Origin of the sequence: Micromonospora sp. NPDC049523, assembly GCF_040676775.1 — a bacterium.
Classification (GTDB): Bacteria; Actinomycetota; Actinomycetes; order Mycobacteriales; family Micromonosporaceae; genus Micromonospora_G.
This window is the reverse complement of sequence record NZ_JBFAPP010000023.1, coordinates 57,672-113,983: the sequence shown is the minus strand read 5'-3', so window position 1 is coordinate 113,983 and position 56,312 is coordinate 57,672. Positions and strand designations below refer to the sequence as shown.

The 56,312-nt window shown below is 70.7% G+C and carries 52 protein-coding genes (1 of these 52 only partly in view); 14 read left to right on the top strand and 38 right to left on the bottom strand.

Annotated elements, in window-relative coordinates:
- The first annotated feature begins 229 nt into the window (after positions 1–229).
- A complete protein-coding gene (locus AB0J90_RS29135) occupies positions 230–553 on the top strand; it encodes an adhesin (protein ID WP_363601238.1) in 324 nt (107 codons plus the stop codon).
- Positions 554–556: 3 nt separating this feature from the next.
- Here AB0J90_RS29135 and AB0J90_RS29130 read toward each other — a convergent pair whose 3' ends face one another.
- The 3 genes from AB0J90_RS29130 to AB0J90_RS29120 all read right to left on the bottom strand — a co-directional run bounded on the left by AB0J90_RS29130 (position 557) and on the right by AB0J90_RS29120 (position 2,165).
- A complete protein-coding gene (locus AB0J90_RS29130) occupies positions 557–1,039 on the bottom strand; it encodes an SRPBCC domain-containing protein (protein ID WP_363601236.1) in 483 nt (160 codons plus the stop codon).
- Positions 1,040–1,115: 76 nt separating this feature from the next.
- Positions 1,116–1,433: a hypothetical protein gene (locus AB0J90_RS29125; RefSeq protein WP_363601234.1), complete on the bottom strand. Its 318-nt coding sequence runs from the start codon at positions 1,431–1,433 to the stop codon at positions 1,116–1,118.
- A gap of 75 nt (positions 1,434–1,508) precedes the next feature.
- The gene (locus AB0J90_RS29120; protein ID WP_363601232.1) at positions 1,509–2,165 is read right to left on the bottom strand and encodes a DJ-1/PfpI family protein; all 657 of its coding nucleotides are present in this window, start codon (positions 2,163–2,165) and stop codon (positions 1,509–1,511) included.
- 180 nt (positions 2,166–2,345) lie between these two features.
- On the opposite strand from AB0J90_RS29120, the gene AB0J90_RS29115 reads away from it, so the two are divergent.
- Both AB0J90_RS29115 and AB0J90_RS29110 read left to right on the top strand, forming a co-directional pair.
- Positions 2,346–3,293: a helix-turn-helix domain-containing protein gene (locus AB0J90_RS29115; protein WP_363601230.1), complete on the top strand. Its 948-nt coding sequence runs from the start codon at positions 2,346–2,348 to the stop codon at positions 3,291–3,293.
- A 152-nt stretch (positions 3,294–3,445) separates the two neighbouring features.
- Entirely contained in the window at positions 3,446–6,526 is a 3,081-nt protein-coding gene (locus AB0J90_RS29110) for a BTAD domain-containing putative transcriptional regulator (protein WP_363601228.1), read from the top strand.
- 12 nt (positions 6,527–6,538) lie between these two features.
- Here the strand turns inward: AB0J90_RS29110 and AB0J90_RS29105 are convergent, their stop codons facing one another.
- Positions 6,539–7,450: a hypothetical protein gene (locus AB0J90_RS29105; protein WP_363601226.1), complete on the bottom strand. Its 912-nt coding sequence runs from the start codon at positions 7,448–7,450 to the stop codon at positions 6,539–6,541.
- Between the two features lie 324 nt (positions 7,451–7,774).
- Between AB0J90_RS29105 and AB0J90_RS29100 the strand changes: the two genes are divergently transcribed.
- Positions 7,775–8,725 carry a D-2-hydroxyacid dehydrogenase family protein gene (locus AB0J90_RS29100; protein WP_363601224.1) on the top strand — a complete coding sequence of 317 codons (951 nt, stop codon included), beginning with the start codon at positions 7,775–7,777 and terminating at the stop codon, positions 8,723–8,725.
- Positions 8,726–8,880: 155 nt separating this feature from the next.
- Here the strand turns inward: AB0J90_RS29100 and AB0J90_RS29095 are convergent, their stop codons facing one another.
- On the bottom strand, positions 8,881–10,131 hold the full coding sequence (locus tag AB0J90_RS29095; RefSeq protein ID WP_363601222.1) for an MFS transporter: 1,251 nt from the start codon (positions 10,129–10,131) through the stop codon (positions 8,881–8,883).
- Between the two features lie 160 nt (positions 10,132–10,291).
- On the opposite strand from AB0J90_RS29095, the gene AB0J90_RS29090 reads away from it, so the two are divergent.
- Complete coding sequence (locus AB0J90_RS29090) at positions 10,292–10,723, top strand: VOC family protein (RefSeq protein ID WP_363601220.1); 432 nt, start codon at positions 10,292–10,294, stop codon at positions 10,721–10,723.
- Positions 10,724–10,749: 26 nt separating this feature from the next.
- Here the strand turns inward: AB0J90_RS29090 and AB0J90_RS29085 are convergent, their stop codons facing one another.
- Positions 10,750–11,583, bottom strand: a complete 834-nt coding sequence (locus tag AB0J90_RS29085) for a helix-turn-helix transcriptional regulator (RefSeq protein WP_363601218.1) — start codon at positions 11,581–11,583, stop codon at positions 10,750–10,752.
- Between the two features lie 166 nt (positions 11,584–11,749).
- On the opposite strand from AB0J90_RS29085, the gene AB0J90_RS29080 reads away from it, so the two are divergent.
- On the top strand, positions 11,750–13,174 hold the full coding sequence (locus tag AB0J90_RS29080; RefSeq protein ID WP_363601216.1) for an aldehyde dehydrogenase family protein: 1,425 nt from the start codon (positions 11,750–11,752) through the stop codon (positions 13,172–13,174).
- A gap of 175 nt (positions 13,175–13,349) precedes the next feature.
- The gene (locus AB0J90_RS29075; protein ID WP_363601214.1) at positions 13,350–15,827 is read left to right on the top strand and encodes a hypothetical protein; all 2,478 of its coding nucleotides are present in this window, start codon (positions 13,350–13,352) and stop codon (positions 15,825–15,827) included.
- Positions 15,828–15,887: 60 nt separating this feature from the next.
- Here the strand turns inward: AB0J90_RS29075 and AB0J90_RS29070 are convergent, their stop codons facing one another.
- The 6 genes from AB0J90_RS29070 to AB0J90_RS29045 form a co-directional block, all read right to left on the bottom strand.
- Entirely contained in the window at positions 15,888–16,970 is a 1,083-nt protein-coding gene (locus AB0J90_RS29070; RefSeq protein ID WP_363601212.1) for an Atu2307/SP_0267 family LLM class monooxygenase, read from the bottom strand.
- 76 nt (positions 16,971–17,046) lie between these two features.
- On the bottom strand, positions 17,047–17,712 hold the full coding sequence (locus AB0J90_RS29065; protein ID WP_363601210.1) for an NAD(P)-binding domain-containing protein: 666 nt from the start codon (positions 17,710–17,712) through the stop codon (positions 17,047–17,049).
- Positions 17,709–18,227: a MarR family transcriptional regulator gene (locus AB0J90_RS29060; protein WP_363601208.1), complete on the bottom strand. Its 519-nt coding sequence runs from the start codon at positions 18,225–18,227 to the stop codon at positions 17,709–17,711. The genes AB0J90_RS29065 and AB0J90_RS29060 overlap by 4 nt, the downstream gene beginning before the upstream one ends.
- Positions 18,228–18,634: 407 nt before the next feature.
- Positions 18,635–19,351: a VOC family protein gene (locus tag AB0J90_RS29055; RefSeq protein WP_363601206.1), complete on the bottom strand. Its 717-nt coding sequence runs from the start codon at positions 19,349–19,351 to the stop codon at positions 18,635–18,637.
- A gap of 4 nt (positions 19,352–19,355) precedes the next feature.
- On the bottom strand, positions 19,356–19,754 hold the full coding sequence (locus AB0J90_RS29050; RefSeq protein WP_363601204.1) for a hypothetical protein: 399 nt from the start codon (positions 19,752–19,754) through the stop codon (positions 19,356–19,358).
- Between the two features lie 27 nt (positions 19,755–19,781).
- The gene (locus tag AB0J90_RS29045; RefSeq protein WP_363601202.1) at positions 19,782–20,282 is read right to left on the bottom strand and encodes a DoxX family protein; all 501 of its coding nucleotides are present in this window, start codon (positions 20,280–20,282) and stop codon (positions 19,782–19,784) included.
- A 490-nt stretch (positions 20,283–20,772) separates the two neighbouring features.
- On the opposite strand from AB0J90_RS29045, the gene AB0J90_RS29040 reads away from it, so the two are divergent.
- Positions 20,773–21,600, top strand: coding sequence for an IclR family transcriptional regulator C-terminal domain-containing protein (locus AB0J90_RS29040; RefSeq protein WP_363601200.1), 828 nt, complete (start codon positions 20,773–20,775; stop codon positions 21,598–21,600).
- An 81-nt stretch (positions 21,601–21,681) separates the two neighbouring features.
- Here AB0J90_RS29040 and AB0J90_RS29035 read toward each other — a convergent pair whose 3' ends face one another.
- From AB0J90_RS29035 to AB0J90_RS29020, 4 genes are all read right to left on the bottom strand, one after another.
- The gene (locus AB0J90_RS29035; protein WP_363601198.1) at positions 21,682–22,044 is read right to left on the bottom strand and encodes a hypothetical protein; all 363 of its coding nucleotides are present in this window, start codon (positions 22,042–22,044) and stop codon (positions 21,682–21,684) included.
- Between the two features lie 129 nt (positions 22,045–22,173).
- Entirely contained in the window at positions 22,174–23,037 is an 864-nt protein-coding gene (locus AB0J90_RS29030; RefSeq protein ID WP_363601196.1) for an extradiol ring-cleavage dioxygenase, read from the bottom strand.
- Positions 23,038–23,048: 11 nt separating this feature from the next.
- Positions 23,049–23,846, bottom strand: coding sequence for a citryl-CoA lyase (locus AB0J90_RS29025; RefSeq protein ID WP_363601194.1), 798 nt, complete (start codon positions 23,844–23,846; stop codon positions 23,049–23,051).
- The gene (locus AB0J90_RS29020) at positions 23,828–24,994 is read right to left on the bottom strand and encodes a CoA transferase (RefSeq protein ID WP_363601192.1); all 1,167 of its coding nucleotides are present in this window, start codon (positions 24,992–24,994) and stop codon (positions 23,828–23,830) included. The genes AB0J90_RS29025 and AB0J90_RS29020 overlap by 19 nt, the downstream gene beginning before the upstream one ends.
- A gap of 289 nt (positions 24,995–25,283) precedes the next feature.
- Here AB0J90_RS29020 and AB0J90_RS29015 point away from each other — a divergent pair, with 289 nt between their 5' ends.
- On the top strand, positions 25,284–26,756 hold the full coding sequence (locus tag AB0J90_RS29015; protein WP_363601190.1) for an amidohydrolase family protein: 1,473 nt from the start codon (positions 25,284–25,286) through the stop codon (positions 26,754–26,756).
- A 143-nt stretch (positions 26,757–26,899) separates the two neighbouring features.
- Positions 26,900–27,634: a DUF6585 family protein gene (locus tag AB0J90_RS29010; protein ID WP_363601188.1), complete on the top strand. Its 735-nt coding sequence runs from the start codon at positions 26,900–26,902 to the stop codon at positions 27,632–27,634.
- A 59-nt stretch (positions 27,635–27,693) separates the two neighbouring features.
- On the opposite strand, the gene AB0J90_RS29005 is transcribed toward AB0J90_RS29010, so the two are convergent.
- From AB0J90_RS29005 to AB0J90_RS28975, 7 genes are all read right to left on the bottom strand, one after another.
- The gene (locus AB0J90_RS29005) at positions 27,694–28,302 is read right to left on the bottom strand and encodes an ATP/GTP-binding protein (RefSeq protein WP_363601186.1); all 609 of its coding nucleotides are present in this window, start codon (positions 28,300–28,302) and stop codon (positions 27,694–27,696) included.
- Positions 28,283–28,672: a DUF742 domain-containing protein gene (locus tag AB0J90_RS29000; RefSeq protein ID WP_363601184.1), complete on the bottom strand. Its 390-nt coding sequence runs from the start codon at positions 28,670–28,672 to the stop codon at positions 28,283–28,285. The genes AB0J90_RS29005 and AB0J90_RS29000 overlap by 20 nt, the downstream gene beginning before the upstream one ends.
- A 6-nt stretch (positions 28,673–28,678) precedes the next feature.
- A complete protein-coding gene (locus AB0J90_RS28995) occupies positions 28,679–29,107 on the bottom strand; it encodes a roadblock/LC7 domain-containing protein (protein WP_363601260.1) in 429 nt (142 codons plus the stop codon).
- A gap of 59 nt (positions 29,108–29,166) precedes the next feature.
- Positions 29,167–31,665: a nitrate- and nitrite sensing domain-containing protein gene (locus tag AB0J90_RS28990; protein ID WP_363601182.1), complete on the bottom strand. Its 2,499-nt coding sequence runs from the start codon at positions 31,663–31,665 to the stop codon at positions 29,167–29,169.
- 149 nt (positions 31,666–31,814) lie between these two features.
- On the bottom strand, positions 31,815–33,419 hold the full coding sequence (locus AB0J90_RS28985; protein WP_363601180.1) for a prenyltransferase/squalene oxidase repeat-containing protein: 1,605 nt from the start codon (positions 33,417–33,419) through the stop codon (positions 31,815–31,817).
- A complete protein-coding gene (locus tag AB0J90_RS28980; RefSeq protein WP_363601178.1) occupies positions 33,416–34,339 on the bottom strand; it encodes a terpene synthase family protein in 924 nt (307 codons plus the stop codon). The genes AB0J90_RS28985 and AB0J90_RS28980 overlap by 4 nt, the downstream gene beginning before the upstream one ends.
- Positions 34,336–35,697: a cytochrome P450 gene (locus tag AB0J90_RS28975; RefSeq protein WP_363601176.1), complete on the bottom strand. Its 1,362-nt coding sequence runs from the start codon at positions 35,695–35,697 to the stop codon at positions 34,336–34,338. The genes AB0J90_RS28980 and AB0J90_RS28975 overlap by 4 nt, the downstream gene beginning before the upstream one ends.
- 695 nt (positions 35,698–36,392) lie before the next feature.
- Between AB0J90_RS28975 and AB0J90_RS28970 the strand changes: the two genes are divergently transcribed.
- The gene (locus AB0J90_RS28970; protein WP_363601174.1) at positions 36,393–37,412 is read left to right on the top strand and encodes an LLM class flavin-dependent oxidoreductase; all 1,020 of its coding nucleotides are present in this window, start codon (positions 36,393–36,395) and stop codon (positions 37,410–37,412) included.
- A 79-nt stretch (positions 37,413–37,491) separates the two neighbouring features.
- Here the strand turns inward: AB0J90_RS28970 and rhaS are convergent, their stop codons facing one another.
- From rhaS to AB0J90_RS28945, 5 genes are all read right to left on the bottom strand, one after another.
- Positions 37,492–38,553 (bottom strand): rhamnose ABC transporter substrate-binding protein, encoded by a 1,062-nt coding sequence (gene rhaS, locus AB0J90_RS28965; RefSeq protein WP_363601172.1) that lies wholly within the window; start codon positions 38,551–38,553, stop codon positions 37,492–37,494.
- Between the two features lie 87 nt (positions 38,554–38,640).
- Positions 38,641–39,660 carry an ABC transporter permease gene (locus tag AB0J90_RS28960; protein ID WP_363601170.1) on the bottom strand — a complete coding sequence of 340 codons (1,020 nt, stop codon included), beginning with the start codon at positions 39,658–39,660 and terminating at the stop codon, positions 38,641–38,643.
- Positions 39,650–40,705, bottom strand: a complete 1,056-nt coding sequence (locus tag AB0J90_RS28955) for an ABC transporter permease (protein ID WP_363601168.1) — start codon at positions 40,703–40,705, stop codon at positions 39,650–39,652. The genes AB0J90_RS28960 and AB0J90_RS28955 overlap by 11 nt, the downstream gene beginning before the upstream one ends.
- Complete coding sequence (locus tag AB0J90_RS28950; protein ID WP_363601166.1) at positions 40,702–42,240, bottom strand: sugar ABC transporter ATP-binding protein; 1,539 nt, start codon at positions 42,238–42,240, stop codon at positions 40,702–40,704. Before AB0J90_RS28950 ends, AB0J90_RS28955 begins: the two co-directional genes overlap by 4 nt.
- A 326-nt stretch (positions 42,241–42,566) precedes the next feature.
- A complete protein-coding gene (locus AB0J90_RS28945) occupies positions 42,567–43,208 on the bottom strand; it encodes a LysE family transporter (protein WP_363601164.1) in 642 nt (213 codons plus the stop codon).
- A 111-nt stretch (positions 43,209–43,319) separates the two neighbouring features.
- Between AB0J90_RS28945 and AB0J90_RS28940 the strand changes: the two genes are divergently transcribed.
- Positions 43,320–43,772 (top strand): Lrp/AsnC family transcriptional regulator, encoded by a 453-nt coding sequence (locus AB0J90_RS28940; RefSeq protein ID WP_363601162.1) that lies wholly within the window; start codon positions 43,320–43,322, stop codon positions 43,770–43,772.
- 30 nt (positions 43,773–43,802) lie between these two features.
- Here the strand turns inward: AB0J90_RS28940 and AB0J90_RS28935 are convergent, their stop codons facing one another.
- The 7 genes from AB0J90_RS28935 to AB0J90_RS28905 form a co-directional block, all read right to left on the bottom strand.
- Complete coding sequence (locus AB0J90_RS28935; RefSeq protein ID WP_363601160.1) at positions 43,803–44,849, bottom strand: polysaccharide deacetylase family protein; 1,047 nt, start codon at positions 44,847–44,849, stop codon at positions 43,803–43,805.
- A gap of 128 nt (positions 44,850–44,977) precedes the next feature.
- Complete coding sequence (locus AB0J90_RS28930; RefSeq protein ID WP_363601158.1) at positions 44,978–46,012, bottom strand: Gfo/Idh/MocA family oxidoreductase; 1,035 nt, start codon at positions 46,010–46,012, stop codon at positions 44,978–44,980.
- Between the two features lie 60 nt (positions 46,013–46,072).
- Positions 46,073–47,038 carry an aldo/keto reductase gene (locus AB0J90_RS28925; RefSeq protein WP_363601156.1) on the bottom strand — a complete coding sequence of 322 codons (966 nt, stop codon included), beginning with the start codon at positions 47,036–47,038 and terminating at the stop codon, positions 46,073–46,075.
- 5 nt (positions 47,039–47,043) lie between these two features.
- Positions 47,044–48,249, bottom strand: coding sequence for a mandelate racemase/muconate lactonizing enzyme family protein (locus AB0J90_RS28920; protein WP_363601154.1), 1,206 nt, complete (start codon positions 48,247–48,249; stop codon positions 47,044–47,046).
- 35 nt (positions 48,250–48,284) lie between these two features.
- On the bottom strand, positions 48,285–49,127 hold the full coding sequence (locus tag AB0J90_RS28915; protein ID WP_363601152.1) for a carbohydrate ABC transporter permease: 843 nt from the start codon (positions 49,125–49,127) through the stop codon (positions 48,285–48,287).
- A complete protein-coding gene (locus AB0J90_RS28910; protein WP_363601150.1) occupies positions 49,124–49,933 on the bottom strand; it encodes a sugar ABC transporter permease in 810 nt (269 codons plus the stop codon). Before AB0J90_RS28910 ends, AB0J90_RS28915 begins: the two co-directional genes overlap by 4 nt.
- Before the next feature lie 92 nt (positions 49,934–50,025).
- Complete coding sequence (locus tag AB0J90_RS28905) at positions 50,026–51,273, bottom strand: sugar ABC transporter substrate-binding protein (RefSeq protein ID WP_363601148.1); 1,248 nt, start codon at positions 51,271–51,273, stop codon at positions 50,026–50,028.
- Between the two features lie 428 nt (positions 51,274–51,701).
- Between AB0J90_RS28905 and AB0J90_RS28900 the strand changes: the two genes are divergently transcribed.
- Both AB0J90_RS28900 and AB0J90_RS28895 read left to right on the top strand, forming a co-directional pair.
- Positions 51,702–52,463, top strand: coding sequence for a GntR family transcriptional regulator (locus AB0J90_RS28900; protein WP_363601146.1), 762 nt, complete (start codon positions 51,702–51,704; stop codon positions 52,461–52,463).
- A gap of 188 nt (positions 52,464–52,651) precedes the next feature.
- On the top strand, positions 52,652–53,053 hold the full coding sequence (locus tag AB0J90_RS28895) for a DUF2267 domain-containing protein (RefSeq protein ID WP_363601144.1): 402 nt from the start codon (positions 52,652–52,654) through the stop codon (positions 53,051–53,053).
- A gap of 22 nt (positions 53,054–53,075) precedes the next feature.
- Here the strand turns inward: AB0J90_RS28895 and AB0J90_RS28890 are convergent, their stop codons facing one another.
- From AB0J90_RS28890 to AB0J90_RS28880, 3 genes are all read right to left on the bottom strand, one after another.
- Complete coding sequence (locus AB0J90_RS28890) at positions 53,076–53,780, bottom strand: hypothetical protein (RefSeq protein WP_363601142.1); 705 nt, start codon at positions 53,778–53,780, stop codon at positions 53,076–53,078.
- Positions 53,781–54,032: 252 nt separating this feature from the next.
- Positions 54,033–55,676 carry a fibronectin type III domain-containing protein gene (locus tag AB0J90_RS28885; RefSeq protein WP_363601140.1) on the bottom strand — a complete coding sequence of 548 codons (1,644 nt, stop codon included), beginning with the start codon at positions 55,674–55,676 and terminating at the stop codon, positions 54,033–54,035.
- Positions 55,677–55,890: 214 nt separating this feature from the next.
- Positions 55,891–56,312, bottom strand: partial view of a DHA2 family efflux MFS transporter permease subunit gene (locus AB0J90_RS28880; protein ID WP_363601138.1) — the 3' end only. Its footprint extends 1,159 nt past the window's final position; only the last 422 of its 1,581 coding nucleotides appear in the window; its start codon lies off the right edge, out of view; the stop codon is at positions 55,891–55,893.

Sequence of the window (56,312 nt, the reverse complement as noted above, 5' to 3'; positions counted from 1 at the left end):
AGGGTCAACGAGGCCGGCGCCTGGTAAACCTGTTTACCCCCGGCGCGGGATCGAAACGCGGGCCGGCGACCACTCGTCGGCGGAGAGCTTCTTCGGCCCGACAACGGGTATGCGGACAGAGCCCCGCAACGGGTATGTGGACAGGGCCCGGTAACGGGTGGACGAGCAGGGCAGGGGTGGGGACAACCGGTACCTGGGTGGGATAGCGGACGAACCGGAGGAGTTGTCGATGCTGGTCTTGACCGATAACGCGGTGATGGCGATCCGAGACCTGACCGCGCAGCAGGGCGTACCGCAGACCGGCGGGCTGCGGATCAGCCACGATCCGTCGGACGATTCCCTGCTGGTCGCCATCACCGAGCAGCCGGACCAGGGGGACCAGGTCGTCGACAACCTGGGGGCCCGACTGTTCCTGGATCCGCAGGCGGCGCAACTGCTCGCCGACAAGGCGCTCGACGTCCACGTCGACGAGCAGGACACCGTGCAGTTCGCGTTCACGAACCGACAGACGGACGGGGCGGTCTGGCCGTCGGACCCCGACCTGTCCTCCTGACGGTCACCGGCCGGACGAGGGCTCCGGTCCGACGATCCGCTGCCGGAACGACTCCAGGACGACGGTCCATCCCGCCTCGTCGTCGAACCGCGCCCGGTCCGCCGCCTGCCCCGGCTGCCAACCACCGTGCTCCAGCCGCACCACGCTGCCCGCCCCGTCCGGCGTGAAGCGCAGTTCGACCAGCGTCGCATCGCCGGTCCGCTGCCCGAGCGTCCAGTGCAACACGATCCGCCCACCCGGTTCCCACACGGCGACCGTGCCCCAGTCGTACTCGCTGCCGGTGCGGTCGCGCTCGTAGACCCGCCCACCGGCGCGGGGTTCGACCACCACGGCCGCGAGGTCCGCGCCGCTCGCCGTGAAGCCGGTCGGCCACCACCCGCCGATGCCGGCCGTGAAGACCTCGAAGGCGTACGCCGCAGCGCACGGCAGGGCCAGTTCCCGGACGACCGGATGGGGCGGCACGTTCTCGTCTGCGCCGGTGCCCATCGGCCACCCCTCGGTTGGTCTGCGGTGCGTCCTCGCAGGCCAGCCTAGTCACTGGGTCCGCAGGCAGGGTGTTCGGTCACGCGTTCCTGCGGTTGCCGGTGACGCTGCTGCGCGGCAGCCGACCAGCACGGGAGTGTCCGGTGAGGGTGTCCCCGGCAACGGTGACGTCGAAGTCGAGGTTGAGCGTTATCGGCCTGGTGATGGACTGTCGCCAGGTGACGTGCTGGCCATCGGCCGTCGTCTGCTGGTCGATGTCGACCAGCGGCACGGTTTCACCCCTGCCCTCGGCCGTGCCGCGCAGGCCGTCCGCCGTGTCGGTGAAGGTGTAGACGACGGCGAGTGAGCCGATCGGTGTTCTCAGTTTCAGGTCCCAGATCCCGATGATCGAGTTCACGGGGCTTCCTTCCGGTCGGTTCGATTCGGTAGACGAGAGCAGGTCGGAACGAGGGCAGGTCGGAACGAGGGCAGGTCAGACGGCGACCGGTTGGCGGCCGGTGTTCCGCCAGACGGTGCCGCGGCGCTCGTACTCGAAGTAGGTCTCGACGGCGTGGGCGATCCTCGGTCCGTACTCGCGTTCGAGGATGTGCAGTCCGAGGTCCAGGCCCGAGGTCACTCCCCCGGCGCTGACCAGGTCGCCGTCGTCGACGACACGGGCCGGTACGGCGTGCACCCCGGTCGCCGCCAGCACCTCCATGCCCTGCACGTGGGTGACGGCGTGCCGTGCCGTGATCAGGCCGGCCATGGCCAGGGCGAGGGAGCCGCCGCACACGGTCGCCACCGTCACCTCCGGGTTGCGCAGCGCCTCCCGCACCAGCGTCACGGCCTCGGTCTCACCGAACCGGGCGAGCAGCACCGGGATCGTCTCCACCCCCTCGTCGGGGTCGCCGACGGTCGGTCCGCTGGCACCCGGCACCAGGACGTAACCGGGTTTGGTCGGGTCGAGGCGGGAGGTCGCGGTCAGCACCAGGCCCCGCGTACCGCTGCGCACCGGGCGGGGCCCCTGCGCCGAGACGAGTTCGACGATCAGTTCACCCTGCACCGCGTCGCTGCCGGCGGCGAGCACCTCGAACGGCGCGATGACGTCCAGCGGGTCGAAGCCGTCGAACAGGACGATCTGAACATGCATGGGGACTCCTCGGCTGGTCGCGGCGGTACGGGTTCGCACCCGTTCCATGCTCGGCAACCGGGGTCGACAACTCCAGTGGCAGGAATGCCAAGGTTCGGCTGAATATTGCCAAGCGGGCCTGCCACGTAGAAGACGCGACCAGGGGCTGTCACACGTACCGCCGGGCGCTAGGATTTTGCCGTGCACACCGTGGTTGTCCTCGCCCTGCCGGACACCATCGCGTTCGACCTGACCACCCCCGTCGAGGTGTTCGGGCGGGTACGGCTGCCGGGCGGCCGACCCGGCTACCGGGTACTGGTCTGCGGGAGCGAACCCGTCGTCAGCGCCGGGCCGCTGCGCCTCGCCACCGACCACGGCCTCGACGCGCTGGCCCGCGCCGACACGATCGTGGTCCCCGGCCGCGACGACCCCACGGCACCGACCCCGGCCGCCGTCACCAAAGCGCTACGCGACGCGGCAGCCGCCGGCACCCGGATCGCCTCCATCTGCGTCGGCGCCTTCACCCTCGCCACGGCGGGTCTGCTCGACGGCCGGCGCGCCACCACCCACTGGGCCGCCACCGAACGGTTCCGTGCCGCGTTCCCCACCGTCGACCTCGACCCCGACGTGCTCTACGTCGACACCGGCCAGATCGTCACCTCCGCCGGGGCAACCGCCGGGATCGACATGTGCCTGCACCTCGTCGGCCGGGACTACGGGGCCGCGGTCGCCGCCGACGCCTCCCGGCTGACCGTCGCGCCGCTGCACCGCGACGGCGGGCAGGCACAGTTCATCGTGCGGGACAGCCCCGGCCAGACCGCACCCGGGCTCGCGCGCCTCCTCGAATGGATCGAGGAGAACGCCCACCTCGACCTCAGCCTCGACGACCTCGCCGACCAGGCCACCATGAGCATCCGTACGCTCAACCGCCGGTTCCACGAGGAGACCGGTCGCACCCCGATGCAGTGGCTCAACAACGTACGGATCCGTCGGGCGCAGGAACTCCTCGGGACGACCGACCACGGGATCGACCGCATCGCCCGCCAGGTCGGCTTCACCTCACCGACGAACTTCCGCGCCCAGTTCAAACGCGTCAGCGGCGTCGCGCCGCGGGCGTACCGCAGCACCTTCCGGCACAGCGGACACTGACACCGTCGGCGGCCCGGTCCACGCCATGTCGGCTTTCCGGAATTGGCTTGCCCGCCCGACGGCACCGCAGGAGTCTGGAGCCGTCCACGGCACGGTCGCCACCACGACGTTCCGGGCCACCGCGCAACCGGCTGGAAGCAGTGTGTCCGACGATGGCAGACCCACGACCCCGTGCCTGCCGGCTCCTCGTCGCCGCCGCCGGGTACGGCAAGACAACCGCGCTGCGCCAGTGGTTCCGGCCGGCGTCGACGATCTGGCTGCGCGGCACCGACGTCGACCCGCTGATCGTCGGTGACCTGCAGAAACTGACCGCACAGACCCCGGCGGGCGACAACCTGACCGTGGTCGTCGACGACCTGCCGCGCCTCGAACCGGCAACCGCCGACCGGCTGCTCGCGATCATCGGTGGACTGCCGGACGGGATCACCGTCGCGCTGTCGTCCCGGTGGCCGCTCGGCACCGCCACCTCCCGGTGGCGTGGCCGGGGCCGGCTCACCGAGGTCGGGCCCGCCGATCTCGCGCTCACCACCGACCAGGTAGTCGACCTGCTCACCGCCGAATACGGGCTGCCGGATCCCGACCTGGCCGACCGGATCCACGAACTGACCGGCGGCTGGCCGGCGTTGGTCCACCTCGCCGCCGAAACACTCGGCCCGACCGGTACGCCCACCGGCCCGCTGCTACCCGTGATCACCGCACCGGAGGGTCCACTGGCGACGTACGTGGCGACCGAGGTGCTGGCGTCGTTGCCGGCGGAGGTCAACCGGCTCGTCCGTGACGTCGCCACGCTCGCCCCGGTGAACACCGGGCTGTGTGCGGCGCTCGGGCACCGGCGCGCGGCGGCGACGCTGCACCTGCTGGCCCGCACCGGCCTGCTGGTCCCCGACCCGGACGGGCCGACACCCGGCGACCGGCTCGTCCCGGTGATCGCGGAGATCGGGCGACGCACCGGACGGCGTGCCACCAACCGGCGGATCACCACCGTCGCCGCCGCCTGGTACGGCGAGCACGGTCCCCCGTTGGCCGCCGCCCGCGCGTACCTGCGGGCCGCCGACCACGAGCAGTGCGTACGGGTACTGGAGGAACACGGCGACTCCGTGCTCGCCGCCGGGCGGCCGACCGAGGTCGCCGCGATCGTCGAGGCACTGCCGCAGGCGCGCCGTACCAGGCGGCTGAGGCTGCTGCTCGGCGACGCGTTCCGTACCGCCGGTGACCTGCCCGCCGCGGCACGCACGTACGACACGGTCGCGGCCGGCGAACCCGTCGGCGACGCCGGACTCGCCTGGCGGATGGGCCGGGTCCACTACCAGCGGGGCAACCCACTCGACGCGCTGAAGGTCTTTGCCCAGGGGCGGGAGGTGCCCGCCGACGCCGACACCGCCATCCTGCTCGCCTGGACCGCCCACGCCCACCTGCTCGCCGGAGACTGCGCCACCGCGACCGGCTACGCCCAGCGCGCCGTACGGCACGCCGCCGATGCCGGACACGACGGGGCACTGGCCACCGCCCACGTGAGCGTGGCCCTCTGCCTCGGCGCGGCCGGGGACCGGGCCCGCAGCGAGGAGCAGTACGCGCGGGCGCTGCCGATCGCCGAACGTACCGGCGACGTCGTGCTGGTCACCCGCATCCTGATCAACCAGTCGTACCACCTGATCTGCTCGTCCCGGTACGCCGAGGCCCTGGTCCTCGCCCGGCGGGCCGACCGCTTCGCCACCGCCGCCGGGTACCCGAACCTGCGCAACATCGCCTGCTGCAACGAGGCCGACGCGCTGTCCATCCTCGGCCGCTACGACGAGGCGGTCCGCCGGTACGGGCAGGTCCTCGCCCGGTACGAGCGGATGGGGTCACGCCGTTCCGGGGCGGCCCTGCTCGGCCTCGGCGAGGTGTACCGCCGACGCGGCTGGCGCGAACAGGCCCGGGCGGCTTACGAGGAGGCGGTTCGGGTCGGCGAGGCGGCCGGCAACGCCAACATCCTGGTGCCCGCCCTCGCCGGCCTCGCCCTCGTGGTCGCACACGAGGACCCCGACACCGCGGCCCGGTACGCCGAACGGGCCACCCGCGAAGCCTCCACCGAGATCTCTGTGCCGGCGCTGCTGGCCCGGGGTTGGCTGGCCGTACGCCGTGCCGACCGGGCGGAGGCGGGAGCACTGGCTACGGAGGCGGCGACCATCGCCCGCGCGCAACGAGACCGGGGCGGACTCGCCGACGCCCTCGAACTGCGCGCCGCGAGCGAGCCGGTGCCGATCCGCGCCCGCGCGGCACTGCGCGAGGCGTACGCGATCTGGACCGACACCGGCGCGGTGCTGGAGGCGGCCAGGATCCGGGTGATCCTCGGCGGCCTGCCCGACGCCACCACCGACGACCGGCTGGACGCGCTGATCGCGGTCGAGGAACTCACCGCGGCGGACGCCGTGCCGGACCACCGGGCACCGGTGCCGGGTGCCACCGGCAACGGATCCGGCACCGGCACCGAGGTCTCGATCCGGCTGCTCGGCCGGTTCGAGGTGCAGCTCGGCGACCGGGTTGTGCCGGCCTCCCAGTGGCAGTCACGCAAGGCCCGTGAGCTGCTCCGGATCGTCGCGACCCGACGCGGCCGGCCGGTGTCGCGCGGGATGCTGTGCGAGTTGCTCTGGCCCGACGACGACGCCGACCGGACCGGGCACCGGCTCTCCGTCCTGCTGTCGATCGTGCGCGGTGTGCTGGACCCGGACCGGGCCCACCCGGCCGACCACTTCCTCGTCGCCGACCAGGCCAGCGTCGCGCTGGACATCACCCGGCTCCGGGTCGACGTGGAGGAGTTCTTCGCCCACGTGGTGCACGGGCGCCGGCTACTCGACCGTGGCGCCGTCGCCGAGGCCCGGACCGTACTGGCCAGCGCGGAACGGCAGTACCGGGCCGACGTCTTCGAGGACGAGCCGTACGCCGACTGGTCGGCACCGCTGCGCGAGGAGGTACGGGCGGCGTACCTGAACATGCTGCGGATGCTGGCCCGGGCCAGCCGGGCGGCGGGCGACCCGGAGACCGCGGTCGCCTGCCTGCTCCGGCTGCTGGAGAAGGACCCGTACGACGAGCCGGCGCACCGGGCACTGGTGCGGACCCTGGTCGCCGGTGGCCGGCACGGAGAGGCCCGCCGGGCCCTGCTCCGCTACGCCGAGGCGATGCACGCGATCGGCGTACGGTCACCGGATGAGTCGATACTCGCCCCGGTCGGGGTCGGTGCCCGGACCCGTTGAGTGCCCGACGGCTCAGTGGAAGCTGCCGGCGAGGACGCCGTACACGACGGTTTCGTCGCCCGTACCGGCGGTGGCCGTGCCGTCGGCCGGGCGCGGTCCGGGTCGTACCCCGGTCGACGCGGCCTGGATCGGTGCGGCGAGGGCGGCGCGGACCCCTGCCCCGGCGCCCGCCGGCCGCAGCACCAGCGCGTCGAGGTAGGCGCGGGGCCCGCCGCCGGTGCGACCACCGACGCCGTAGACCCGGGCGTCCGCGGTGTCCGCGACGGTCACGCTCCTCGGCCACCCCGCACCGTCCGGCGACACCGCCGCGACGCGACGCATGGTGCCGGTCTGCGCACGGCAGATGGCGTACGCGGTGACCTCGGTCGGTGGCTGGTCGCCGGTGACGCCGACCCGGACCTTGGTCAGGCCCGGATCCGGTACGACCTCGGCGACGGCGACGTGATCCGGGTTACCGGTGACCCGGAACCCGGTCCCCCATACCTTCGTCCCCACACCGCAGGTGGCCGTCGCGGTGGACTCCCCGACCGCCGAACCCACCGCCCGGCGCAGCGGCGACCCGGACGCCTCGCAGATCGCCTGCCCGACCACCGACCACGGACCCCGGTGCCCGGTACGCGCAACCGCCCGGACCGTCACCGTCGTCAGTCCCGCGTCCGGCACCACCGCCGTGACCACGACCTGCCCGGTATCGGCCGCGGAGCCGCCGACACCGCCACCGGCGGAGAAGACCGACGTCGCACCCGGACAGCGCACCGTCACCTCCTTCTCCGGGGATTCGTCGTGCAGGCTGGCCGCCGCGACGAGGACCGGTGAGTGTGGCGCGTCCGCGCGTGCGGGCCCCGCACCGGCGACGAGACTCGCCGCGACGAGCGCCACGGCGGCGCTCCCGTGCCCGACCGCCCGGCCTGTACCTGCGTGCATGTGCTGCTCCCTCCGAGGTCCCGTCTCTCGGTGGGACGGGGTGGTCCCCAGCGTGGTCCGGCCGGTCACGGTCACGTCATGGTCCGGTCACGGCGGGCGGGCACCGGACGGACGGCATGGTCCGGTCGCGGCCGGCGGGCACCGGGACACGCGGTGCCGGGTCGAGCCCGGGTGGGCGGTAGTCGGGCGGTCCGCATCCGGTCCGTGCCATGATCGGGTACGGCCCGCTCGGCACCCTGGCTGGGAACCTCCCAGCCAGCACCCGCAGGCCCGACGGAAGACCATGGCCCGGTGGAGGGGCCGCGACGGGTACGGGAGGCGAAAATGGCCGTTCGGGTCGCGGTGCTCGACGACTACCAGGACGTGGCGCGGGAGTTCGGTGACTGGGACCGGCTCGGGGACCGAATCGAGCTGAGCGTCTTCACCGACCACGTCGACGACGTCGAAGTTCTCGTACGGCGGCTCGCCGACGCCGAGGTGGTGGTGGCGATGCGGGAGCGGACCGCGTTGCCCGCGGCCGTACTCGACCGGCTGCCCCGGCTGCGGCTGCTGGTCACGACCGGGATGTCCAACGTCGCCATCGACGTACCGGCGGCAACGCGGCGCGGTGTCACCGTGACCGGCACCCGCGGGGTCGCCACCGGCACCGCCGAACTCACCTGGGGACTCATCCTGTCCCTGGTACGCCGGATCCCCGCCGAGGCCCAGCGGGTACGGACCGGCGGCTGGCAGAGCACCGTCGGCGGCGACCTCGCCGGTCACACCCTCGGGGTGGTCGGGCTGGGTCGGATGGGTGCCCAGGTGGCCGCCGTCGGCCGGGCGTTCGGGATGCACGTCCTGGCCTGGAGCGAGAACCTGCGCGCCGAGCACGCGGCAGAGCTGGGCGTAACCTCGGTGTCCAAGGAGGAGTTGCTGACCGGATCGGACATCGTGACCGTGCATCTCCAACTCGGTGACCGGACCCGTGGCCTGTTCGGCGAGGCCGAGTTGCGTTCGATGCGCCGGGACGCGTACCTGGTCAACACCTCGCGCGGGCCGATCGTCGACGAGGCCGCCCTGCTCACCGCGCTGCGGGAGGGCTGGATCGCCGGCGCCGGCCTGGACGTCTTCGACGTCGAACCGCTGCCGTCCGACCACCCGCTGCGTACGGCGCCGAACACCGTGCTGACGCCGCACCTCGGTTACGTCACCCGGGAAACCTACCGGGTGTTCTTCGGCGACGTGGTCGAGGACATCGAGGCGTTCCTGGCCGGGCAGCCGGTCCGGGTGCTCTGAGCGCCCGGCCTTCTCGAAATCCCTGGGGGAAACCCTTTCCTGGCCGCCCGGGCAGGACCGGCGTCACCACCCCTACAGCGTCCTAGGACAATCGCCGTAGGGTGCCGGCCGAGGTTGGACCGGGCCGCCGACACGACGACGTCCCGGCCGAGAAATCACACCGCGACGGCCTGGGACCGCTCGTCGGCGTGGGCGATCCGGGTGAGTTCACGCCAGAGCAGGACCACGAAAACCGCCGAGCCGACAAAGGCGAACCAGAACGGCGCGGTCACGCCGTAGTGGGTGGCCAGCACACCGCCGATGGCCGAGCCGACGACCAGACCGCCGAAGACGCTGATGGTGTTGATGCTGTTCACCCGCCCCTGTAGGTGGGTGGGGACGGCACGCTGCCGCACCGTCATCGAGGTGGTGCTCCAGACGAACGCGTGGGCGCCGAAGACGAAGAAGACCAGCGAGGCCAGCCAGGCCGAGGTGGTGAGGGCCAGGGCGAGGTGGGTGAAGGTCTCGATGATCAGTCCGGCCCGCATCACGTTGCCCAGGCTCACCCGCCGGGTGATCCAGCCGTACAGGGCGGTGCCGAGCAGGCCGCCGACCGCCGAGACCGTGGTGAGCAGGCCGAACCCGACAGCGCCCAGACCGAGGCGCTGCTCGGCGTAGAGCACCAGCACCGACCAGGCCGCGCCGAAGGTGACATTGAAGATCAAGATCGTCAGGCACAGCGTACGGACCGCTGGGTGGCGTACTGTCCACCGGAAACCCTCGGCCATGTCCCGCCACACGCCGGTCGGCGTCTCGGCCGGTTCGCGCTCCCGAACGGGCAGCACGACCCTCGACACCAGCAGCACACCGGCGGCCGCCAGGACGGCCTCGGTCACGAACGGCCACGCCGCGCCGGCCGCGAACAGGGCGGCACCGATCGGCGGACCGGCGAGCTGGTCCAGCGTGATGAAGCCGGTCTGCATCCGGGCGTTGGCGATCGCGAGGTCGTCGCGGTGCACCAGCATCGGCGTCAGCGTCGCCGTCGTGTTGTCGGCGAAGACCTCGGCGGTGGCGAGCAACCCCAAAGCCACCAACACCCCGACCACCGACACCCGGTCGGTGACGATCGCGACGACCAGGACGACCAGCGCCAGGACCCGGATGACATCCGCGGCGATCACGATCCGTCGCCGGTCGAGCCGGTCGGACAGCACACCGGCGTACAGGCCGAACACCAGCGGCGGCGCCCACCGCAGCAGGGCCGCCAGCGACACCAGGAACGGATTGTCGGTCAGCGACGCCACCAGCAACGGTCCGGCGGCGACCGCCACACCGTCACCGAGGTTCGTCGCCCACGACGAGGCGAGCAACCAGCGGTAGCCCGTACCCAACCGTGCTGGTACAACCGTCTCGATCATCCTGCTCACAAGAGGAGGACCCTACGTGCGTACCTGCCCCGACCGCATCGTGATATCCGCTCCGTCCGGCTCGGGCGCCGCAGGTGTTGTACCGGCCGTCGTTGTGCGTGAAGATCACGTTGTCGGCGCGCCCTTGGGTGACGTGCCCCGCACGACAGAGGAGTCCGCGATGACCGCGACCACCCGTCCTGCTTTCCACCTGGCGATTCCGGTCGACGACCTGGAGCGCGTACGCGGCTTCTACGGCGGCGTGCTCGGGTTGGCCGAGGGGCGCTCGACGGACCACTGGGTCGACTGGAACTTCTACGGCCACCAGTTGGTCACCCACGTCGTGCCGGTGGCCGAGCGGGTCGACGCCGGACGCAACCCGGTCGACGGACACGAGGTCCCGGTGCCGCACTTCGGCCTGGTCCTGTCCGTCGAGGACTTCCACGAACTGGCCGGCCGGGTACGGGACGCGGGTATCGCCTTCGTCATCGAGCCCTACCTGCGGTTCGCGGGCGAGCCGGGCGAGCAGTGGACGATGTTCCTCCGGGATCCGGCCGGCAACGCGCTGGAGTTCAAGGCCTTCCGCGACGAGAGCCAGATCTTCGCGAAGTAGCGCCGGCTTCTCCCGTCGCGCACCGGTCAGACGCGCTGGTCGCCGATGACCGACAGCAGTTGCAGTTTCCGGTAGCTCTCGGTGCCCGGTGCGGCGGTGTAGACCACCAGCAGCTGGGACTGGTCGGGGTCGACCAGCGTCTGGCAGTACAGCTCGACGAGGCCGAGCTGCGGGTGCTGGATGCGCTTCGGCGCGCAGTACGGTCCGGCGACCGGATGCTCCCGCCACAGCTCGGCGAACTCCGGGCTGATCGGCAGCAACGCCTCGACGATCTCGGCAGCACGTGAGCCCCTGCCGTCACGCGTGTACGCACCGTGCAAGTTCGCGACCATCAGCCGGCTCTGCGTGGAATGGTCCTCTTCGGGGTGGATCGCCCGCGACGAGAGATCGGTGAACCACCGGTAGTGCTTGCTGCGCGCGAGGCCCGCGTACGCGCTCTCGTCGCCGAGCAGCGCGACCGCCAGACGGGTCTGCCGCAGCGTCTCCCCCAGGTGGCTGACCACCTGGGCGGCAGCGTCCTCGAGACCGTCGAAGATGCGCATCATGCCGGGGTTGATGTGCTCGGCGCGTATGGTCCGTTGCGGGGTGGCGTAGCCGGCAAGCTGGAACAGATGGTCGCGTTCCTCCAGCGACAGGCGCAGCCCCCGGGCGAGCGAGGCCAGCATCTGCTCGGACGGATGCGGGCCACGCTGCTGTTCCAGCCGGCTGTAGTAGTCGATCGACATGTCGGAGAGTACGGCGACCTCCTCGCGCCGCAGCCCGCCGGTACGGCGGCGCTGTCCGCGCGGCAGTCCCACGTCCTCGGGCTGGAGCGCCTCCCGACGCGTACGGAGGAAGTCGGCGAGTCTGGCTCGATCCACGATCCTGGTCTCCTCGTCGCAGTGGGGCGTCCTGATCCACAACAATTCGCAGCAAATCGCTGTTCCGTTCCAAGGTTCACACCATCCGGTGGCCTGATCCAGGTACTGCCGATACACGGATAGGGAGCACATGGCCGCTTCCGCGTGGCGGTGCCACGGTCGGTCCATGGACACAGCAACCTTCCCCGTACCCGCCCACTGGATCGGCGGCGAGGCCGTCGCCGGATCCTCCGAGACCATCCAGGTGGTGAACCCGGCGACCGGCAAGATCGTCACCGACGTACCGTCCGGCACCGCCGCGGACGTCGACCGGGCCGTGGCCGCCGCCCGGGCCGCCTTCCCGAACTGGGCCGCGACCGCACCGGCCGAGCGGGCAGCCGTGGTGCGACGCATCTCCGACGGGCTGAAGGCCCGCGTCGAGGAGATCGCCACCACGATCACCGCCGAGATGGGCTCGCCGATCGCCATGTCCCGGACCGCCCAGGTCGGCTTCCCGGTCGCGGTCGTGGAGTCGGTGACCGCGCTCGCCGCGGACTTCGACTGGACCGAACAGGTCGGCAACTCCCTGATCGTCAGGGAGCCGATCGGCGTCGTCGGGGCGATCACGCCCTGGAACTTCCCGCTCCAGCAGATCGTCTCGAAGCTGGCGCCCGCGCTGGTGGCCGGCAACACCATGGTCTTCAAGCCGTCCGAGATCGCGCCGCTGACGGCACGGATCCTCGCCGAAGTCACCGCCGAGGCCGGCCTGCCCGCGGGTGTCTTCAACGTCGTCTACGGCACCGGTCCGGTGGTCGGCGAAGCGATCTCGGCCCACCCGGACATCGACATGGTCTCGTTCACCGGTTCCACCCGGGCGGGCCGGCGGATCACCGCGGTCGCGTCGGAGACGGTCAAGCGGGTCGCGCTCGAACTCGGCGGCAAGGGCGCCAACATCATCCTGGACGACGCCGACCTGGAGCAGGCGGTCGGCAAGGGCCTGATGATGGCCTTCTCCAACGGTGGCCAGGTCTGCGGCGCGTGGCCGCGGATGCTCGTACCGGCGTCCCGGCACGACGAGGTCGTCGAACTGGCGGTCGCCGCCGCCGCGGCGTACACGGTCGGGGATCCACTGGACGAGGCGACCCGGATCGGCCCGATGTCGTCCGAGGCACACCGGCAGAAGGTCGACGGCTACATCCGGCGAGGGATCGCCGACGGCGCGACCCTGGTGTTCGGCGGTCCGGGCCGGCCCGAGGGGCTGACCGAGGGCGCGTACGTGCGGCCGACGATCTTCGCGAACGTCGACCCGGACTCCGCCATCGCCCAGGAGGAGATCTTCGGCCCGGTGCTCACGATCATCCCGTACCCGGACGAGGACCGGGCCGTCGAGATCGCCAACAGCACGGTGTACGGGCTCACCTCCGGCGTCTTCGGTGAGAGCGAGCACGCCCTGGCGATCGCCAAGCGGCTGCGTACGGGCCAGGTCGACATCAACGGCGCCCAGTGGAACCCGCTCGCGCCGTTCGGGGGTTACAAGCAGTCCGGCAACGGTCGTGAGTTCGGCCGGCAGGGTCTCGAGGAGTTCCTGGAGACCAAGTCCATCCAGCGCTGATCCTCGCGGGGAGCCACCACGCCACGGGTGTGTGGTGGCTCCCCGACACGTCGCGGTTGGACGATCTTGCGAAGTTCGGTAACGAGGCCGTTTCCTCGATAGAGATCATTTGGAACCTGGGCTCCATAGTGTCCGCTCGCGCTGACCCACACAGCGCGAGGAGGAGAGACCGAAGATGGCCCGTTTCGCCCCACCACGCGGCCGAGCCCGGACGGTGGCCGCACTGTCGGCCGCCGTGCTCGCCGGCTGCCTCGCCGCCCCCGTCCTGATCACCGCTCCGGCCACCGCCAGCCCCGCCGACGATTCGACGCACGATCTCGCCGTCGACGAGTCGGCAGCCTCGAACGAGTTCAACGTCGAGAGTTTGCCGGACGGCGGATGGCGGGTCTCGCTGCGACTCGACGAGCCGCTGCCGGTCCGTGACGCCGTACCGGAACTGGCCGTCGACGGCCGCATCATCGGCACCGCCAAGGAGTCCGCGGACGGATTCACCCTCAGCACCGAGACCACCGACGCCGCCGTCACCGGCGCCGAGCGGGTCGACGTCGGCTGGAACGGCTCGGTGCCGGACCTCCAGCCGTCACCGCAGCGGTCCGCCCCGGTGCCGTTCACCCGCAAGGGCCCGCACAAGCGGAAGCCGGTCTACACCGACCCGGCCACACCGGGCCGCTACGCCGTCGAACGCCTCGACTACAACCTCGGCGACAGTGCCACGACCCTGTCCGGCCTCGACAACCTCCCGGTCGAGCTGCGCGCCGCGGTGTACGCACCGGCCCGTGCCAAGGGTGAGCGCCCGGTGGTGGTGTTCCTGCACGGCCGGCACTCGGCGTGTTACAACCCCACCACCCGGCAGACCAACAACAGCAACTGGCCGTGCCTGACCGGGTTCGTCCCGATCGACAGCTACCTCGGCTACACCGAGACCGCCGAGTCCCTGGCCAGCCACGGCTACGTCGTGGTGTCGATCAGCGCCAACGGCATCAACGCCAAGGACGCCACCAACACCGACGACAACGGTGCGCTGGCGCGTGGGCAACTGGTGATGAAACATCTCGACCTGTTGGCGAAATGGAACGACAGCAAGGGCTTGCCATGGTCGCGCCACCCGCTGTCGGGGCGGCTGGACCTGCGCAACGTCGGGCTGATGGGCCACTCGCGGGGCGGTGAGGGCGTGGTGGAAGCCGCACTGCTCAACGCCGAGGGCCGGCACCCGTACGGGATCCGTGCCGTACTGCCGCTGGCACCCGTCGACTTCGGCCGGCCCACCCTGCCGGACGTCCCGATGGCGGTGCTGCTCCCCTACTGCGACGGCGACGTCTCCAACCAGCAGGGGCAGCACTTCTTCGACGACACCCGCTACTCGGTGGACGACAACGTGCTGCGTTCCTCCCTCATGGTCATGGGCGCCAACCACAACTTCTTCAACACCGAGTGGACTCCCGGTGTCTCCGTCTCACCGTCGAACGACGACTGGTCGCCGGCCAACGACGAGGTGTGCGGCAGCGCCAGCCCGACCCGGTTGACCAGCGCCGAGCAGCGCGCCGTCGGTACGGCGTACATGGCGGGGTTCTTCCGGCTCGTACAGGGTGGGGAGACCGCGTTCTTGCCGCTGTTCGACGGCACCGACGGCACCGTGCCCTCGACCGGCCGGGCGGAGGTGTACACCCAGGCCCAGCAGCCCGGCTCGCGCCGCCTGGACCTCGCCCCGCTGGAACGTCCGGCCGGCAACGTCTCGGTCTCCGGCTTCGACCTGGGCGCGTACTGCTACAGCGTGGCCTCGCGGGTTGCCGTCGGCGACACACCGTGCTCGTCGACCACGGCAACGTCGAAGATCCCGCACTGGACGCCGGCCACCTTCGCCACGTCGGTCCCGACCAGCCCGGTCCTGCGCGTCCAGTGGAGCCCGGCGTCCGCGTCCCCGCAGGTGCGGGTGGCCCTCGCCCCGGGTGACCGGGACGTGCGCAGGTATGACGCGCTCACCCTGCGCCTGGCGCGGGACGAGGCCGCGGTGGGAGATGTCGACCTCGACGTCGCGGTGGTCGACCGGTCCGGCCGTACCTCCACGGTACGGGTGGGAGCCGTGAGCCCTGCCCTCGATCCCTTCCCCGCCTCGACGAACACACCGAACGGGATCAGCCGGCTGGGCAAGACCTGGCTGCGTACCGTCCGCCTGCCGGTCGAGGCGATGCGCGGGGTGGACCTGCGCGACATCCGCTTCGTGACCGTACGCCCGGCCACGTCCACGGGTGGTGCGTACCTGTCCGACATCACCTTCGACAGCCCGGCCGTGGGCGAGGGCGGTGCCACCGGGGAGACGCAGATCAGCATCGCCGACGCCACCGTGGGCGAGGGGGCCGGACCGGGCACCGCGACGATGCGGCTGACCCTGAACGACCGGCTCAGGAGCGCCGCGACGGTCCAGGTCCAGGCGGCAGCGAGCGGGTCCGCCTCGGCGGGGCAGGTGCCGCTGCTGTCGTTCCCGGTGACCATCCCCAAGGGGGCCACCGGGGCGCGGATCGAGGTGCCGCTCGTCGGCAACACGGCGGTCAACACCGCAGCCCTGCGCTACAAGATCACGATTTCGGCGCCCACCGGTGCCGTGATCGGTGACGGCTTCGCCTGGCTCACCGTGCTCGACGACGACGCCGTCTGAAGGCGAACTCACCGTGGGGTCGGGCAGGTCGCCGACCCCACGGTGGGGTATCGGCCGCGCTCAGGACAGGAGTTCGCGTACGCGGGGGATGACGCGGGTGCCGTACAGCTCGACGTTGGTCATCAGCGCGCGGTGGGACAGGCCGCCCATGCCGTACTTCAGGTCGAAGCGGGTCGCGCCGAGCGCGGTGAGGTTCGCCGCGATCTTCCGCGCGACGGTCTCCGGCGAGCCGACGTAGAGCGCACCGTCGGGCCCGATCTCGAACTGGAACGAATCCCTCGTCGGTACGGCGAACCCGCGGGTCTTGCCGACGCGCCGGATGACCTCCAGGTAGCGCGGCCAGAACTCCTCGCGGGCCTGCTCGTCGGTGGCCGCGACGTGTCCGGGCGAGTGGACTCCCACCGGTCGCGCCGGCTGCCCGAGCTTCTCCAGCGCCTGGTGGAACAGCTCGGAGAAGGGCGCGAAGCGGGCCGGGGAACCACCGATGATCGCCAGCATCAGGGAGTAGCCGTAACGCGCGGCGCGGATGACCGACTGGGGGCTGCCGCCGACACCGATCCAGGCCGGGAAGGGCCCGGACTCGACGTACGGCACCACGTCCTGGTTGCGCAGCGGGGCGCGGGTCTTGCCCTGCCAGGTCACCGGACCGCCCTTGAGCAGTTCGGAGAAGAGGTGCGCCTTCTCCTCGAAGAGCTTCTCGTAGTCGGCGAGGTCGTAACCGAACAGCGGGAACGAGTCGATGCTGGAACCGCGGCCGAGGATCACCTCCGCCCGGCCGCCGGAGATGGCGTCGAGCGTGGAGTAGCGCTGGAAGACCCGTACCGGGTCGTCCGAACTCAGCACGGTGACCGCCGACCCGACCCGGATCCGGCTCGTACGCGCGGCGACCGCGGCGAGCGCGACATCGGCCGCCGACAGCGGGAAGTCGTCGGTGTGGTGCTCGCCGATGCCGAAGAAGTCCACCCCTACCTGGTCGGCGAGGACACCCTGTTCGACGACGTTACGGATCGTCTGGGCGTGGGTGAGCGGGCGGTCGCCTTCGTCGTGACCGACGTCGCCGAAGGTGTCGAGGCCGAGGACGAGGGGGAACTTCCCGGTCTCGCCCACGGCGGTCGGTACGGCGTCCTGGGGTGCGGTGCTCACGTCGAGTCTCTCTGTTCTGGATGGTGGTGGGATGGCGCGCCTGAGCGGTGATGCGACGGCGGGTGGCGCGACGCCACTAGCCCGGCTCGGTCTCCAGGGCCAGCTCGAACTCGGCCCGGCGCAGCGAGGCGCCGAAGACAGGACCGCCCGGTTCCAGCAGGCGGCCGGCGCGCAGACTGTCCAGCCGTACGCTGTCGTAGCCGATGCGCTCGACGAGTTCCGCGACGACCTTCACCGCGGCGGGGTCGTCCCCGGCGACGCCGAGCGCACGGCGTTCGGGTGAGCCCGGCGGTCGCCGTTCCTCCTCGAGTTCGTGGTAGCCGAACTGGTTGAAGGACTTGACGACGATGGAGCGGGCGAGCCGCCTCGCGACGATCTCGCTGCTGCCGTATCGGCGGTCGTCGAACATCTCCTGGACGCCGTCGATCGGCGGCCAATAGTTCATCGTGTCGACGACCACCTTGCCGGCAACGAGGGCGGGGTCGAACGTCGCGAACCGGTGCACCGGGATCGCCAGCACCACGATGTCGGCGTCCGTGACGGCGTCGGCGGCCCAGCGTGGTTCGGCTCCCGGCACCAGCACCTGCGTGATGAGGGCGATTCGCGCCGGGTCGCCGGAGGCCGCGATCGTCACGGGATAGCCGGCGGCGAGCGCGACCCGCGCGATCACCGGCCCGGTGTGCCCCGCACCGAGCACCGCGATCCGCGGCATCGGCGGCGGCACGGACGCGCCGTCGGTCATGGTCGACGCTCCTCGGCCGGGGCGGCGCCCGGTTCCGGGTGGAGGTGACGCCGCAACGCCTGCAGGATGTCGGCGAGCGCCTCGAACTGCTCGGGCGTCAGGGCGTCACCGAAGTTCTGCTTGATGGCCCTCAGGTGTGGCGCGGTCGAGGCCCGGAACATCCGCGCTCCGTCGTCGGTGAGCGAAACCTCGGAACCCCGGTTGTCAGTGGCGCAGTCGTCGCGCCGGATCAGACCGCGCCGCTCCATCCGGCCGAGATGGTGCGAGAGGCGGCTGCGCTCCCAGTCGATGCTCTCGGCCAGTTCCGACGATCTCATCCGGCGGCTGTCCGCCTCGTTGAGCGCCAACAGCACCTGGTAGTCGGCCGGCGAGAGCTTCGACTCCTGTAATAGCTGCGCTCCCAGGAGCTTGCGGAGTTCGTCGGTCGTGTCGAGCAACGACCGCCAGATCGCCAGCTCCCCGGCTGTCAGCCGCTGCCGGGCCGCCACGCCCGCGGTTTCCTCGCCAACCCGCATGGTCCGCACCTCATCTCCTTGACGCGTCAACCATAGCTCGCGTGATTGACACGTCAATGATGGGTCGACCGCAGGCCGGGACCGTCGGACGACGAGCAGGCGGGAAGAACACCCGATGACGGCGCCTTCGGGACATAACGGTCAGCGCCAGACGAGTGGACACGCTGCCGAGGCGCGACACGGGACGAGACGGCACGGGACGGCACGGCACGGGACGACACGGGACGGGCACGGCACGGGCACGGCACGGGACGACACGGGACGGGCACGGCACGGGCACGGCACGGGACGGCACGGCACGGCGCCGGACCTTCACTCCGCCGACGCCCGGCGGGGCCACGGGCTCGGGATCCGCCGGCCCCGCCGGCTGACGCGCTAGGCGCCAGAGGTCAGCCGGATGACGGCTCCTAGGCGGAGGTCAGGCAGAACGGATGCCCCGCCGGGTCGGCGAAGACGCGGAACTTCTCGCCCCCGCCGTTCAGCCGCGACGCACCCAGCTCCAGCGCCCGCGCCTGCCCAGCGTCGAGGTCGTCGACGAGGATGTCGAGATGTGCCTGCTGGGGCTTGGCCGGGTCGGGCCAAGCCGGCGGGTTGTATTCGCTCACCTGCTGGAACATCACGCTCTTGCCGTCACCGGCGATGAGCGCACCCTCCGGTCCCTCGTAGGTGACCTCCATGCCCAGCAGCTCGGCGTAGAAGCGCGCCAGCGCCGGGCTGTCGGGGGCGTCGATGGTCGCCGCGAACAACCCCATCGCGGGGCCGACGCCGTCACTCTGGCACAGGTCGAACGGGTGACCGGCCGGGTCGGCCAGCGTGATCCAGGTCGGGCCGTCGGCGAGCCGGGTGGCGCCGAGTTCGACGGCCCGTTGCGCCGCCGCCTCGTGCCCGTCGACCAGCAGGTCGAGGTGGAACTGCTGCGGATGCTCCTGCCCGGGCCACTGAGGAGCGACATGGTCCGGGGCGAGTTGGAAGGCGACCTCCTGGCCGTCCGCGGTCCGCACGGTGATCCATTCGGACTCCTTCCGGATGATCTCCCAACCGGCGAGTTCCGCGTAGAACGAGGCGAGTTTCTCGATGTCCGGCGCGTCGAGCGCGACGAGCTCCAGGCGTCCTGTCACAGTCATCCCCTCATCCTGCCCCCGCCCCCCGACAAATTCGCCGCACCGCGCTGCCGCCCCCATCGCCCCCCGCCCACCAAAACCCGCCACACGCGTGAGCGTGAGGAACCTCGGGCGTCGGGTTCGGGTTGGACGAGGCGACCAGCGCTCGGGCGTACCCGCTCGGCTGGATCATCGTCGGGGCGCCGGCCGCGTCCGCCTGCGCGGTCAACCGGTCGATCCGTGCTTTGGCCTGCTCCACGAGCGGCGCGTAGCCCTGCGGATCGGTGGCGAGACCCGCCTCGTACTCGCGGAGCACCATCTGGGCCATGCTGATCGCCATGGCCCAGTTGTCTTCGGCCACGAAGTGGTCGACGAGACTGGGTACCGCCGCCGCTGCGCGGGTCCCGCAGATCGGACGACCGTCCACGAGTGCCCACCGAGCGGCAGCGGCCGGTCATTGCTCGGACGCGAGGACCTGCCTGCGGCGCAGCAGCGGTGGCACGCTGCCGAGCAGGCCGACCGCGACGGCGGCGGTGCCCCAGCCGCAGCCGGCGAGGTCGCCCAGGCCCAGCGGGTTGTCGAGCGACCAGGCACCCGGCCCGGTGTACGCCAGCACGGCCGCCAGTGCGGCGTAGACGAAGGCGACCTCGTAGCCGCCCAGGTGGGCCCAGAAACCGTTGGAGACGTTGACCGCGGCCGCGACGGTCATCGTGCCGATCACGATGGCGGCGCCGAGCGGGGTCAGCAGTCCGAGCGCGATCAGCGCCGCACCGACCAGTTCCGCGGTGCCGGCCAGCACCGCCATCTGCGGACCCGGCCGGACACCCCAGCCGTGGAAGATCGCGCCGGTACCGGTCGGGCCCTGTCCACGGAACCACCCGAACAGCTTCTGGGTGGCGTGCCCGAACAGCAGCGCCGCCAGGAGCAGGCGCAGCAGCAGGAGTCCGAGGCTCATGCCGCACCGCCGGGGATCGACTCGGCGGGCCGACGTGTGACCGGGGGGACGCGACGGTAGGCGATTGGTGCTGGGATGGCGCCGTCCGCGGTAGCGCGGGCGGAGACAACCACGGGCGACGGTGCCATGACTCTCCTCCGGAAGCTGAGCCGTTTGGAAAACCACTGGTACGGACGATCGTCCGCTACACGGACGGCACGCGAGTCACAATCTCCGCCCGCACCTGGGTAATGTCAAGACCCAAGCCGGAACAATTGCGCCAGATCGCGGACTGGTGTTCGCTGAACGGTCAGAGGGCCTCCGGCTCGGCCGGTCGGGCGACCACACCGGGCCCACGTACGGCGCGGGTCGGGACACCGGGCGCGGTCCAGGGCCGCCTTGCGCCGCGTGATGGACTGGTACCCGCGCGGCGTCCCCGGACGGCGGCGACCACCGCGGGTCACCCCCGGTCAACAGCAGAACCGAGACGGTACGACGGATTGAGGCGACGATGGCGCAGCGCGGAGAAGGACCGGACTTCATCGAGGCCCTGGCCCGAGGACTGGACGTGATCACCGCGTTCCATGCCGACAACCCCCGGCTGAGCCTCACCGAGGTGGCCGCCGCCGCCGGGCTGGCCCGACCCACCGCACGGCGTTTCCTGCTCACCCTGGAGGAACTCGGCTACGTACGGGCCGAGGCGGGCAGTTACGAACTCACCCCCCGGGTGCTGGAGCTGGGCATGGCGTACATCGGCGCACTGTCGCTGTGGGACATCGCCCGCCCGCACATGCGGGACCTGGTCGCGGCTACCGGAGAGTCGACGTCGATGGCACAGCTCGACGGGTCGGACATCGTCTACATGGCCCGAGTGGCGGTGCCCAAGATCATCGCACTGCGGGTGCAGATCGGCACCCGGTTCCCCGCACAGGTGACCTCCCAGGGCAAGGTCCTGCTCGCCGCCCTCGACCCGGACAACCTCGACGCCGTACTCGCGCTGCCGAGCCGGTCCGGGGTGCAGCCACGGGTCCGGCACACCCGTACCGCGATCGACACCACCCTGCGTGAGGTACGCGCCCGCGGCTGGGCACTCGCCGACGACGAACTGGCCCCGGGCATCCGCTCGGTGGCGGTGCCCATCCGGGACGGCCACGGCGTGGTGCGGGCGGCGATGAACGTGACCGTCAACTCGGTCGAGACGAGCGTCAAGACCCTCGTCGAGCAGCACCTGCCGTACCTGATCAAGGCGGCCAGTGCGATCAGCGCCGACTGGGCGCGTTGGCAGTCCCGCCCCCAGGTCGAGTCGCCGGCCGCCGGGGACCCCGCCGGCCAGGCATGACGAGCGACGGTGCACGACCGGGGGCCGCCCAGCCGGTGACGGTGGTGTCGGTGCGGCCGGGCGGCTGACGTACGCCGGGCGTCAGGTGGCGATGTCCGGGTACGGCAACGAGAAGTGCGCCAGCCGGACGGCGTACTCCTTCTGGAAGGCCAGCGGCTCCGCGTGGTCGCGCTCGAACATGGCGATGAACAGCGTCAGCGTCAGGAACGGGTGGGCGCCCAGCTCGAACAGCCGGACATAGTCGTGCGCGGCCAGCGCCTCCCGCTCGGCGTCGGTGAAGCGCAGCCAGGTGCTGGCCTCCCCGGTGTGGCTGTTGAGCAGCTCGTTGGCCCGCTCCGCCTCCCACCAGTCGACCGTGCCGCGCGGATCGTCCCGGTAGCGCTCCACCAGCTCCGGATCGCGGTCCACCAGGTAGAGGAACTTGTCGATCAGGTACTTGCTCATGCCGGTCCTCCGCTGCGCTCCGTACCGCCATTGGACCTGCACTGAACGATTCGCTCGCTGTGCTCGCTCATGCCGGTCCTCCGCTGCGCTCCGTACCGCCATTGGACCTGCACTGACCGATTCGCTCGCTCATGCGGGCACCCCGTTCGGGTACCAGGTGAAGTACGCCTCCATGGTGTGGAACAGGTCGAGGGTGTCGACGTGGTCCGCCTTCACGCCCGCGCCGGCCACACCCATCATCAGCATGAAGTCCATGAAGCCGTGGGTGGCGTTGCCGGGGGCGTGCAGGCTGTCCAGGGTGATCTCGGAGAGGCAGCCGTCCAGGTCCCCGTTGGCGATCCACTCCACCGCCCGGCGGTCGAACTCCGGATCCGGGCCGTGCGGGCCGAACTGGCGCGGGCCGCCGAGTTCCAGCGACAGGTGACCCGTACCGATGATCGCCACCCGCAGCTCGCTGGGCCAGGATTCGACCAGCTCGCGGATGGTCTGTCCGAGCTGGACGAAGCGCTTGGGCTGCGGCAGCGGCGGGGCGAAGATGTTCGTGTAGATCGGCACGATCGGCAGGTCGGCCTCGGGCCGCAGGGTGATGATCGGGCAGGTGATGCTGTGGTCGATCCGCAGCTCGTTGCTGAACGCCAGGTCGAAGCCCGCGTCCAGCCCCTCCCGCAGCAGGTGCCCGGACAGGTCCTCCTGGCCGCGCAGCAGCATCCGCGGCAGGCCGAACTCGCGTTCCTCGTTGTACCAGTTGGCGTCGTAGAACGGCGCCTTGCCGATCAGGAACTGCGGCATGTTGTCCAGCCAGAGCTGGTGGAAGTGGTCGGAGCCGACCATCACCAGCACGTCCGGCCGGGCCCGGGTGAGCGTCTCCCGGAACGCCGTGATCTTGCGGACCCACTCGTCGGCGAAGGGCGGCCGGTCCTCGCCCTGCGCCGTACTGGCCCGGTAGTAGAACGGATGGTGGGTGGAGGCGATCACCGCGGCGATGGTGGCCATCGCGACTCCTTTCAGGCGGGGGTGGGTGGTACGTAACGAGCGTTGCGGTCCACGGTCCGGTAGATCTCCATGCCGAGGCCGTTGCGGCGCTCCTCGGCCAGGTGCCCCAGCAGGCCGGCGGCACGGGCCAGCAGGGCGAAGCCGCGCAGCAGGTCGACCGGCAGCCCGAGGTCGGCCAGCGCGGCACCGCAGACACCGGCTCCGTTGAGCGGCAGGGTACGTCCGAGCACCTGCGGGTGGACCCGGCCGATCGCCTCGAACAACCGCAGGTGGGGGCCGTGCAGCCCCTCCTCGTCGGCGATCCGGATCAGCACCGGCGTGCGCGGGTCCTGTTCCTTGTGCACGGGATGGCCCAGGCCCGGTACCAGCCGGCGCTCGGCGCGGGCCCGGGTGACCGCGGCCAGCGCGAGGGCGTCGAAGCCGGCGTCGTCGGCGGGCGGTTCGCCGGCCTCGGCAAGCGCGTCGGCGAGGAACCGGCCGCTGTCCTCGGTGACGCCGAGGAAGCGGGAACCGCCGCCGAGCAGACCGGCCGCGAGCGCACCCTGCAGCGCCTCCGGGGCGCTGAGGTAGGTCATCCGGGCGGCGATCGCGGTCGGGGTGAAGCCGTGGTCGGCGAGCGCCACCAGCACCGCCTCGAACAGCCGCACCTGTGACGGCGACGGGCGGCGCTGGGCGACCAGCCAGAAGGCCAGCTCACCGAAGCCGACCTTGCCCATCAGGTCGGCGGCCAGGTCCTGCCCGAGCAGCCGGATGGTGCTGGCGTCGGAGGTGCCGATCGAGGTGGGGAAGCTCAGCTCTGGGTCAGCCACTTGCGGATCTCCTCGCCATGTTCGTCGAGCCCCGGCGGGGGCAGTTCGTAACGTGCTCGGGTGGCCGAGAACGTGATCGGGTTGCGGACCATCGGCACCGCCGCCTCCCCCTCGCCCACCGTGACCACCGGGTCCAGGCCGAGTTCGGTGGCGAAGGCGACGCCGCGGTCGATGGTGTTGATCGGCGCGCAGGGCACGCCGGCCGCGATCAGGTCGGTGAACCACTCGTCGCGGGTCCGGGTACGCAGCCTCTCGACCAGCAGCGGTCGCAGTTCCTCCCGGTGGGCAGTGCGGTCCTGGTTGCGGCCGAACCTCGGGTCGTCGACGAGTTCCGGCAGGCCGAGCACCGCGCAGAGCTTGCGGAACTGCCCGTCGTTGCCGGCGATGACGATCAGTTCGCCGTCCGAGGTCGGCAACGGCTCGTACGGGAAGAGGCTGGGGTGGGCGTTGCCCATCCGGTACGGCACCACGCCACCGGCGACGTACCCGCTGCTGTGGTTGACCAGGCCGGACAGTGCCGACGACAGCAGGTTCACCTCCACGTGCTGGCCGGCACCGCCACGGTCGCGGTGGTGCAGTGCGGCGAGGATGCCGATCGAGGCGTGCAGCCCGGCCATCACGTCGAACACCGAGATGCCGGCCCGGTACGGCGAACCGTCCGGGTCACCGGTGAGGCTCATCAGCCCCGAGATCGCCTGCACCATCAGGTCGTAGCCGGGCAGTGACGCGCCGGCTCCGGTGCCGAAACCGCTGATCGAGGCGTAGATGACGCCGGGGTTGCCGGCCGCCACGGAGTCGTAGTCCAGCTCGAACCGACGCAGGCCGCCGGGCTTGAAGTTCTCGATCATCACGTCGGCGCGCCGCGCCAGCTCGCGTGCCGCGGCCAGGTCGTCGGGCGAGCGCAGGTCCAGGGCGATGGACCGCTTATTGCGGTTGATGCCCAGGTAGTAGGTGGAGACGTCGTCGCGGACCGGGGGCATCCAGGTCCGGGTGTCGTCTCCGGCGGGGCCCTCGACCTTGATGACCTCCGCGCCGAGGTCCGCCAGCAGCATCGTGGCGTACGGCCCGGCGAGAATCCGGGAGAAGTCCGCCACCAGCAGTCCGGCCAGGGGCCCCGGCGAGCCGCCGGCACCGCTCCGATCCGCCATGCTCATGCCTCCGTCCGCATCACGGACGATTGTCCGTGAACGCCAGTCTGTGCCGGCGCCCGTCGGGTGTCAACCGGCAGCAGCCCCCGCCGAGGCCCCGGTTACCGCCCACACGGGCAGACCCAGCAGGACCTGCGCCTCGCTTCCCGTTCGCGGCAATTATCCCGGTGCCGTAATCATCCGTTGACACTCCCACAAAAGCGGGGCAATAATTCGCCCCTCACCTCCATCCACCATACGGACGGTCGTCCGCAACGATTTACATTCCCGCGACGATTGGAGCTGATCAATGGGTACCAGCGACTCCGGCGCCGTGCAACGGCCGCCGCAGCCCGGCCGTCCGGTGCTGTTCCGCAACGGCCTGGTCCTCACCATGGACGACACGCACCAGGTGCTACCGGGCGCCGACGTCCTCGTCGTCGACGAGCGCATCGCCGCGGTCGGGGTCGGCCTGACCTCACCGGAAGGTGCCCTGGAGATCGACGCCACCGGCGGCATCCTGATGCCAGGCATGATCGACACCCATCGGCACATGTGGCAGACGGCGATGCGGGGGTACGGCGCCGACTGGACCCTGACCCAGTACTTCGTCTGGTACTACCTGGAGTCCGGCCGGCTCTTCCGCCCCGAGGACGTGTACGCCGGCAACGTCCTCGGCGCACTCGAAGCCCTCGACGCCGGGGTCACCACCACCGTCGACTGGTCCCACGGGCTGCAGACCCCGCAGCACGCCGACGCGGCCGTCGACGCCCTGGAGGCGGTCCCCGGTCGTTTCGTCCTCGCGTACGGCAACATCCAGCAGGGGCCCTGGGAGTGGTCGGCCAGCACCGAGTTCCGCGACTTCGTCAACCGCAGGCTGCACGGCCGCGGCGACATGCTCGGCTTCCAGATGGCCTTCGACGTCACCGGCGATCCGACCTTCCCGGAGAAGGCGGCGTTCGAGGTGGCCCGGGAACTCGGCGCGACCGTCACCACCCACGCCGGTGTCTGGGGCGCCACCAACGACGACGGCATCCGGCTGATGCACGAGCACGGCTTCATGACACCCGGCACCATCTACGTACACGCGGCGACGCTGACCCACGACTCGTACAACCGGATCGCCGCCACCGGCGGCTCCGTCTCGGTCTCCACCGAGAGCGAGCAGAGCGCCGGCCAGGGCTACCCGCCCACCTGGCAGCTACGCCACCACGACATCCCGGTGTCGCTGTCGATGGACACCAGCGTCTGGTGGAGCGGCGACCTCTTCTCCGCCATGCGCTCCACCCTCGGCGCGGACCGCTCCCGCGAACACCTGGAGGCGCACGCCCACCAGGAGACGATCACCCACTGCCACCTGCGGGCCGAACAGGTGGTCGACTGGGCCACCCGCGGCGGCAGCCGGGCGCTCGGGCTGGACGGCTCGGTGGGCAGCCTGGAGCCGGGCAAGAAGGCGGACATCGTGCTGGTCAAGAACGACCGCTCGCCGGTGATGTTCCCCGTGCTCAACCCGTACGGGCACGTCGCGTTCCAGGCCCAGCGCGGCGACGTGCACACGGTGCTGGTCGACGGCCGCGTGGTCAAGTACGAGCACCAGCTCGTCGGGGTCGATCTGGCCGCCGCCAGGCGAGACGTCGAGCGGACGATCGACCACCTGATCGGCGAGATGGGCGAGGAGGCCTGGCGCCGGGGCATGAACCCGGACGTCCCGCAGACCAAGGTGCTGGACAACCCCTACACGTACACCAAGTGGGACGCCGGCTCGGCGCAGTGGAAGCGCTGAGCACCGGCACCACCCGCGGCCGTGCGGGCCAGGTCGCGACGAGGAAGTCGCGGCCCGGCCCGCCGACGTGGATCGGTTGACACCGCGGACCACGATGACAGCGCAACCGCGCGACGCGTGGCTCCGGGGGAGGTGGGCGCCGGATGCGGAACCAGCCATCGGAGATCACCAGGATCGTCGCCGACACCGGGCTGGGCGAGGTCGTCGCACGTCATCGCCTGTCGATGGCGACGGAGCTGAGCTTCGCCATCACGTACGCGGTGTTCGCCGTGTTCGGGTTGGTGTTCGGTGACGACCTCGGCAAGGCGATGGGTGCCGGGGTCGGCGTGCTCGCGGTGGTGTTCGCGGTGCCCGCCTGGCGCAAGTCCCGCCGCCTGCTCTACCTCTGCTCCGGCGGCCTGCTGACCGCCACCGGGACCACCGTGACCCAACTGCTCACCTGGGACGACGTCGCACACCTGCGGGTCTGGAACACCCGGATCTACCAGCTCGGGCCGTACGAGGAATTCTCCCGCTGTGTGCTGACCCTGACCGACGGCAGCACGCTGAACCTTTCCAGGCCGCCCTACGCGGACATCGAACAACTCGCCGCGGCCGTCGAGCAGCGGATGACTGCCGTCAGCCACCCGCGGCGCACCGCGGAGATCGCCGCGACCGGTGCCACCGCCTTCGGCCCGATCACCGTCACCGACAGCGGAATCCACGACGGCGAACGGTTCGCGAGCTGGTCGGACATCACCAGGGTGGAGCGCGGCCGGGTACGGCTACGCGTCTTCACCCGCCCCGGTCGGCCGGTCATCTCCCGTCAGGTCAGGACCGTTCCGGACGTCGCGGTACTGGTCGCCATCGCCACCGAGCGCGCCGGACGGCCGGGATAGGTCGGGACGCCGACGAGGGGGTGGGCACCTCGGCGCCCACCCCCGTGTCCGTCGGCCGGCTAGCGGCCCGCTGCCGCCCGGTCCCGGTCGCGGCGCTCCATCGCCTTGCGCAGCAGCGCGATCAGGACCTCCTTGCCGGACTGCCGCTGACGGGCGTCGCAGAGCATCACCGGTACGTCCGGATCGAGGTCGAGCGCGAGCTGGACCTCTTCGAGCTCGTACCGGCGGGCACCCTCGAAGCAGTTCACCGCCACGATGAACGGGGTGCCCTGCCGCTCGAAGTAGTCGATCGAGGGGAAGCAGTCGGCCAGCCTGCGGGTGTCGGCGAGGACGACCGCGCCCAGCGCGCCGAGCGCCAGTTCGTCCCAGACGAACCAGAACCGGTCCTGCCCCGGCGTGCCGAAGAGGTAGAGGACCAGATCGTCGTTGATCGTGATCCGACCGAAGTCCATCGCCACGGTGGTGGTGGTCTTCGCCTCGACACCGGAGATGTCGTCGATCCCGACACCCTGCTCCGAAAGGACCTCCTCCGTACGGAGCGGTCCGGTCTCGCTGACGGCGCCGACCATGGTGGTCTTGCCCACCCCGAACCCACCGGCAATGAGGATCTTGAAGGCGGTCGGCAGCCCGCGGCCACCGGCGGATGCGTCAGAGTGCTCGTAGTCCATTGATCACTGCCTCGAATACGCTGTCGTCCGGTAGGGCGGTCGCCGGCCGGGGTTCCCGCACCTCCACGAAATGCCGCTCGAGCAGGTCGCCGAGCAGTACGCGGATGGTGCCCAGGGGCAAATTCAGGTGCGCCGCGACCTCGGCGACCGACTGGGTCCGCTGGCAGAGGCCGACGATTGCGAGATGTTCGGGTCCGAAGCCGACCTCCAGCGGAGCGTCGGCCCGGATGGCCAGCACCAACGAGATCAGGTCGAACCTGCCTCGGATGGGCTTGGTCCGGCCACGGGTCATCGCGTACGGACGGACCACCGGTCCCGCGTGGTCGTCAACCCACTGGTCCTCCAAGGATCCTCCCCCAGCGGCTGTCATGGCGGCCTACTTCTCTGCACCCGGAGACGATGCCGAGCCCGGCTCCCGCGCGGGTGAGGCGAGGAACTTCCCTGCCCGGGTCACCAGCATCGCCATCTCGTACGCGATCAGCCCGACATCGGCGTCCTCGTCGGCGAGTACGGCCAGGCACGCGCCCCGGCCCGCCGCGGTGACGAACATGAACTGGGACTGCATCTCGATGATGGTCTGCTGTACCGGGCCGCCACCGAAGCGCTTCCCAGCACCCCGGGCGAGGCTCTGGATCCCGGCCGCGACCGCCGCCAGGTGCTCTCCGTCGTCCCGGCCCAGCCCCTTCGAGCGGGCCACCAGCAGGCCATCCACGGAGAGGACGATGGCATGCTCAGCCTGCTTGACCCGGCCGACCAGATCATCCAGCAACCAGGCCAGGTCGGCGCTCGACGCTGTCTTGTGCACCACTCGTTGTCCTCTGTCTCCTGTCGGCGAGGGGTCGCCGAGTCGATCTCCTGGTTCGGTCACGTACGCGGCTGGTCCGGGGGTGTGTCGTCCGCCCCGTCAGCCGCAGCGGGCTGCGCCTGCGCCTCCTCGTGCGTCAGCCGGGCCGCGTCCGAGCGACCGCGTCTGGTGCCGATCTGGTAGGAGCTCATCATCGAACGGACCTGCTCCGGCGGCCGTGGCGCCTCGTCGTCGTCAGCCTCGACCGACACACCCCGGTCCTCCTGCTGCAACGGCTTGGCGAGGTTGGCCTGCCGGACCCGCACCGGCAGGCCGGAGGGGGTCTGGGCGGCCTTCTCCGGTGTGGTCGCCGCCGACTGGTCCTCGTCCGCCGCGACAGCGGGTCGCTCGACGGCCGTCGACGACTGCGGCAGGCTCGAACCGGCACGCTGCTGCGGGATGAGGGCCTCCATCCGCTGGGTGGTCAGCGGCGGGCGGGCCGACCGCGCCGGCAACGGGGGCGGCGGGTCGGTGTCGTCCGCCACCGCCGGGCCCGGGGCCCACGACATCGGCGCCGGGGCCGACGCCTGGTCCGCTCCCCCGCCCACGGTCGTCGCGCCGACCCGCACGTTCGGGGTGACATCGGTGGCCGCCGGCCGGTCCGGCTCCGGCTGGTCCGGCTCCGTTCCGGTGTCGGTCACCAGGCTGAGCGGGATGAGCACGACCGCGGTCGTACCGCCGTACGGCGACTCCTTGAGGTGTGCCCGTACGCCGTGCCGCTCGGTGAGCCGGCTGACCACGTACAGCCCCAGGCGGGTGGCGTTGGCGAGGTTGAACTCCTGCTGGCTGACGATCTGCTCGTTGGCCAGCGCGAGGTCCTCCTCGGTCATGCCGAGCCCGCGGTCCTCGATCTCGACGACGAAGCCGTTCGCCACCATCTGCCCCTTGACCTCGACCCCGGTGTGCGGGGGCGAGAAGGAGAGCCCGTTCTCGATCAGCTCGGCCAGCAGGTGGATCACGTCGCCGACGGCTCGCCCGGCGAGTGCCACCGGACCCATGGGGAGCACGGTGACCCGGGTGTAGTCCTCCACCTCGGCGACCGCGCCGCGCACCACGTCGACCATCGGCACGTTGCGGCGCCAGGCGCGGCCCGGCTTCGAGCCGGAGAGCACGATCAGGTTCTCGGCGTTACGCCGCATCCGGGTGGCCAGGTGGTCGACCCGGAACAGGTCCTCCAACTCCTCGGCGTCGTTCTCCCGCCGCTCCATCGCGTCGAGCAGGATGAGCTGGCGGTGGACCAGGGCCTGGGTACGCCGGGCGAGGCTGAGGAAGATGTCCCGTACGCTGCGCCGCAGCTCGGCCTGCTCGACCGCGGTACGGATCGCGGTCTCCTGGACCACGTTGAACGCCTGCCCCACCTGGCCGATCTCGTCGTTGCCGAAGTCGAGCGGCGGCGCCTCGGCGGAGACGTCCACGTCCTCGCCCCGGCCGAGTCGCTCGACCACACCGGGCAGCCGCTCGTTGGCCAGCGTGCGGGCCGCCTCGCGCAGCCGTTCGAGCTGGGCGACCAGGGCACGGGCCGTGGTCACCGAGACGATGACCGAGGCGATGACGGCGAACGCGCCGAGGACCGCGGCGAGGAAGATGCGGACGATCACCCAGATGGCGCCCGGCGTACTGCGCTCGACGATGCCGTCGCCGCCGGTCACCACCACGTCGTGCAGTTGCTGCAGCGCCGGCTCGACCACGCCCTGCCAGTCCGCGAGCTTGATCGGCGGTGTGGTGCCGTTCCGGGTGCCGAGGATCAGCCGGTCCTCGGAGCCGTGGAGCCGGACGAACGCGTCACCGGCGAGCATCTCGTCGTACCGGGCCCGGTCGATCCGCTCCAGGTCGCTGACGGTCTTGTTGCCCATGAACCGCTGCGCGCCGACGAGCTTCGCGACCTCGGCGTACTCCGCCGGGGTGATCCTGCCGGCGGACAGGATGCCGGTGACCAGCGCGTCCTCTTGGGAGATCAGCTCGTACTGGCGGTTCAGGTCGATCAGGGCGGCGGCCTGGGTCGCGATCGTCTCGTCGTCCAGGCTGCCCAGCGCGTCGTAGACGCGGAAGATCCCGTCGACGACGTCGGTGTAGGCGGCGGCCGCCGCACCCCGGTCGATCGTCCGCGCGTCGATCTGGGAACGGATGACGTCCAACTCGTCGAGCTGGGCGACGGTCGCGCCGACCCGACGCTTGAGTTCCGAGGTGCCGGCGACGTCGGCCTGGCGGCCCTGTGCGGACTGGCGGAACTCGGCCGCGCGGTCCCGGGTGTTCGTCCGTGCGGCCTGCAACTCGGTGCCGGCCGCCTTGGGTGAACCCAGGTACGCAAGCGAAAGGCGTCGCTCGGTTTGCAGTCCCTGCAGCAGTGGCTCGCTCGGCTCGTACACGTAGACGTTGAGCGCCTGGGCGAAGAGCAGGTTGGTTCCCTCGCGCAGCGTCACCCACGCGGCGAACGCCCACAGGGCCGTGAGCGAAACCAGGAGGGCGACCACTTTGGTACGTAGATTCGCGCTGCTGCCGCGAGGAATGCGGGGAGCCATTACACCGTCCCAGGCCGGGTTTTGGGGGTGTCGTCATATGTCGGTGATACGTCGTACCGAATACGTTGACCGGGTCATTTGGGAGTGCGCGGACACGCTAGCAGGATCGGACAAGTCATCTCAAGTCCACACAATGAGATTGCGGAAATCTAGTGCGGCGCCAGAGCTGGCAACAGATCCGCCCTGCTGACGACAGAGTGGAGCGCCGCCAGTGTGACGGACTGCACAATCGCCGTCGGCGCATACAGGTCCTTGCCGTGCCACAACGCCGGATACGGATCTCGCCCGGCGCCGTGTCGCAGATAGGAGTATCCACTAAGGACGGACTGAATCAACGCACCGGGCAGGGGCGACCTGACGCCCAGGAGAACCAGCAGCGCGTACGCGGTCTCCTCGGCCGTCCCCGACCAGCGTCCCCACGAACCGTCCGGCCGTTGGGTGGCGACGATCCAGTCGACGGCCCGACCGACCGCCCCGGCGATGTCGGGCCCGCGCCCGTGCTCGCGCAGCGCGAGTACGGCACACGCCGTGGCGTAGTAGGGCGAGGCGTGCCAACGGTCGTACCAGGCCCCGTCGGCGTGCTGCTGCTCCCCGAGCCAGCCCGACAACCGGTACGCGGCGGCCAGGTATCGCGGTTGGGCGTCCGGCCGGTTCGCCAGGTGCTGACCGATCGCGTCGAGGACGTGGGCGTTGGTCGTGATGGACGCCCCGTCCTCGCCGGGCCAGGTGGAGAAGTGGCTGCCGGTGTCGTACTCCCACAGGCTGGCGGGTTCGACCGGCCGACCGAGCCGGCCGAGCGCGTAGAGGGTGACGGAGGTGGTGTCGGCGTCGGCCGGCAGGCCCGGGCCGGTGGCCGTGCCGGTGGGACCGAGCGCGGAGACCAGACCGTCCACCAACTCCGGCCGCACGGCGAGGTTGACGCCGGCACGGGTGAGTCCACTGAGGACCCAGGCGCGCTCGAAGACGGTGATCGGGGTGGGACAGGGCACCGGTCCGCCCTGGCGCAGCGCCAGGGTTTCGAGGTAGCGCCGGGCGGCATCCGTACCGTCGGCCTGGCCCGCGACCGCGATCCAGGCCGCGGTGGCCGCCGGTGACGCGCCGACCGCGCCGTACCGCAGCGGGCCGATGCCGGACGGCAGCCCGGCGGCCGGGCCGACCACCTCGAACGAGTGCGCCAGCTTGGCCGGCACCTGCGTCCCGGAGGCGATCAGCCGCCGGACTCCGCGCAGCCGGGCGTAGCTCATCCCCGGCGGCAGGCCGAGACGAGGGCCGGTCAGCCACCCGGACAGGCTTGCCGGCGGGCCGTCGAGGTGCCGGTTGATCGCCTCGACCAGTGCCGGCACGATCAGGTCGACCGCCGGGGTGTCGGGCAGGCGCAGTGTCGCGTCCCCGAGCCAGCCGAGCAGCGTCGCCATCCCCCGGTCCACCGCACCGGCCAGCTCGGACTCGGCGATCGTGTGCCGGCCGGCGGTCGCACCTTGGCGGAGCACGGCCAGCAGCGCCTCGACCGCGCTCAGGGTCGGTACGAGGGCGTAGCTGCCCGGCGCGCCCCAGCCGCCGTCCGGACGCTGCGCCGCCAGCACGAAACGCACCCGCTCGGCATGTCCGGCCAACCAGGGAGCCAGCGTGACCAGCCGGGCGGTCTCGTACACCGACGGCGCGACCCGGCCCCACGGATCCTCGACCAGGCCGGCGAGCAGGCTCTCGACCTCACCGGCGAGGTCGCTCGGTCCGGGGCGGACGGACGTCGTCACAGCCGGCCCCAGAAGTCCGCGCCGCCACCGTAGAAGCGGGTGACGAAACCCAGCTGCCGAGCCAGGTACGTCGCTTCGCGGGGGCAACTCGTCCGCAGCGGCGCGAGCAGGTCCACGCAGCCGTCGACCAGCTCGCCGACCCGCCCGGTCACCCAGGCCCGGTCGACCCCGAGCATCAGTACGTTCAGGTCACCCTCGCCCCAGGTGACGTCCCGCTCGTAGGTGGCGAGGTCGTTCACCAGCCGCAGCACCTGCTGCACCTGGCGGCCGACGGACCGCAGTTCGTCGAGCACGTCGAGGCAGTCCGGCTCGCCCGTACGCAGCCAGTGGGACAGGTTCACCCAGGCCAGGCCGGTGTTGTCGGCCGCGTCCAGGTAGGTGTCGACGTCGGGCAGGCCCGACTCGTCGCCGGCCGCGCGGGCCGACTTCCAGCCCCACTCCCGGGTCATCGCGGCCAGGGTACGGCGCAGTTCGGCACGCCACAGCGGTGCGTACGCCGCGAAGGCGGGGGCGGCGAGCAGCTCGTCACGGATGTCGGCGAGGAAGCCGGCCAACGGCGACCCCGGGCCGGGTACGGCACCGTCGGCCACCGCGAGGCAGTTCGCGGTGATCTCGTCCACCTGTTCGGCGGCGACCGCGAGGGTGTCGACCTGCCAGTCGAGCGCGAAGACCCACAGTGCCGCCCGGTTCGCCACCCGGAGATCGGCCGGGCTGGCCCAGGTCATGTTGCAGGCGGTCGCGTACGCGACCCCGCCGATCAGGGCGGCGTCGAACGGCCTGCCGGTGAACAGGTCCGGGTAGGCGCGGACCCGATTGCTCAGGTCGCGCTGCCCGGCCATCGTCAGTACGCCGATCGCGGCGAGCGCCGCGCCGGACGAGAGATCCCGCGCAGCGTCCCCCCGCGTCGCTACGGCGGTCACGCCGCCACTGCCCGGACCGGCCGGAGCACCAGCTTCGCCTCGGTGGCGGGTCGCAGCGAGGCGCCCATCCGGGGCGTGAAGTCCGCCGGGCCGACCAGCTCGGGCCGGAAGCGACTCAGCAGCGTGGCGATGATCAGCGGTGCCTCGACCGCGAACAGGTACTGGCCCAGGCAGCGGTGCTGGCCGCCGCCGAACGGGAAGTAGCTGTAGTGCGGGTCGGGCTTCGGTCCGTCGGGGTCGAAGCGCTCCGGGTCGAAGTCGTCCGGGCGCGTCCAGAACTTCCGCACCCGGTGCGTCACGTACGGGCTGACGAGGATGGTCGCGCCGGCCTCGATCCGGGTGCCGCCGAGCACCTCGTCCCGCACCGCCATCCGTGGGATGAACCAGCCCGCCGGCCAGAGCCTCAGCAGCTCGTCCAGCACCATCCGGGTGTAACGCAGCTCCGGTACGTGGGCGCGGCGTACCGGCGCACCGCCGACCACCCGATCGATCTCGGCGTAGAGCTTGCCGGCGACCTCCGGCTGCGCGGCGAGTACGGGCCAGAGCCAGGACAGCACGGCGATCGTGGTCTCGGTGGAGGTGGACACCATCGCGACGACGTCGTCACGGATCTGCTTCTCGGTGACCGCGTCGCCCTCGATGTCACGCGGGGCGCAGAGCGCGGAGATGATGTCGTCGCCGCCGTCGGGTTCCTGCCGGACGCTCCTGATGATCGGCAGCACGATCTCGTCGAGGGTCGCGACGGCGGCGGCGAAGGCGCGGTCACCGGGCAACGGCAGCCAGTTCGGCGCCCACGGTACGACGATCCGGGGGATCATCTCGGTCGCGATGACGCCGAACGCGTCGACCATCCGTACCGCGTCGGGGACGCTGATCCGGTCGCCGAAGAGGACTCGCATCGTGGCCTGGCAGACGATCCGGGCCAGCTCGGTCGGCGCGTCGACGACCTCGCCCGTGCGGGCCGGCTCGTCCAGACCGTCGACGGCGTCCGCGATCGCCTCGGCCATCCGGTCGGTCATCGTGTTCACCCGTGCCGGGGTGAACAGCGGGCGCAGCACGTCCCGGCTCGACTTCCAGACCGGGCCCTCGGTGACCAGGATCGCCTCGCCGACGGCCCGGCGCACCCCGTTCCAGAGCAGCCCCTCCCGGACGTACCTGTCCGGGTTGTGCAGCACCGTCTCCAGGTGGTCGGGGGATGTCACCAGGTACGGACCCGTCGAGCCGACGCCCAGCCGGACGATCTCCCCGTTCGCCGTGTTGCCGGCCTCGACCAGCGCGTCCAACGGATGCCGGACCAGGCCCGGGAGCTTGCGTAGGGAGAGACTTCGGGCTCGTACCCCGGACGCCGTCTCAGTCACCGGATACCTCCAAGACGTCGCTCCCGTTCGGCCTCGTCCGCGATGCGGCGGCAGTGGGGACCGGCTTGTGACCGGCCGGGGCCGCAGGGAGGCAGTTGATCGAGTTGACCCGGGCCACTGTAGATCTCTCTCCCCGCCCGGTCCATCGATCGGAGACGACTCCTTCGTCGATCGATCGCTGGCGCGTACGGGGTCCGACCTCGGCCGCAGAACCTCGGTGGTGACCGTGGGCAACCAAGCACCCGAGTGGAGCGGTCACAGCGAGATGTTGGCTCTCATCACCAATCTTCTGATTCGCTACTTTCTGTCCCCAAGATCCGCCGCCGGTCCCAGCGGCGGTGCGCGACGGGCCAGGTCAAGGACGCAAGCCCGGCCGCGCATCCGTCGGCGATGCAAATCATCACTGCAACCCTTTGTAGTCACGCGTCTTTCGCACGGTTCGACGGGTGTGATCACCTCCTGTAAGGAGGGAAATTCCGGCGTACGGCGAAACGGGGCGGCGGACCGGCTTCGGAATGAGTTGTGACTCGGGTCACAGTCAGGCCCAGTGAATGACTTCGATACGTTACGGACACGTCGCCGTAACCTTGCCCACCGCATGATCCGGATCACGGAGATCCGTACGCCGGCCTCCTGTAAGAATCTCAAGCGGTGCTGACGCTCGGCAGAACCTGTCGCGGACGATGGAGGATCCTGTGCCGCTGCCCTCGGAGCCCCTGCGAAAGCTGGGCTTCCTGACCATCGGGCTGTTCGACGAGGCCGACCCCGGCCGCGGCCACACCTCGACGCTCGAAATCATCCAACTGGGCGAGGAACTGGGCTTCGACAGCGCCTGGCTGCGCCACCGCCACCTCCAGTACGGCATCTCCTCCCCCGTCGCCGTGCTCGCGGCCGCCTCGCAGCGCACCAGCCGGATCGAACTGGGCACCGCCGTCATACCCCTGGGCTGGGAAAACCCGCTACGGCTGGCCGAGGACCTGGCAACGGTCGACATCCTCTCCGGCGGTCGCCTCAATCCCGGCGTCAGCGTCGGTCCCCCGATGCACTACGACCAGGTCAAGCAGGCGCTGTACCCGGATACCGCCGACGCCGAGGACTTCAGCTACGAACGCGTACGGCGACTGCTCGGCCACGTACGCGGCGAGCCGGCCACCGACTTCCACGGTGTCGAGGGCTTCGAGGTGTTCTCCGACCGGGTCCAACCGCACGCCCCGGGGCTCGGCGCCCGGATGTGGTACGGCGGCGCGAGCCTGCGCTCCGCCCAGTGGGCCGGCGAGCAGGGGATGAACTTCCTGACCAGCAGCGTGGTGAAGGCGGAGGAATCCGAGGACTTCGCCGAGATCCAGCTCTCCCACATCCGTACGTTCCGCGCCCACCACCCCGACGGCGAGCGCGCCCGTGTCTCCCAGGGTCTGGTGGTGATCCCCACCGACACCGCGTCACCGGAGCAACGCGCGAAGTACCTGGCGTACGCGGAGAAGCGGCTGCCGCGTACGGCCACGCCGCAGGGGCCGGCGCGGATGATGTTCGCACCCGATTTCGTCGGCAGCTCCGCCGAGATCGCCGAGCGGCTCTACCGGCACGCCGCGTTCCGGGAGATCGACGAGGTCGCGTTCGCCCTGCCGTTCACCTTCGACCACGACGACTACGTGCAGATCCTCACCGACATGGCCACCCGGCTCGGCCCGGCGCTCGGCTGGCAGAAAACCGGCTGATCACCGCCACCGGACCGGGCGGTCACACCCGCGACCGGCGGTGCCGGCGGACCGCGCCGGCACCGCGGGGCCACGCTGCTCAGAAGTCGAACTGGTCGATGTTGGTGGTGTCGAAGACGGTCGGCGGGCCGAGCACGACGACCCCGTCCGCGCCGACGGTGTACTCGCCGAGCTTGCCGGCGGTGAACGTGTCGCCCTCCTTGCCGCTGATGACACCCGAGGCGAGTGCGGCGCCGGCGTAGGCGGCGAGGTAGCCGAGGTCGGCCGGGCTCCACAGGGCGAAGCTCTTCACCGTGTCGTTCTTGACGAACTCCCGCATCTGGTTCGGGGTGCCGAGGCCGGTCAGCGCGACCTTGCCCTTGTACTGGGAGCCGGACAGGTAACGCGCGGCCGCGGCCACACCCACCGTGGTCGGTGACACGATGCCCTTGAGATCCGGGTACGACGCCAGCAGGCCCTGGGTTTCCTGGAACGACTTCTCGTCCTTGTCGTCGCCGTACGCGACCGTGACCAGCTCGATCTTGGCGTACTCGGGCTTCTTCAGCTCGGTTTTCATGAGTTCGATCCAGGCGTTCTGGTTGGTGGCGTTCGCCGTCGCCGACAGGATCGCGATCTTCCCCGCCCCGCCGATGGCCTCGGAGATGAGTTCGACCTGGTTCTCCGCGATGCCCTGGCCGGTGACCTGGTTGACGAACAGGTCCCGGCAGTCCTTGTTGGTGTCGGAGTCGAAGGTGACCACCTTCGCGCCGCCCTGGCGGGCCTGGTTGACCGCCCCGCAGATCGCGTTCGGGTCGTTGGCCGACACCACGATCACGTCGCTGCCCTGCTGGGTCAGGGTGTTGAGGTAACTGACCTGGGACGAGGCGCTGGCCTCGGACGGGCCGACCTCCTTGTACTCGCCCTTGAACTCCGCCACCGCCGCCTTGCCGCCGTTGTCCGAGACCGTGAAGTACGGGTTGTTCACCTGCTTGGGCAGGAAGGCGACGCTCAGACCGTCCTTGATACCGCCCCCGCCCGGGCTCGTGCCGCCCGGCGACGCGGGGTCGTCCTCGCTGGCGCAGGCGGTGCCGCCGACGAGCAGCGCCGCCAGGGCGACGACGGTCGTGCCGAGGCGCAGGCCCTTGCTCCGCTTACCTCTCATGACTGATCCTTCCTGGACGTAGGGGTACCCAGCCAGCGGGATGGGTGGTGGGGTGTTCGCTGACGGCGATCGGCACGGACGAAAAGGTCAGCCGCCGGTCGAGGGCGTCACGGCGGTTCGTCGGCGGCGCAGCCGCGCCCGCAGCAGACCTGCCGCGTTGGGTCCGACGACGGAGATGATGAGCAGGGCGCCGGTGACCACGGTCAGGGTGTCGGCCGGTACGTCGGCGAGTTGCAGGGCGTTGCGCAGGGTCATCAGCAGCAGTACGCCGGCCAGCACGCCGACCAACGTGCCCCGCCCGCCGAAGATGGAGACCCCGCCGAGCAGGACCGCAGCCACCACGGACAACTCCAGCCCGCTGCCGTTGTCGGCGCGGGCGCTGGCGTAGCGCAGGGTCCAGAAGATTCCGGCCAGCGCGGAGATGGCACCGGTGAGGACGTACAGCCAGAACTTGGTCCGGTTCACCGAGATGCCGGCGAACGTGGCGGCCTGGTTGTTGTTGCCCATCGCGTACAGGCTGCGGCCGATCGGGGTGGCGTGCAGCAGCACCCCGAAGAGCACGGCCAGCGCGGCGACGACCGGTGCCACCCATGGCACGGTGGTGCCGGGCAGCGCCTCGATCGAGTTGCCGGTCCAGGAGAACGGGAAGTCGGCGACCGCCCGGTCACCGAGCACCACGTACGCCAGGCCTCGGTAGAGGGCGAGCGTACCGATCGTCACGGCCAGCGACGGCAGCCCGAACCCGGCGACGAACAGGCCGTTGACCGCGCCGAGCAGCGTACCGAGCAGCACCACCAGCGGCAGGATCAGCGGCAACGGCAGGCCGAGGAACCAGAGCTGGCCCATCACCGCGCTGGCCAGGCCAAGGGTGCTGGCCACCGACAGGTCGATCTCGCCGGTGATCACCACCAGGGTCATCGGCAGGGCGATCAACGCGATCGGGATCACGTCGAGCAGCAGGAAGCCCCAGAAACGGGGGCTGGCGAAGCCCTCGACCAGCACCGACGAGACGACGATAACCGCGACGAGCACCACGATCACCAGTACGTCCCAGGTGCCGAGCTTGGCCAGCGAGCGGGCCGGTCGGGCCGTCCTGTCAGGCGCCACGGGGCTTCCTTCCTCGTAACCGGTGGGCGACCCGCGCCGCGAGCACCCGGTCCAGGCCGATCGCCGCGAGAATCAACGCACCGACGACCGCCTGCTGCCAGAACGGGTCGATCCGCAGCACCGGCAACGCGCTGCCGATGGTGCTCAGCAGGAGGGCGCCGAGAGCGGCCCCGTACACGGAGCCGCTGCCGCCGAAGATCGCCACACCGCCGACCACGGCGGCGGCGACCACGTTGAGTTCCATGCCACTGCCCGCGGACGCGTCGAGCGTGCCGAACCGGGCCGCGTAGAGCACCCCGGCGAGCCCGGCCAGCGCACCGCTGACCACCAGGGCACCGAACACCCGCCGCCCGACCGGGATCCCGGAGAGCCGGGCCGCCGCCGGATCCGAGCCGATCGCGTACAGCTCCCGGCCGCTGCGGTAGGACCGCAGGTAGTAGCCGGCGACCAGCAGCACCACGATCGCGAAGAGCGCCAGCACCGGTACGCCGAGCACGGTGGCCGTACCCATGGCCTTGAAACCCGACGGCAGGTCGGCGGCGTTGATCTGTTGCCCGGCCGCCCACGAGTAGTCGAGGCCGCGGAACATGTAGAGGGTGCCGAGGGTGACCACCAGCGCCGGGACCCGGGCGGCCGCGATCAGTGCGCCGTTGACGACGCCACAGAACGTGCCGAGCCCGATGCCGGCGAGGACCGCCAGCACGATCGGCGCGTCGGGCATGGCGAGGAAGAGCTTTCCGGTGGCGAACGCGGACAGCCCGAGCACCGAGCCGACCGACAGGTCGACGTTACGGGTGATGATGACGATCGCCTGACCGACCGCGAGCACCACCAGGATGGTGGCGCCCAGCATCAGGTCCTTACGGCTCTGCCCGGACAGGAAACGCGGGTTCACCGTCGTGGTGACGGCGATCAGGACCAGCAGGGCGAGCGCGATGCCCAACTCCCGTACGGCGAACAACCGACGCGCCGCGCGGACGCCCGCCCGTGCGGTGGCCGGCGGGGGCGCGCTCGCAGCCTGTCCGGCTCGGGCCGTGGTGGTCATGACGGCGTGTCCCTCCCGCCGGCTCCGGCTTGACCGGTGGCCGCCAACATCACCGATTCCTCGTCCGCCCGGTCGCGGTCGATCTCCGCGACCAGTCGCCCCTCGTGCATGACCAGCACCCGGTCGGCCATGCCCAGCACCTCCGGTAGCTCGCTGGAGACCATCAGCACCGCGACGCCGTCGGCGGCGAGCTGCGACATCAGCCGGTGGACCTCGGTCTTCGTGCCGATGTCGATGCCCCGGGTCGGCTCGTCGACGATGAGCACCTTCGGGGTGGTGGAGAGCCACTTGGCCAGCACCACCTTCTGCTGGTTGCCACCGGACAGAGTGGAAACCGGATCGGTGGGCCGCCCGGCCTTGACCTGGAGACGTTGCAGCCAGGTGCCGGCCGAGCGCCGTTCGGCCGCCCGACCGAGCAGGCCGAGCCTCGCGAGCTGCCAGCGCCGGGTCAGCGTCGTGTTGCGCTCGATCGAGAGTTCCATGACCAGCCCCTGCTGGCGGCGGTCCTCGGGCACCAGGGCCAGGCCGGCCGCCATCGCCGCCGCCGGTCTGCCGCGCGGCAGCCGTACGCCCGCCACGGCGACCTCGCCGGAGTCGTACCTGTCGATGCCGAAGACCGCCCGGATCACCTCGCTGCGGCCGGCGCCGACCAGTCCGGCGAGCGCCACGATCTCACCGCCCCGGACCCGGAAGTCGACGTCCTCGAAGACGCCGTACCGGGTCAGGTCGCGGACTTCCAGCAGCACCTCGCCCGGCTCCGTGGCGGTCTTCGGAAAGAGTTGGGTGATCTCGCGGCCGACCATCCGCCGGACCAGTTCCGGTACGTCGAGGTCGCCGACCGGGTCGGTGGAGACCCATCGGCCGTCGCGCATGACGGTGATCCGCTGGCAGAGGGCGAAGACCTCGTCGAAGCGGTGCGAGATGAACAGGACCGCGGCTCCCGACTCACGCAGCGACCGGGCGACGGTGAACAGCCGCTCCACCTCGACACCGGACAGTGCGGCCGTCGGCTCGTCCATCACCAGGACACGGGCGTCGAAGGAGAGCGCCTTTGCGATCTCGACGAGCTGCTGGTCGGCGATGGACAGGCCGTGCGCCGGGCGGTCCGGATCCAGCGTTACGCCCAGACGCGCGAACAACTCGGTGGTCCGTTGCCGCATCCGTTCCCGATCGATGCGTCGGAAGGCGCGTAGCGGCTGGCGGCCGACGAAGATGTTCTCCGCGATCGACAGATCGGGAAAGAGCGTCGGCTCCTGGTAGATCACCGCTATGCCGGCCGCCTGGGCGTCTGCCGGACCGCTGAGCACCAGCGGCCTGCCGTCGAGCATCAGCGTCCCGGTATCCGGGGCATGCACGCCGGCCAGGATCTTGACCAGTGTCGACTTGCCCGCGCCGTTCTCCCCGACGAGTGCGTGGACCTCGCCCGGACGAAGCTCCAGCGAGACGTCACGCAGGGCGGCGACGGCACCGAAGGACTTGCTCGCTCCACTCAGGGAGAGCAGTGGCTCCCCGGCGGCGTGGTCGCGCTTGGGCACGACAACCCCCAACCGATGAAACGTTTCACGAGTGGTTGATAGATAGACGTTAAGCGCAGGTTTCGTGGGTGGTCAATAGTTTTCGATGGCTGCCGAGCCGGACAGGTCAGGAAAAGCCTTTCCCCTCCGCCGCCGTACCACAGGTGGGGCCTGCGTGCATCCCCACAGGATCTGCGGCGTGACCGAGCTCCGGAGTGGACGACGACCGCCGATGGCCGCACCAGCCGCCACTTCGCTGAGCCCCGGCACAGGGGGCATTCTTGAGACGGTTCAACACTGTCGCCTTCGATCTCGACCGGCCCGACGCCGTCGCCCGGGCAACCCGTCTAGCCGAGGAGGCGCTCGATGAACAGGGTGGCGCCGACGACGACCATCGCGGCACCCGAGAAGCGGCCGACCACGCGGGCGGCCATCGGGCGCGTGTGCAGGACCGTCCGGGCGAGGAAACCGAGGACGAGGTAGAACACGGCGCAGGTCACCATGAAGGCCAACCCGAGCACCCCGATCTGACCGGCCACCGGCAGGCGCCCGCGCGGGTCGGTGAACTGCGGCAGCAGGGCGAGGAAGATCAGCAACCCCTTCGGATTGAGCCCGCTCACACCGACGCCCCGCGCGAAGGTGCCCCAGTCGGTGCCGCCCGGCATGGCCGGCACGGCTCCCGGCGCCACGGTCGGGACCGCGCCCGGGACGGAGGGTCTGGCGAACGTGGTCACCCCGTGCCACATCAGGTAGAGGCCACCGACGACGGTCAGTCCGGTCAGGACGGCCGGTGAACCCGCGACCAACGCGCCGACTCCCGCGGCGACGACGACGGTGACCACGGCGTAACCGGCGACCAGACCACCGACCGCGAGCAGGACCGAATGCCCGCGCAGTCCCGCACCGATGGTGAAGGCCCAGTCCGCGCCCGGTACGACGATCAACAGCAGGGCGACCAGCCAGAAGGCGAGCACGGCACCGGCGGCCATGGGTGCTCCTTCCTCCGCTTACTCGTGGTTACCGAAACGATATCGACGAACTGCCCAAAGGTGCTTCCAACTTCGCCCCCTCCAGGGACTGTTCGTGGAAGGATCTACTCGATGGACGCCATCGATCGAAAAATCCTTGCGCTGCTACAGGAGGACGGTCGTCTGACCATCACGGAACTGGCGACCCGGATCGGGTTGAGCATCTCGCCATGCCACCGGAGGTTGCGGGAGCTTGAGCGCAGCGGCACGATCCGGGGCTACCGGGCGATCGTGGACGCCACCGCCGTCGGTCTCACCTTCCAGGCACTCGTCTTCGTCACCATGCGCCAGGAGGACCGCGACACCCTGCTGGGCTTCGAGGCGGCCGTCGCCCGCATCCCCAACGTCGTGCAGGCCCAGCGGCTCTTCGGCGACCCCGACTACCTGCTCCGGATCGTCACCGCCGACCTGGCCGCGTACCAGCAACTGGAGGACGACACACTCGCCGTGCTCCCCGGCATCCAGCGGCTGAACTCCACGCTCGTCATGAAGCAGGTCGTCGACGACCGGCCGCTGCCCACCTAGGAGCGGTGCCGCGGGTGCCCGCGGTCCCGGTCATCCGGGGCGGTCCGGGTCGCCCCGGGATGGCCCGGTCGGTAGGGACTCCAACGCGAAGCGCCGCACCAGGTTGGGCAGGATGGTCCGCAGCGCGCTGACCGTCTGCTGCCGGTTACCACCGGCGTCGTGCATCAACACGATCGAACCGGCGGTGACGCCTGCGGTGACGTTCGACGCGATGCTGCCGGCGCCGGGCCGGTCGTAGTCCTTCGAGTCCACGTCCCAGTGCACCGAGGTCATGCCGAGTTCCCAGGCCGTGGCCACCGCCCCGGTGGTCCAGTACCCGTACGGCTGGCGGTAGTAGGCGATCCGCGCCTGCGGCACCGCGGCCCGGATCGCCTCGTTGGTACGGGTCAGGTCGGCCCGGATCGCCGCCTTCGTCCGCCTGCCCAGTACCGGGTCGTGGGACCAGGAGTGGTTGCAGAGGGTGTGGCCAGCGGCGGCGATCGCCCGGACCAGCTCCGGGTACGCCGCGGCCAGCTCGCCGACCAGGCAGAAGGTCGCCCTGACCCGGTGACGTTCCAACTCGGCGAGGACCTGCGGGGTGTACTGCGGGTTCGGCCCGTCGTCGAAGGTGAGCGCCACGTAGCCCGAGCCGGTGCCGAGCCGGCTGCCGTACGGGCCGTCGGTTCCCATCGGCAGTCGTGGGCGGTCGTCGGCGAACGGCGCGTCCGAACCGGGATCGGCCGGGGCGTCCGGGCCAGGGCCGGCCGACGTCCGGGGCGTACCGGGCGGGTCCGCGGGCACCGGTGAACCGGCGACGGCACCGGACGGGCTCGGCGCGGTCGGGGTACCGGGCAGGTCGCCGGTCGGTCCGGGCGAAGTGCGGGGCAGGTCGGGTGACGGCGCGGGCGAGGCGCCGAGCAGGTCCCGTGGTGGCCCGGGTGTACCGAGCACCCGGGCGAGGACGTAGCCGCCACCCAGCATGGAGCCGACCACCAGCCCGAGGATCATGATCAGACGGAGGCTGGACGGGCTGGTCAGCCCGGTACGGCGGCGCCCGTACCGGACGGTCGCCGGCCGGGCACCACGCCTGCACACCATGCCGCCTCCTTGTGCGCCGCACCCGAACCCTCAGGGTACGTACGATTTCAGGAGGAAACAGAGGCTCTTCGTATTAGTCAGACTTCAGGGCATCCGTACCTTTGGTGCACCCGGGACCGTCCGGCTCGTCAGCGTAGGGCCGCCTCGATGACCCGCAGCACCGCGATGCTGTCGCGCGGATCGACCGGCGGTCGCGTACCCGTGCGCAGCGCGGTGGCCAGCGCCGGGTAGTACGACTCGTACGAGCCCCGCCGGGTGGGCACGTCGCGTAGGTCGGGGGTGGCACCGAGGCGCCCCCACCGCTCCCGGGGTGTCACCCCGAAGTCCGCGTCGCCGGGCCGGGAGCCCGCCAGGAGCTGGGACTCCTGCGGGTCGAGGCCGAAGGTCACGTAGGAGCCGCGGGTACCGCGCAGGACGAAGCGGGGCCGCACCTGGGCGGCCACGCTGCTCATCCACAGCCGGCTGCGGACCCCGCTCTCGTGCTCCAGCGACACGAGTACGTCGTCGTCGTTCACCGCGCCCGGTCGCCGGGCGTCGACCTCGGCGTGTACGGCGCGGACCGGGCCGAAGAGCAGGAGTGCCTGGTCGACGAGGTGCGGTGCGAGGTCGTACAGGATGCCCCCGCCGTCGGCGAGCACGGTGCGGTCCTTGCGGCCGTCGGTGACCTCGGGCTTCCACCATTCGAAGGCGGACTCGAAAGCGAAAACGTCGCCCAGTTCGCCGGAGGCGAGGACCTCGCGCACGGTGAGGAAGTCGCCGTCCCAACGCCGGTTCTGGAACACCGTGAGGGTGCGGCCCGCGGCGTCGGCCGCCGCGACGAGTCCCTCCGCCTCGGTCGCGGTCAGCGCGAGCGGCTTGTCGACCACGACGTGCAGGCCCGCGTCGAGCGAGCGGCGGGCCAGCTCGACGTGGGTGTCGTTCGGCGTGCAGACGACGGCGAGGTCGCAGTCGCCGGCAAGCGCGAACGCCGCGTCGGCGTCGGCCACCACCCGGGCACCGGGATGGTCGGCGCGCGCCGCCTCGGCCCGGCCCGGATCCGACGTGACGATCACGTCGACGCGGTAGTCACCGGCGGCGGTGAGCAGCGGGCCGTGGAACACCCGGCCCGCCAGTCCGTAACCGAAGAGCAGGACACGCAGCGGCTGCGAAGGAGTTTGGGACATGGCGGTTCCCTCTTGGTCGGTGATGGTCGTCTGGCTGGTCATGGGCGTCTGTGGTGCCGGTCAGGCGGGCAGGGTCGCCGGGTCGACGCGGGCCGCGACGAGGTCCAGGTCGGCCCAGAGCGCATCCGGTACGGCGATCGACGCGAGCGCCACCGCCTCGTCGATCCGCTCGGGACGCGACGCACCGATGATGGTGCTGGCGATCCTCGGGTCACGGGTGGAGAACTGGATCGCGGCCGCGGCGAGCGGCACCCCGTGGTCGCGGCACGCCGCTTCCATCTCACCGATGGCGTCAAGCAGCTCGGCCGGCGCCTCCCGGTACGCGTACCGGTGTGAGCCGCCGGCACCCGAGCCGAGGATCCCCCCGCCGAGCACGGCGGCGTTGACGACACCCAGCCCCATCGAGGCGGCGAGTTCGACCAGCGGACCGGCGGACCGGTTCACCAGCGTCCACCGGTTGTGCGTGAGTACGACGTCGAAGTACCCCGTACGGACGTACCGCTCGATTGTCCCGAGGTCGCCGCCGGCGACACCGATCGAGGTGGCCACACCACGGTCGCGCAGTTCCCGGAGCACGTCAACGGGTCCGCCGGGCTCCATGATCTGGTCGAAGTCGTTCTTCTCCGGATCGTGCAGGTACAGCAGTGGAACCCGGTCGAGCCCGAGGCGTCGCAGGCTCTGCGCGATCGACCGTCGGGCCTGCGCCCCGTCGAACGTACCGGAGTCGAGGTCGCGGGCGATCTTCGTGGAGAGGACGTACCCCTCGGGCAGTCCGCCGACCTGTCTGATCGCCGCGCCGATCCGGCGTTCCGACTCCCCCGCGCTGTACGCCGCCGACGTGTCGAGCGCGCGTACCGGCCCCGTCAGCGCCGCCAGGGCCGTGGCGACTCCCGCCTCCGGTGGCACCTCGCGGCCGAAGTTGCCCGGCATCGAACCGAGCGGCGCGCCGCCGATCGTCAGCGGGGTGATCTGCAGCCCGGTCGCGCCCAGCGGACGGGTCGAGACCTCGTGGTCGGGACTGTGCATGGCTGTCAGCTCCGGGGGATCCAGTCGAAGAAATGGTGGTCGGCCGGCTCCATGTGGGCCAGTGCCGCCTCGCGGTCGATCTCGATACCCAGGCCGGGTGCGGAGCCGACCGTGACGAAACCGTCGACCACTATCGGGTCCGGCAGGCCCCGCACGATCGAGTACCACCAGTCGTGGGTCGGCACCGGGTACTCGAACGCGATGAAGTTGTCCGGCAGCGTCGCGCACACCTGTACCAGGGCTGCCAGCCCGAACAGCCCGCTGCTGACGCCGTGCGGGGCGATCTGGATCCCGTGCAGGTCCGCGTACTCGGCGATCCACTTCAGCTCGGCGATGCCGCCGACGTCGCCGGGGTCGGGGCCGATCACCCGTACCGCCTGGGTCGAGATCAGTTCCTTGTAGTTGTTACGCAGGTAGATCTGCTCACCGGTGTGCGTACGGACGCTCGTCGCCCGGGTCACCTCGCGGTACTGGGCGGCGTCGACCCAGGGCACGCCGTCGCCGCTGAGCAGGTCCTCCGCCCAGACGATGTGCAGCGGTTCGAGCGCGCGCAGCACCGTGATGGCATCCGGGACGGTGAAGCCCGGTCCCATGTCCAGGGCCAGGCCGCGGTGCTCGCCGAGCACGTCCGTCATCGCCTGCACCGAGGCGATGACGTGGTCGATTCCCTTCCGGGTCAGCATGCCGCGGTTCGGGTGCTTGGGCCCCTCGCGCAGGTCGCCGTAGAAGAAGTCGGACACGTTCGGCGCCATGAAACCGTGGAACCCGACGCCCTCCTTGAACAGGGTGAAGCCCTCCGGCGCGGCAGCCATCTCGGCCATCGACGCCGCGTAGTCCTCCGGCTCGTGCCCCCGCAGGACCGGCCGTACGCCACCGTTGTAGACCCGTACCCGGTCCCGGACCTTGCCGCCGAGCAGCTTGTGGACGGGCAGGCCGGCTGCCTTCCCGGCCACGTCCCACAGCGCCATCTCGATCGCCGAGACCAGGGCCCCCCACGGCTTGAAGCCGCCGAACCGGCGGATCCGGAGCATGCACCGCTCCACGTCGGTGGGGTCCTGCCCGACGAGGAGATCCGAGTAGAGCCCGACCAGGGTGTGTATCGCCGGCTTGGAGTACTCGATCTCGCCGAAACCGTCGATGCCCTCGTCGGTGACCACCCGGACGATCGGACTTGCCCCGATGACGGCGCAGCGGACGTCAAGGATCTTCATAGTGTCAGTGCTCTCTTTCGAAGCGCGGTGGGCGCTCAGCCCTTGACCGCGCCGCTGGTCAGTCCGCCGATGAGGTACCGCTGCAACGCGATGAAGACGATGACCACGGGTACGGTCAGCACCACCGACGCCGCCATCGTCGACCCCCAGTCGACGTGGTATTCGGTCGCGAACTCCGTCAGGGCGACCGGCGCGGTCCGCGCGGACTCCGACGTGGCGAACACCGAGGCGAACAGGAACTCGTGCCACGACTGGAGGAAGGCGAACATGCCGGCGGCGGCGAGCCCCGGTGCGGCGATCGGAAGCGTCACGTAGCTCACCGCGTCGAACCGGGAGCCGCCGTCGATCTCGGCGGCCTCCTCCAGGGAGATCGGTATCGCCGCGATCTGGTTGCGGATCATCCAGGTGACCAGCGGCACCGTGATCGTGAGGTGGACGAACGCGAGCCCGATGGTCGTGTCCAGCAACTGCAGCTTGTTGACCATCTTGTACAGCGGCAGCAGCAGCACACTCAGCGGCACCAGTTGCCCGACGAGGATGAACAGCGCGACCGAGCGGGCGCCCTTGAACTTGAATCGCGCGAGCGCGTACCCGGCGCTGAAACAGAAGATCAGCGTGGCCGCCGCGACCAGCAGGCCCACGATGATGGAGTTCACCAGGGCATGCGGCATCGACGACTGGGTGAAGACGTTGGTGTAGTTGTCGAACGTCCAGTGCTTGGGCGTCAGCGTCGGCGGGATCGCGAAGATCTCGCTGCCCGGCTTGAACGACGTGAAGACCATCAGGACGATCGGCCAGAGCGTCCAGACCAGCACGGCGGCGAGCGCGACCCAGGTGAGCACCGCGAGCACGGGGCGCCGGGCGAAGGACCGGGTCATGACAACTCCTCCAGGTCGGACCGCATCGCTCGCGCGTAGATCGCCACGAACACCGCGCAGATCGCCAGCTGCAGCACCGCGATCGCGGAGACCAGCGACTGGTCGCCGCGCTGGAATGCCTGGTACAGCTGGATCGGCAGGATGGTCGAGGCACCGGCCGGGCCGCCGCTCGTCATCACCCAGATGATCGTGAACGAGTTGAGCGCCCAGGTGACCAGCGTCAGGACGGCGATCCAGGTGGTCGAACGGATGGCCGGCAGCACGATGTAGGCGAAGGTCTGCCAGCCGGACGCCCCGTCCAGCCGGGCCGCCTCGTACCGTTCGGCCGGGATGCCGGTCAGCGCCGCCGAGACCATGAGCATCACGAACGGTGCCGTGGTCCAGATCTGGATCAGCGCGACGGCGTAGAGCACCACATCGGGGTTGGACAGCCAGGCGATCGGGTGCTGGATGACGTTGGCCTGGATGAGCCAGTGGTTGACCAGGCCGTAGTCGCTGGACAGGCTCCAGCGCCAGACCGTCGCGCCGACCACGCCGGGGATGATCCACGGGATCATGAACAGTCCGCGCCACGCCCCGGTGAGCCGCAGGTACGGCGAACGCAGCAGCAACGCGGCCGCGTACCCGATCAGGACCGCGCCCGCGACGGACACCAGCGTCCAGACGAGCGTGTTGAGCATGATGCGCCCGAAGTTCGGCGCGTCGAACAGCCGGCTGAACGCGTCGGTGTCGGAGAGGGCGCGCTGGAGAACCGCGATGACCGGGACGACCGTCAGGACTGCCATCAGGATGGCGGCCGGGAGCATGAGGGCGATCCCGCGGCGGGTCGCCCCCGTGCCGGGCCGGCCGGCCGGGCGTGAACCCGGCCGGCTGGTCCGACGCACCGTGTCGGTCGTGCTCACTTGGCGCCGCCGAGGTTCTTCTCGGCCTGGGCCATGATCGCGGCAGCCCCCTCCTGCGGGCTCTTCGATCCGAGCGCGATCTCCTGGATCGTGTCGTGTACGAACGGGATCATCGCGGTCCACCGGGGGTCGTTCGGGGCGGGGACCGAGTACTTCGCGAGCTGCTCACCGAAGGGCTTGCGGACGTCGGTCTGGAACTTGGCGTCCTGGGTCGCGCTCACCCGCGCGGGGAAGGTCAGGGTGAGGCTCGCCATGTTCTCCGGGCGTCCGAGGAAGGACGCGAGCGTCTTCGCGCCGTCGAGGTTCTTGGCCTTGCTCGGCACGATGTAGGTCCAGCCGACACCCTCCTGCACACCGGGTCCGCTCGGGCCGGGGGCGATGGCGGTCGCGACCGGGAACTTCTGCGTCGCCGCCGTGTCGGCGTCGAACACGCCGCCCAGGTACATGCCGACCCGACCCTGGAGGAAGAGGTCGCGGATTCCCGTGTTGTCCAGCTCGAACGAGCTCTTGGTGGCGTACCCGTCGACAACCGACTTGCCCATGAGCTGCAGCGCCTGCTCGACCGAGTCCTGGGTGAACTTCGGCGTACCGTTCTCGATCGTCGTGCCGTTCTGCAGGGCGAAGTCGAGGAAGCGCAGGGTCAGGTCGCTGGGGTCACCCTGCATCGGCCACGCCGTTCCGGCGACGGTCGAGGTGGTGAGCTTCTTGGCGTCCTCGACGAACTCCGCCCAGGTGGTGGGCGGGCCGGCGATGCCGGCCTTGTCGAACAGGTCCTTGTTGTAGATGAGCGCGTTCGTCGCCCACCGGTACGGCACCGCGTACGTCTTGCCGTCGACGGAGAGCGTCTCGGTCAGCCCGGGGGCGAAGTCCGAAGCCGGCATCTTGTCGTCGTAGAGGCTGGTCAGGTCGGCCAGTTGTCCCTTGTCGATGTAGGTCTTGGTACGCGCGATGGACTCGGTGATCAGGTCGGGTGCGTTGCCGGCGTCGAGCGCGACGGACACCTTGTTCGCGACCGTGGCACCGGTCGTCTTCACCATCTCGACGTGCAGCGAGGGGTTCTCGCTCTCGAACTTCTGTACCAGGGTCGTGGCGACGTCCCAGTCCCAGTCGGGAACCCACCAGGTCACGGTGTCGGACGAGTCGGTGGAACTCCGGGTGGCGTTGTACACGATGACACCCACAACTGCGAGCACCACCACGGCCACCGCCGCGAGCAGTGCTGTTGTGCGTGGACGAATGGTCATCTCTCTGCTCCGTTGCTCAAGAGGCAAAGTCCCGGCAGGCGGGGCGAAGCGCCGGCCGTGACGAGCAGTGTCATCCTGTACGTACAGGATGTCAACCCTTCGAATCGAGTCCGAAACAGCAGCCCCGGTGCCGGTCGAATCGGTCCGGAATATGGGCTCTAACGGGCGATTTACGTGCAGGTCGGACGACGATTCGTGGGCGAAGAGCGCATGAAGCCCTATTGGCGGTATTTGCCGGTTATAGGCGTCTCGACGGCTTGTCATCGCAAGCGGAGTCGGACCGTCGACCCGCTGGGGCCAGGGACGGACGCGGCTGCGCGAGCCGCGGCGGGCCGGCGGCTGCGCGGTCGAGCCGGCCGCGGGTGTGACGCAAAACGTCGCGACGTGCGGCTACGTCAACGCGACGGTGAGCGGCTATGGTCGTCACCGTGCACCCTGTTCCCGCCATCGACCGTGGCTCCGCGCTGCCGTTCTATCACCAGCTCAAGCTGCTGATAGTCCAGGACATCTCGGCGCGTGGGCTCGAACCGGGCGACCGGCTGCCCGGCGACTTCGAGCTGTGCGAGCGGTACCGGGTGTCGCGGACCGTCGTCCGCCAGGCGCTCCAGGAACTCGAACTCGAAGGGGTCATCTCGCGGGTCAAGGGCCGGGGGACGTTCGTCGCCGACCGCAAGACGTCCGAGGGCTTCGGGCACGCGATGATCGGCCTGTTCGAAGAGGACGTCCGGGGTCGCAGCGGTGAACAGTCGATCGCGGTACGGCGGCTGGAGACCGTACCGGCCAGCGCCGCGGTCGCCGCCGAACTCGGGGTGGCGCCCGGTAGCACCGTCGTCGAGATCGAACGACTGCGGATGGTCAACGAGGAGCCGTGGGCGCTGACCATCACGCAGCTACCGCTCTCCATCGGCCGGTTCGTGCTCGACGAGGACCTGTCGAACGTCTCCCTCTACGGACTGCTGGAACGCAAGTACGGCGTCCAGTTCGCGACCGGACGGCGCTCGATCGAGGCAGGACTCGCGAGCGAGTCGATGGCAGAGGCGCTCCAGGTTCTTCCCGGTGCTCCCCTGCTGATCCTGCGCAGCCTCGCGTTCGACGACTCCGGCATGCCGCTCGAACGGTTCGCCGGATTCCACCGCGGCGACCTCAGCCGATTCCTCGTCGACGTACACCGCAAGCAGCCCACCGAGTAGCGGACCGCACCGGCGGTACGGGACCGTCACTGCCGGCGTACCCGGGACCGGAGCGTGTACACCCGAGCCGGCACACCTCGGTTGCGCGTACCGCTGTTTGGTCGGCCGGCCGCGGGGAAGCCCGTCGTTGCAGGCGTCAGCGGGACGACCCGCCGGGCGTGCCCGCCGCGCAACGAGGAGGCTCCGACGTGACGTACGACGATTTCATCGCCACCGTCGCCCGACGGACAGGTCATTCGACCGAGCAGGCCACCGCCCTCACCTACGCCACACTCCAGACGCTGGCCGAGCGGATCAGTGCGGGCGAGTCGCAGGACCTGGCCGACAAGGTCCCCACCCGACTGGCCGATTCGCTGCGCAAGCCGTCGAGCCGCGAGTTCGCCGACCCGTTCGACCTCGCCGAGTTCCTGCGACGGGTGGGTGAGCGCGCCGGCTTGGACGACGCGCAGGCGGCACCCGGCGCGGCGGCGGTGCTGAGTACGCTGCGCGAGGCGGTGCCGGACTACGAGTTCGACGACATGCGCTCGCAGTTGCCGACCGGCATCCGCCAGATGACCGAGCCGGTGAACACGCCGGGCCTCAGCGGGTGAACGACCCGCTCGGGTACGGGCGTCAGGAGTCGGCGGGCTTCCAGATGGTTGCCCGCACCAGCAGGGTCGGATTGTCGTACAGCCTCGGCTCGGTGAACCGCGTGACCCGAATCCAGGCCACGGTGCCCTGAGCGGAGACGACGCAGATGTTGCGCCCGACCTCCACCGTTTCGTGGTCCCCCAGCGCCTGCAACTCCACCTTCGCCAGGCACTGGTCGACCGTCACGTCGCCGGCCGGCACGAACCCCACCCGCGCGAACTCCCTGGTGAACTGGGTGGAGAACTCGCCGTCCGAGGTGTACTCCAGGTCTGCCCAGGTTTTCGCCTCCACCTCCTCCTCGTAGCTCGCCGCCCGGAACACCCGCGGCTGGTCCACGTCCAACCACATCGACACGCCGACGGACGGCGGGGCGAGCCGGAGCTCCTCCGTCACCGGGTCCAGGTAGGACGGCGCGGACGGTGCCACGGCGGGGGTGGTGGTGCTCGCCGGCCCCGCTGTCGAGGGGCTCGGGGGACCGGGATTGGACGGGCCAGCGGCCTCGGTCGGCCGCGGCTGCGACACGTCGGAGTTGTCCTGCGGCGCGTAGACGAGGGCGAGGATCGCCACGACCACACCCACCACGGTGAACAGACCGGAAACCCCTACCCACCAGGGCGCGGAGTGCCATCGTGTGCGCTCCGGCGGGACCTGGGACGGTGGTGCCGGGTGGTTGCCGGTGTCTGCCACGACTCGTCTCCCGTCGACGGCGACCACTGTACGAGAAACGCGCCCCGGCCACTGTCCGATTACGACACGGTGGGCGGGTGGAACGAATACCGCTTACGACGCGGTGGGCAGACGCAACGAATACCGCCGGGCAACCGGGCGTACGGCATCGGCGCCGGTCGGTCCGTATCGGACCAACCGGCGCCGACGCTCGGTCGACTGGTCGTGGTCGGGTCGATCGTGCTCCCGGGGGTCGCCGCTGGCGTCAGCCGGTCAGAGCATCACGTCGTCGGTGACGATGCCGGACCTACCGCCGAGCACCGGGCCGGCCTCCCAGACCCGGCAGGCGGACTGGCTCGGATCCTCCGAGCGGCAGAATCGACCGTCGACGATCACCAGGACGACGGTCACGGTCCGCCCGTCCGGCAGGTTGACGCTGGCCGACGGCCGGGAGTACGGGATCCCGCAGAGGCTGTCCACCCAGCTGCTCGGCGCGGACGCGGCCCGGGTCCAGGCGCCGCTGCCGTGGTCGAACAACCAGATGCTGCCGGCCAGGCCGCTGTCCTCACAGTTCCAGAGATTCGCGGTACGCACCGAGGTCGGCGTCGGTGGCGGGGTGGGGGTGGTCGGTGTGGTGACGCAGACCTCCGTCGCCGGGTCGTAGCCGTACCCCGGTTTGATCGGCCCGACCTGGAAGCAGAGCTTCTTGCCGGGGTCGAGGTCGGTGAAGGTGAAGCTCAGGCGGGAGCCGGTGCCGGCCATGCCGGGCCGGTAGTGGTTGCTCCGGCCGACGATGTCCATCCGGTACTGGGTTTCGTCCACCGCGTTGTCGGTCCAGTTCAGGGTGGCGGAATTCGCGGTCACCCCGGTCACCGTGACGTCGGTCGGCCTCGGCAGTGCCGGCAGCGGCAGGTCCCGGCAGACGACCGGGGAGACGCCCGCGCCGTACGGGTTGACCGCCTGGACCCGGTAGCAGTAGTTGGTGCCCTGCACCACGCTGCCGTCTTCCCAGGTGAAGCTCGCGCTACCGGTGAGGCTGTTGCTGTGCACCTGCACCCACGGGCCGGCGCTGCCGCTCGCCGAGCGGTCGATGACAAAGCCGGTCGCGTCGGCGCTGGCCGGGGCGACGTACACCCAGATCTTCGGCAGGGTCGGCGAGGCGTTGACCTGGATGCTCGGCGCGGCCGGCGGTCCGCCCTGGCTGACCGTGCCGCAGCCGAGTTGTGTGTTCACGGTTCCGGTGCCGACGTTGATGCCGTAGACGCAGACGGTGTGCTGTCCGCGTCCGGCGGGCAGGGTCAGGTCGTAGCCGTGCGCCGCGCCGTACGCGGGGTAGACCCCGGCGACGTCCGGCCGGCTTCCGGACGCGTTGACCGAGGTCGCGAAGGCGCCGTCGACGTAGACGTGCACGTCTACCGGGTTGGCCGTGTCCGGGTCGATCGCCCAGCCCCGTACCCGCAGGCCTGCCGGCCCCGGCGTGACGCCGTCCACCGAACCGAACGGATCGACCTGTACGGCGAAGGTCCGGCAGACGGACTTGTCCTGGCCCTCGTTCTGGTTCCTGGCCAGCGCGCAGACCGTGCTGCCCGCCCGTGCCGGCACGGTGCCGGAGTACGCGCCGGTGGTGCGGTTGGCCGTCAGGGTGCCGACGACCACGCCCTGGATCTTTATCTGTACCTGGACGCCGGTGGACCCGTCCGGATCCTTCGCGGTGCCGCTCACCACCAACCCACTCGGTTGACGGATCGGGGTGGCGAGGGTGACGGTCGGGCTGCCGGCCCCGTCCCCCGGATCGCAGACCGGTGGCGGGTTGGGCACGTCGCACACGGGCCCGGCGACGGCTGGGCCGGTGATGACGCCGATCGCGGCGGCGGCCAGCACCGCCGCCGCCCCGGCGAGGATGATTCGGTTACGCATGGCGCCCAGGATGCTGAAACCGTGACTGTCCGGCGATGTTCCCGGCGAGACCTGGACGCCGGAGGTGATGAACCGGGCCGGCCCGACGTAAACGCCCGAAAGCGCGGGTACCGACCGGTGCCCTGGTAAGGATCGGGAGCCCGCCCCCTGCCTGGGGACGGGCTCCGACCTGCTGTTTGCGTTGGCAGCGGCTCAGGCTGCCAGCACGGTGGACCTAGTGGACCATCACCGGCACCGCGCGGTCGCCGCCGTCGCCGCTCGGGTCGGTCTGCAGGCGAGCCGCGTCGCGCTTGCGGGGCAGGAACGCGATCGGGATGAACGTCGCCAGCACCAGCGCGAAGCCGACCCAGAACGTCGTGGCGAACGAGTCGGCCACGAACGCCAGACCACGCTCGATGATCGACGGCTCCACCGGCAGTTGCGCGCCCTGCTGGCTGGCGATCGCCGCGCCCGCCTCGGTGATCGGCTCACCGGTACGCGGGTCGGTCAGGCCGGGGATCGGGCCCGAGCCGTTGAGCTGGCTGGTGAGGATCACCGACATGATCGCCGCACCGATGGAACTGCCGATCTGCTGGAGGATGTTCACCAGCGTCGAACCGCGCGCCACCTCGTGGTTGGTCAACGTACGCAGTGCCG

What these genes read in the sequence shown, in the direction of transcription:
- AB0J90_RS29135 (WP_363601238.1), top strand. Translation starts at nt 230, where the DNA reads ATGCTGGTCTTGACCGATAACGCGGTGATGGCGATCCGAGACCTGACC.
- AB0J90_RS29130 (WP_363601236.1), bottom strand. Translation starts at nt 1,039, where the DNA reads ATGGGCACCGGCGCAGACGAGAACGTGCCGCCCCATCCGGTCGTCCGG.
- AB0J90_RS29120 (WP_363601232.1), bottom strand. Translation starts at nt 2,165, where the DNA reads ATGCATGTTCAGATCGTCCTGTTCGACGGCTTCGACCCGCTGGACGTC.
- AB0J90_RS29110 (WP_363601228.1), top strand. Translation starts at nt 3,446, where the DNA reads ATGGCAGACCCACGACCCCGTGCCTGCCGGCTCCTCGTCGCCGCCGCC.
- AB0J90_RS29105 (WP_363601226.1), bottom strand. Translation starts at nt 7,450, where the DNA reads ATGCACGCAGGTACAGGCCGGGCGGTCGGGCACGGGAGCGCCGCCGTG.
- AB0J90_RS29100 (WP_363601224.1), top strand. Translation starts at nt 7,775, where the DNA reads ATGGCCGTTCGGGTCGCGGTGCTCGACGACTACCAGGACGTGGCGCGG.
- AB0J90_RS29090 (WP_363601220.1), top strand. Translation starts at nt 10,292, where the DNA reads ATGACCGCGACCACCCGTCCTGCTTTCCACCTGGCGATTCCGGTCGAC.
- AB0J90_RS29080 (WP_363601216.1), top strand. Translation starts at nt 11,750, where the DNA reads ATGGACACAGCAACCTTCCCCGTACCCGCCCACTGGATCGGCGGCGAG.
- AB0J90_RS29075 (WP_363601214.1), top strand. Translation starts at nt 13,350, where the DNA reads ATGGCCCGTTTCGCCCCACCACGCGGCCGAGCCCGGACGGTGGCCGCA.
- AB0J90_RS29065 (WP_363601210.1), bottom strand. Translation starts at nt 17,712, where the DNA reads ATGACCGACGGCGCGTCCGTGCCGCCGCCGATGCCGCGGATCGCGGTG.
- AB0J90_RS29060 (WP_363601208.1), bottom strand. Translation starts at nt 18,227, where the DNA reads ATGCGGGTTGGCGAGGAAACCGCGGGCGTGGCGGCCCGGCAGCGGCTG.
- AB0J90_RS29055 (WP_363601206.1), bottom strand. Translation starts at nt 19,351, where the DNA reads ATGACTGTGACAGGACGCCTGGAGCTCGTCGCGCTCGACGCGCCGGAC.
- AB0J90_RS29045 (WP_363601202.1), bottom strand. Translation starts at nt 20,282, where the DNA reads ATGAGCCTCGGACTCCTGCTGCTGCGCCTGCTCCTGGCGGCGCTGCTG.
- AB0J90_RS29040 (WP_363601200.1), top strand. Translation starts at nt 20,773, where the DNA reads ATGGCGCAGCGCGGAGAAGGACCGGACTTCATCGAGGCCCTGGCCCGA.
- AB0J90_RS29035 (WP_363601198.1), bottom strand. Translation starts at nt 22,044, where the DNA reads ATGAGCAAGTACCTGATCGACAAGTTCCTCTACCTGGTGGACCGCGAT.
- AB0J90_RS29030 (WP_363601196.1), bottom strand. Translation starts at nt 23,037, where the DNA reads ATGGCCACCATCGCCGCGGTGATCGCCTCCACCCACCATCCGTTCTAC.
- AB0J90_RS29020 (WP_363601192.1), bottom strand. Translation starts at nt 24,994, where the DNA reads ATGGCGGATCGGAGCGGTGCCGGCGGCTCGCCGGGGCCCCTGGCCGGA.
- AB0J90_RS29015 (WP_363601190.1), top strand. Translation starts at nt 25,284, where the DNA reads ATGGGTACCAGCGACTCCGGCGCCGTGCAACGGCCGCCGCAGCCCGGC.
- AB0J90_RS29010 (WP_363601188.1), top strand. Translation starts at nt 26,900, where the DNA reads ATGCGGAACCAGCCATCGGAGATCACCAGGATCGTCGCCGACACCGGG.
- AB0J90_RS29005 (WP_363601186.1), bottom strand. Translation starts at nt 28,302, where the DNA reads ATGGACTACGAGCACTCTGACGCATCCGCCGGTGGCCGCGGGCTGCCG.
- AB0J90_RS29000 (WP_363601184.1), bottom strand. Translation starts at nt 28,672, where the DNA reads ATGACAGCCGCTGGGGGAGGATCCTTGGAGGACCAGTGGGTTGACGAC.
- AB0J90_RS28990 (WP_363601182.1), bottom strand. Translation starts at nt 31,665, where the DNA reads ATGGCTCCCCGCATTCCTCGCGGCAGCAGCGCGAATCTACGTACCAAA.
- rhaS (WP_363601172.1), bottom strand. Translation starts at nt 38,553, where the DNA reads ATGAGAGGTAAGCGGAGCAAGGGCCTGCGCCTCGGCACGACCGTCGTC.
- AB0J90_RS28955 (WP_363601168.1), bottom strand. Translation starts at nt 40,705, where the DNA reads ATGACCACCACGGCCCGAGCCGGACAGGCTGCGAGCGCGCCCCCGCCG.
- AB0J90_RS28945 (WP_363601164.1), bottom strand. Translation starts at nt 43,208, where the DNA reads ATGGCCGCCGGTGCCGTGCTCGCCTTCTGGCTGGTCGCCCTGCTGTTG.
- AB0J90_RS28940 (WP_363601162.1), top strand. Translation starts at nt 43,320, where the DNA reads ATGGACGCCATCGATCGAAAAATCCTTGCGCTGCTACAGGAGGACGGT.
- AB0J90_RS28935 (WP_363601160.1), bottom strand. Translation starts at nt 44,849, where the DNA reads ATGGTGTGCAGGCGTGGTGCCCGGCCGGCGACCGTCCGGTACGGGCGC.
- AB0J90_RS28930 (WP_363601158.1), bottom strand. Translation starts at nt 46,012, where the DNA reads ATGTCCCAAACTCCTTCGCAGCCGCTGCGTGTCCTGCTCTTCGGTTAC.
- AB0J90_RS28925 (WP_363601156.1), bottom strand. Translation starts at nt 47,038, where the DNA reads ATGCACAGTCCCGACCACGAGGTCTCGACCCGTCCGCTGGGCGCGACC.
- AB0J90_RS28920 (WP_363601154.1), bottom strand. Translation starts at nt 48,249, where the DNA reads ATGAAGATCCTTGACGTCCGCTGCGCCGTCATCGGGGCAAGTCCGATC.
- AB0J90_RS28915 (WP_363601152.1), bottom strand. Translation starts at nt 49,127, where the DNA reads ATGACCCGGTCCTTCGCCCGGCGCCCCGTGCTCGCGGTGCTCACCTGG.
- AB0J90_RS28910 (WP_363601150.1), bottom strand. Translation starts at nt 49,933, where the DNA reads ATGCTCCCGGCCGCCATCCTGATGGCAGTCCTGACGGTCGTCCCGGTC.
- AB0J90_RS28905 (WP_363601148.1), bottom strand. Translation starts at nt 51,273, where the DNA reads ATGACCATTCGTCCACGCACAACAGCACTGCTCGCGGCGGTGGCCGTG.
- AB0J90_RS28885 (WP_363601140.1), bottom strand. Translation starts at nt 55,676, where the DNA reads ATGCGTAACCGAATCATCCTCGCCGGGGCGGCGGCGGTGCTGGCCGCC.